This is a genomic window from Rhizobium sp. OAE497 (assembly GCF_040546565.1).
Classification (GTDB): domain Bacteria; phylum Pseudomonadota; class Alphaproteobacteria; order Rhizobiales; family Rhizobiaceae; genus Rhizobium.
In genome coordinates this window covers 3,248,549-3,306,219 of the sequence record NZ_JBEPOA010000001.1, presented here as the reverse complement: position 1 = coordinate 3,306,219, position 57,671 = coordinate 3,248,549, and the positions used below count along the sequence as shown (strand labels likewise).

The 57,671-nt window shown below is 62.7% G+C and carries 46 protein-coding genes and 1 pseudogene (2 of these 47 running past the window's edge); 19 read left to right on the top strand and 28 right to left on the bottom strand.

Translation table 11 applies throughout. The features are described 5' to 3' along the window. The 3 genes in view from ABIE40_RS16600 to ABIE40_RS16590 are tightly spaced (at most 10 nt apart) and all read left to right on the top strand, a layout consistent with a single transcriptional unit that may run on beyond the window. On the top strand, positions 1-132 hold the final stretch of the coding sequence (locus ABIE40_RS16600) for a Re/Si-specific NAD(P)(+) transhydrogenase subunit alpha (RefSeq protein ID WP_199628962.1). 1,017 nt of this gene lie to the left of the window's left edge; only the last 132 of its 1,149 coding nucleotides appear in the window; the start codon falls outside the window, past its left edge; it ends in the stop codon at positions 130-132. After that, on the top strand, positions 132-530 hold the full coding sequence (locus ABIE40_RS16595; RefSeq protein ID WP_112719730.1) for a proton-translocating transhydrogenase family protein: 399 nt from the start codon (positions 132-134) through the stop codon (positions 528-530). The genes ABIE40_RS16600 and ABIE40_RS16595 overlap by 1 nt, the downstream gene beginning before the upstream one ends. A gap of 10 nt (positions 531-540) precedes the next feature. Beyond that, positions 541-1,935, top strand: a complete 1,395-nt coding sequence (locus ABIE40_RS16590; RefSeq protein WP_199628963.1) for an NAD(P)(+) transhydrogenase (Re/Si-specific) subunit beta — start codon at positions 541-543, stop codon at positions 1,933-1,935. A gap of 76 nt (positions 1,936-2,011) precedes the next feature. Here the strand turns inward: ABIE40_RS16590 and ABIE40_RS16585 are convergent, their stop codons facing one another. From ABIE40_RS16585 to rpsU, 5 genes are all read right to left on the bottom strand, one after another. After that, positions 2,012-2,494, bottom strand: a complete 483-nt coding sequence (locus tag ABIE40_RS16585) for a DUF992 domain-containing protein (protein ID WP_199628964.1) — start codon at positions 2,492-2,494, stop codon at positions 2,012-2,014. A gap of 63 nt (positions 2,495-2,557) precedes the next feature. Continuing rightward, positions 2,558-4,216: a sensor histidine kinase gene (locus ABIE40_RS16580; RefSeq protein ID WP_199628965.1), complete on the bottom strand. Its 1,659-nt coding sequence runs from the start codon at positions 4,214-4,216 to the stop codon at positions 2,558-2,560. Between the two features lie 209 nt (positions 4,217-4,425). Then, on the bottom strand, positions 4,426-5,490 hold the full coding sequence (locus tag ABIE40_RS16575) for an NAD(P)/FAD-dependent oxidoreductase (RefSeq protein ID WP_199628966.1): 1,065 nt from the start codon (positions 5,488-5,490) through the stop codon (positions 4,426-4,428). Positions 5,491-5,514: 24 nt separating this feature from the next. After that, positions 5,515-6,384 (bottom strand): tetratricopeptide repeat protein, encoded by an 870-nt coding sequence (locus tag ABIE40_RS16570; protein ID WP_112719725.1) that lies wholly within the window; start codon positions 6,382-6,384, stop codon positions 5,515-5,517. Positions 6,385-6,523: 139 nt separating this feature from the next. After that, positions 6,524-6,736 carry a 30S ribosomal protein S21 gene (gene rpsU, locus ABIE40_RS16565; RefSeq protein ID WP_003585885.1) on the bottom strand — a complete coding sequence of 71 codons (213 nt, stop codon included), beginning with the start codon at positions 6,734-6,736 and terminating at the stop codon, positions 6,524-6,526. Positions 6,737-7,004: 268 nt separating this feature from the next. On the opposite strand from rpsU, the gene ABIE40_RS16560 reads away from it, so the two are divergent. After that, positions 7,005-9,182: a CHASE2 domain-containing protein gene (locus tag ABIE40_RS16560; RefSeq protein ID WP_199629059.1), complete on the top strand. Its 2,178-nt coding sequence runs from the start codon at positions 7,005-7,007 to the stop codon at positions 9,180-9,182. Here the strand turns inward: ABIE40_RS16560 and ABIE40_RS16555 are convergent. The 4 genes from ABIE40_RS16555 to ABIE40_RS16540 all read right to left on the bottom strand — a co-directional run bounded on the left by ABIE40_RS16555 (position 9,179) and on the right by ABIE40_RS16540 (position 12,896). Beyond that, positions 9,179-10,165 carry a FecR family protein gene (locus ABIE40_RS16555; RefSeq protein ID WP_199628967.1) on the bottom strand — a complete coding sequence of 329 codons (987 nt, stop codon included), beginning with the start codon at positions 10,163-10,165 and terminating at the stop codon, positions 9,179-9,181. The two genes, ABIE40_RS16560 and ABIE40_RS16555, sit on opposite strands and share 4 nt — an antisense overlap. Positions 10,166-10,231: 66 nt before the next feature. Next, positions 10,232-10,792 carry a class I SAM-dependent methyltransferase gene (locus tag ABIE40_RS16550; RefSeq protein WP_199628968.1) on the bottom strand — a complete coding sequence of 187 codons (561 nt, stop codon included), beginning with the start codon at positions 10,790-10,792 and terminating at the stop codon, positions 10,232-10,234. A gap of 71 nt (positions 10,793-10,863) precedes the next feature. Next, the gene (locus ABIE40_RS16545) at positions 10,864-12,216 is read right to left on the bottom strand and encodes a sensor histidine kinase (protein ID WP_199628969.1); all 1,353 of its coding nucleotides are present in this window, start codon (positions 12,214-12,216) and stop codon (positions 10,864-10,866) included. After that, the gene (locus ABIE40_RS16540) at positions 12,213-12,896 is read right to left on the bottom strand and encodes a response regulator transcription factor (protein WP_199628970.1); all 684 of its coding nucleotides are present in this window, start codon (positions 12,894-12,896) and stop codon (positions 12,213-12,215) included. The genes ABIE40_RS16545 and ABIE40_RS16540 overlap by 4 nt, the downstream gene beginning before the upstream one ends. A gap of 181 nt (positions 12,897-13,077) precedes the next feature. Between ABIE40_RS16540 and ABIE40_RS16535 the strand changes: the two genes are divergently transcribed. Genes ABIE40_RS16535 through soxG form a run of 5 tightly spaced genes read left to right on the top strand, consistent with a single transcriptional unit; the run spans position 13,078 to position 18,614 of the window. Next, positions 13,078-14,331 carry a sarcosine oxidase subunit beta family protein gene (locus tag ABIE40_RS16535; protein WP_199628971.1) on the top strand — a complete coding sequence of 418 codons (1,254 nt, stop codon included), beginning with the start codon at positions 13,078-13,080 and terminating at the stop codon, positions 14,329-14,331. Beyond that, entirely contained in the window at positions 14,331-14,732 is a 402-nt protein-coding gene (locus ABIE40_RS16530; protein ID WP_199628972.1) for a hypothetical protein, read from the top strand. The genes ABIE40_RS16535 and ABIE40_RS16530 overlap by 1 nt, the downstream gene beginning before the upstream one ends. Before the next feature lie 12 nt (positions 14,733-14,744). Then, on the top strand, positions 14,745-15,083 hold the full coding sequence (locus ABIE40_RS16525) for a sarcosine oxidase subunit delta (protein WP_130282178.1): 339 nt from the start codon (positions 14,745-14,747) through the stop codon (positions 15,081-15,083). Beyond that, positions 15,080-18,073, top strand: a complete 2,994-nt coding sequence (locus ABIE40_RS16520) for a sarcosine oxidase subunit alpha (RefSeq protein ID WP_199628973.1) — start codon at positions 15,080-15,082, stop codon at positions 18,071-18,073. Before ABIE40_RS16525 ends, ABIE40_RS16520 begins: the two co-directional genes overlap by 4 nt. Beyond that, positions 18,066-18,614 (top strand): sarcosine oxidase subunit gamma family protein, encoded by a 549-nt coding sequence (gene soxG / locus ABIE40_RS16515; RefSeq protein ID WP_199628974.1) that lies wholly within the window; start codon positions 18,066-18,068, stop codon positions 18,612-18,614. The genes ABIE40_RS16520 and soxG overlap by 8 nt, the downstream gene beginning before the upstream one ends. Before the next feature lie 4 nt (positions 18,615-18,618). Here soxG and ABIE40_RS16510 read toward each other — a convergent pair whose 3' ends face one another. The 15 genes and pseudogenes from ABIE40_RS16510 to ABIE40_RS16440 form a co-directional block, all read right to left on the bottom strand. Further along, the gene (locus tag ABIE40_RS16510) at positions 18,619-19,035 is read right to left on the bottom strand and encodes a type II toxin-antitoxin system VapC family toxin (protein WP_199628975.1); all 417 of its coding nucleotides are present in this window, start codon (positions 19,033-19,035) and stop codon (positions 18,619-18,621) included. Between the two features lie 250 nt (positions 19,036-19,285). Then, positions 19,286-19,774, bottom strand: a complete 489-nt coding sequence (locus ABIE40_RS16505; protein ID WP_199628976.1) for a MaoC family dehydratase — start codon at positions 19,772-19,774, stop codon at positions 19,286-19,288. 90 nt (positions 19,775-19,864) lie between these two features. Further along, complete coding sequence (glgX, locus tag ABIE40_RS16500; protein WP_199628977.1) at positions 19,865-21,835, bottom strand: glycogen debranching protein GlgX; 1,971 nt, start codon at positions 21,833-21,835, stop codon at positions 19,865-19,867. A gap of 10 nt (positions 21,836-21,845) precedes the next feature. Beyond that, positions 21,846-23,477, bottom strand: a complete 1,632-nt coding sequence (locus ABIE40_RS16495; protein ID WP_199628978.1) for an alpha-D-glucose phosphate-specific phosphoglucomutase — start codon at positions 23,475-23,477, stop codon at positions 21,846-21,848. Between the two features lie 6 nt (positions 23,478-23,483). Then, positions 23,484-24,931 (bottom strand): annotated as a pseudogene (glgA, locus tag ABIE40_RS16490) (glycogen synthase GlgA). A gap of 4 nt (positions 24,932-24,935) precedes the next feature. Continuing rightward, positions 24,936-26,198: a glucose-1-phosphate adenylyltransferase gene (gene glgC / locus ABIE40_RS16485; protein ID WP_199628980.1), complete on the bottom strand. Its 1,263-nt coding sequence runs from the start codon at positions 26,196-26,198 to the stop codon at positions 24,936-24,938. Between the two features lie 22 nt (positions 26,199-26,220). Then, positions 26,221-28,428: a 1,4-alpha-glucan branching protein GlgB gene (glgB, locus tag ABIE40_RS16480; RefSeq protein WP_199628981.1), complete on the bottom strand. Its 2,208-nt coding sequence runs from the start codon at positions 28,426-28,428 to the stop codon at positions 26,221-26,223. Beyond that, positions 28,425-30,887, bottom strand: a complete 2,463-nt coding sequence (locus ABIE40_RS16475; RefSeq protein WP_199628982.1) for a glycogen/starch/alpha-glucan phosphorylase — start codon at positions 30,885-30,887, stop codon at positions 28,425-28,427. Before ABIE40_RS16475 ends, glgB begins: the two co-directional genes overlap by 4 nt. 276 nt (positions 30,888-31,163) lie before the next feature. Beyond that, the gene (locus ABIE40_RS16470; protein ID WP_354541043.1) at positions 31,164-32,357 is read right to left on the bottom strand and encodes a vWA domain-containing protein; all 1,194 of its coding nucleotides are present in this window, start codon (positions 32,355-32,357) and stop codon (positions 31,164-31,166) included. Positions 32,358-32,552: 195 nt separating this feature from the next. Then, on the bottom strand, positions 32,553-33,434 hold the full coding sequence (locus tag ABIE40_RS16465) for a transglutaminase family protein (protein WP_354541042.1): 882 nt from the start codon (positions 33,432-33,434) through the stop codon (positions 32,553-32,555). Between the two features lie 4 nt (positions 33,435-33,438). Beyond that, positions 33,439-35,853: a circularly permuted type 2 ATP-grasp protein gene (locus tag ABIE40_RS16460; protein WP_130282158.1), complete on the bottom strand. Its 2,415-nt coding sequence runs from the start codon at positions 35,851-35,853 to the stop codon at positions 33,439-33,441. 11 nt (positions 35,854-35,864) lie between these two features. Then, positions 35,865-39,188 carry a transglutaminase family protein gene (locus ABIE40_RS16455; protein ID WP_199628983.1) on the bottom strand — a complete coding sequence of 1,108 codons (3,324 nt, stop codon included), beginning with the start codon at positions 39,186-39,188 and terminating at the stop codon, positions 35,865-35,867. Between the two features lie 109 nt (positions 39,189-39,297). Beyond that, positions 39,298-40,680 (bottom strand): sensor histidine kinase, encoded by a 1,383-nt coding sequence (locus tag ABIE40_RS16450; RefSeq protein ID WP_199628984.1) that lies wholly within the window; start codon positions 40,678-40,680, stop codon positions 39,298-39,300. Beyond that, positions 40,677-41,354 (bottom strand): response regulator transcription factor, encoded by a 678-nt coding sequence (locus tag ABIE40_RS16445; protein WP_199628985.1) that lies wholly within the window; start codon positions 41,352-41,354, stop codon positions 40,677-40,679. Before ABIE40_RS16445 ends, ABIE40_RS16450 begins: the two co-directional genes overlap by 4 nt. Before the next feature lie 26 nt (positions 41,355-41,380). Further along, the gene (locus ABIE40_RS16440) at positions 41,381-43,294 is read right to left on the bottom strand and encodes a TPR end-of-group domain-containing protein (protein WP_199628986.1); all 1,914 of its coding nucleotides are present in this window, start codon (positions 43,292-43,294) and stop codon (positions 41,381-41,383) included. Between the two features lie 134 nt (positions 43,295-43,428). Here ABIE40_RS16440 and ABIE40_RS16435 point away from each other — a divergent pair, with 134 nt between their 5' ends. Continuing rightward, positions 43,429-44,493: an ABC transporter substrate-binding protein gene (locus tag ABIE40_RS16435; protein ID WP_112719704.1), complete on the top strand. Its 1,065-nt coding sequence runs from the start codon at positions 43,429-43,431 to the stop codon at positions 44,491-44,493. Here the strand turns inward: ABIE40_RS16435 and ABIE40_RS16430 are convergent. After that, entirely contained in the window at positions 44,408-45,460 is a 1,053-nt protein-coding gene (locus ABIE40_RS16430; RefSeq protein WP_199628987.1) for an acetylxylan esterase, read from the bottom strand. The genes ABIE40_RS16435 and ABIE40_RS16430 overlap by 86 nt on opposite strands. A gap of 419 nt (positions 45,461-45,879) precedes the next feature. Between ABIE40_RS16430 and ABIE40_RS16425 the strand changes: the two genes are divergently transcribed. The 6 genes from ABIE40_RS16425 to ABIE40_RS16400 all read left to right on the top strand — a co-directional run bounded on the left by ABIE40_RS16425 (position 45,880) and on the right by ABIE40_RS16400 (position 53,584). Next, positions 45,880-47,805, top strand: coding sequence for a methyl-accepting chemotaxis protein (locus tag ABIE40_RS16425; RefSeq protein ID WP_199628988.1), 1,926 nt, complete (start codon positions 45,880-45,882; stop codon positions 47,803-47,805). A gap of 318 nt (positions 47,806-48,123) precedes the next feature. After that, positions 48,124-49,068 carry a Bug family tripartite tricarboxylate transporter substrate binding protein gene (locus ABIE40_RS16420; protein ID WP_199628989.1) on the top strand — a complete coding sequence of 315 codons (945 nt, stop codon included), beginning with the start codon at positions 48,124-48,126 and terminating at the stop codon, positions 49,066-49,068. Continuing rightward, positions 49,065-49,556, top strand: coding sequence for a tripartite tricarboxylate transporter TctB family protein (locus ABIE40_RS16415; protein WP_112719700.1), 492 nt, complete (start codon positions 49,065-49,067; stop codon positions 49,554-49,556). The genes ABIE40_RS16420 and ABIE40_RS16415 overlap by 4 nt, the downstream gene beginning before the upstream one ends. A gap of 12 nt (positions 49,557-49,568) precedes the next feature. Beyond that, complete coding sequence (locus tag ABIE40_RS16410) at positions 49,569-51,086, top strand: tripartite tricarboxylate transporter permease (protein ID WP_112719699.1); 1,518 nt, start codon at positions 49,569-49,571, stop codon at positions 51,084-51,086. Positions 51,087-51,407: 321 nt separating this feature from the next. Next, positions 51,408-53,243, top strand: a complete 1,836-nt coding sequence (locus ABIE40_RS16405; RefSeq protein ID WP_354541083.1) for a methyl-accepting chemotaxis protein — start codon at positions 51,408-51,410, stop codon at positions 53,241-53,243. A gap of 173 nt (positions 53,244-53,416) precedes the next feature. Further along, positions 53,417-53,584: a hypothetical protein gene (locus tag ABIE40_RS16400; RefSeq protein WP_165402725.1), complete on the top strand. Its 168-nt coding sequence runs from the start codon at positions 53,417-53,419 to the stop codon at positions 53,582-53,584. Between the two features lie 102 nt (positions 53,585-53,686). Here the strand turns inward: ABIE40_RS16400 and ABIE40_RS16395 are convergent, their stop codons facing one another. Further along, on the bottom strand, positions 53,687-54,784 hold the full coding sequence (locus ABIE40_RS16395; RefSeq protein ID WP_199628991.1) for a DUF475 domain-containing protein: 1,098 nt from the start codon (positions 54,782-54,784) through the stop codon (positions 53,687-53,689). Between the two features lie 401 nt (positions 54,785-55,185). Between ABIE40_RS16395 and ABIE40_RS16390 the strand changes: the two genes are divergently transcribed. Continuing rightward, positions 55,186-55,419, top strand: a complete 234-nt coding sequence (locus ABIE40_RS16390; protein ID WP_199628992.1) for a hypothetical protein — start codon at positions 55,186-55,188, stop codon at positions 55,417-55,419. Positions 55,420-55,450: 31 nt separating this feature from the next. Continuing rightward, complete coding sequence (locus tag ABIE40_RS16385; RefSeq protein ID WP_199628993.1) at positions 55,451-55,630, top strand: hypothetical protein; 180 nt, start codon at positions 55,451-55,453, stop codon at positions 55,628-55,630. Positions 55,631-55,664: 34 nt separating this feature from the next. Here the strand turns inward: ABIE40_RS16385 and ABIE40_RS16380 are convergent, their stop codons facing one another. Continuing rightward, complete coding sequence (locus tag ABIE40_RS16380; RefSeq protein WP_199628994.1) at positions 55,665-56,162, bottom strand: MgtC/SapB family protein; 498 nt, start codon at positions 56,160-56,162, stop codon at positions 55,665-55,667. Positions 56,163-56,227: 65 nt separating this feature from the next. Then, positions 56,228-56,785, bottom strand: a complete 558-nt coding sequence (locus tag ABIE40_RS16375) for a fused DSP-PTPase phosphatase/NAD kinase-like protein (RefSeq protein ID WP_199628995.1) — start codon at positions 56,783-56,785, stop codon at positions 56,228-56,230. A 207-nt stretch (positions 56,786-56,992) separates the two neighbouring features. Here ABIE40_RS16375 and ABIE40_RS16370 point away from each other — a divergent pair, with 207 nt between their 5' ends. After that, positions 56,993-57,671: the 5' portion of a hypothetical protein gene (locus ABIE40_RS16370; RefSeq protein ID WP_199628996.1), read on the top strand. 20 nt of this gene lie beyond the right edge of the window; 679 of the gene's 699 nt are visible here — the first part of the coding sequence; it begins with the start codon at positions 56,993-56,995; its stop codon lies off the right edge, out of view.

The window sequence follows — 57,671 nt, the reverse complement described above, 5'->3', positions numbered from 1 at the left end:
ACCATGGTCAACAAGGACACCAAGACTGTCGTCATCAACCTCGAAGACGAGCTGATCAAGGCGACGATGCTGACCTATGCAGGCGATGTCGTGCATCCGGCATTTGGCGGTGCGAAGAAGGGGGACAACTGATGGCCGGCGAACAAATGGACAAGGCGCTGCAGCAGCTGAACGACGCCGTAACGGCCGTCGCGACCGCCGCCGCCCATGCGCCTGAAGCGGCAAGTGCCGCAACGGGCGGAATGATCGATCCCTTCGTCTTCCAGCTGGCGATCTTCGTGCTGGCGATCTTCGTCGGCTATTACGTCGTCTGGTCGGTGACGCCGGCGCTGCATACGCCGCTGATGGCGGTTACCAACGCCATCTCCTCGGTCATCGTCGTCGGCGCGCTGCTTGCCGTCGGCATTTCGGCCAGCGGCCTTGCGACCGGCTTCGGCTTCGTGGCGCTGGTCCTCGTCTCGGTCAACATCTTCGGCGGCTTCCTCGTCACGCAGCGCATGCTGGCGATGTACCGCAAGAAGGACAAGTGAGGCCGGGCGCATGACCAATATCGCAGCTTTTCTCTATCTGGTCTCCGGCGTCCTCTTCATCCTGGCGCTTCGCGGCCTCTCGCATCCGGCCACCAGCCGCAAGGGCAATCTCTACGGCATGATCGGCATGGGGATCGCCATCCTCACGACGCTGGTGCTGGCAACGCCGTCCTTCATCGGCTTCGTGCTGATCGTTCTTGGCCTCGCGATTGGCGGCGGCGCAGGCGCCTATATCGCCCGCGTCATCCCGATGACCTCGATGCCGCAGCTCGTTGCCGGCTTCCACTCGCTGGTCGGCCTTGCTGCCGTGCTCGTTGCCGCCTCGGCGCTCTATACGCCGCTCTCCTTCGGCATCGGCGATATCGGCTCGATCCATACGGAAGCCCGTGTCGAGATGGCGATCGGCGCGGCGATCGGCGCGCTGACCTTCACCGGCTCGATCATTGCGTTCCTGAAGCTCGACGGGCGCATGTCCGGCAAGCCGATCATGCTGCCCTTCCGGCACATCATCAATATCGCGCTGCTGGTGCTGATCGTCTTCTTCATCATCGGCCTTGCTGTCACCGAAAGCCATTTCGATTTCTGGGCAATCATCGTGCTGGCGCTGGCGCTCGGCGTGCTGCTGATCGTGCCGATCGGTGGCGCGGACATGCCCGTCGTCGTCTCGATGCTGAATTCCTATTCGGGCTGGGCGGCGGCCGGCATCGGCTTCACGCTCGGCAATCTGGCGCTTATCATCACCGGTGCGCTGGTCGGCTCGTCGGGTGCGATTCTGTCCTACATCATGTGCAAGGGCATGAACCGCTCCTTCGTCTCGGTCATTCTCGGCGGCTTCGGCGGCGAGATGTCGGGCGGAGCTGCCGATAATTCCGACAAGACGGTCAAGCTCGGCTCGGCCGAGGACGCAGCATACCTGATGGCCAATGCCTCCAAGGTGATCATCGTGCCGGGCTACGGCATGGCGGTCGCCCAGGCGCAGCATGCGCTGCGCGAACTCGCCGATAACCTCAAGAAGGCCGGCGTCGAGGTCAAATACGCGATCCATCCGGTCGCCGGCCGCATGCCGGGCCATATGAACGTGCTGCTTGCCGAGGCGAATGTTCCCTATGACGAGGTCTTCGAGCTCGAGGACATCAATTCGGAATTCGCGCAGGCCGATGTCGCCTATGTCATCGGCGCCAACGACGTCACCAATCCGGCCGCCCGCGACGACAAGACCTCGCCGATCTACGGCATGCCAATCCTCGATGTCGACAAGGCGAAGACCTGCATCTTCGTCAAGCGCTCGCTAGGCTCGGGTTATGCCGGCATCGACAATACGCTGTTCTACAAGGACGGCACGATGATGCTGCTCGGCGACGCGAAGAAGGTCACGGAAGAGATCAACAAGTCGATAGGCCACTGACGCTGCCCGTATCGACGATGCCGAATACGAAAAGGCCCGCCGGAGAGCGGGCCTTTTCCATTGCCGCCGGACCCTCTCAGGTCGCGGCGGGCGCCAGCGTCATCTTCTCCACGCCAACCGCCAGGTTGAGACCCTCCTGGGCCTGGACGTTCAGCGGCTGCAGCATGAAGGATTGGTTGGTGCCACCGGCAATCACCTTGGCGCCTGCACCTGCACCGAGGCTCGCATCGGCGCCGACGCCATAGTACTCGCCGGCCAGTGCAAATTGCGGGAAGTCGGTGCCCGTCTTGGCGAGCACCTGCCAGATCATCACGCTCTTGCCGGTCTCACCGATATCGAGGCCGAATTTTTCGATCTTGCCGGCATAGACGGCCTTAATGCCGCCGGAAGCCGGGGTGTAGGTGCAGATCAGGTTCTTCTCGGACTTGATGATGAGCCCCTGGCCGCCGTCCGATCCGCAGACCAGCCGGCCGAGAGTGACATAGTCCGCAGCTGCCGCCGGTGTGGCGCAGGCTGCAGCGGTCAGCGCGGCGGCTGCGATCATCGTGTGCTTGAACATGGTCCTTCTCCTTTGAATGACCTGTTCGAAACGGGCGATGCTTTTGATTGTTCCCTTTGCCGGCTAGTCGCGGGCAAGCGTGCTGCGCGGCGCGGTCAGCACCCAGAGAAGGCCTTCCGGCAGATAATCGACCTGCACCGTGCCGCGGAATGCGGCGGCGGCGTGGGTCTTGATCACGGTCGTGCCGAAGCCTGAACGGTCGGGGCTCCTGACCTCCGGCCCCTGCGACTCGCGCCAGACGAAACGCAGCATCGGCTCGGTCTGGCCTTCTTCCTCGGCATCTTCCCAGGAGAGCGCCACCCGTCCCTCGGGAACGGAGAACGCGCCGTATTTCACCGAGTTGGTGGCAAGCTCGTGCAGCGTCAGGCCGAGGTTCTGAACCGCTTCCGGCTTCAGCATGAAATCCTTGCCCGAAATCTCGATCTGATCGACGGCCTGCGGGAAGGCATCGAGATGGATGTCGATGACGCGGCGCAGTGATGCGCCTGCCCATTGCTCGCTGGTCAGGAGCTCGATCGAGCGGATGAGGCCATCGAGGCGCTCGGCGACGGCCGCCTGGAAACCCTCTACGCTGTCGGCCTGCTTGGCGAGCTGACGCATCATCGCCTGCGCCAGCGTCAGCAGGTTCTTGGTGCGATGCACGAGCTCGTGCATGACGAAATGCAGCCGGTCTTCGGTCTGGCTGCGGTCGAAGGAGGCATTAGACAGCGCCACCGCCACCTGGTTCGCTTCGATGACGCTGGTATCGATGGGGGCGACGATATGGCCTTCGCCCATGCGGTTTGCCATCTCGGCGATATCGCGGATCGTCGTGCGCACTTGGCGGGCGACGGCATAGGCGGCAAAGACGGCGACGGCGAGGAGCGCGATGCCGCCGATGATCAGGAAGCGCCAGGTTGTCAGGATCGAGGCCTGCGCCGTCGAGATCGGTCCCCAGATCACCGTCTTCCACGACCAGCCGGGGATCTGCGCGTAGCCGAGCAGTTGATCGGGAAGGATTGCCGTGTCCTCGAAGACGCCGCGCGAGGCGATCAGCGACGGCAGGATACGGGAATCGAAGGCGGTGCCGGGCGCAATCGCAAAGGGTCCGCTGGAGGCGACGACATGGCCTGACTGGTCGATGACGGCGGCGGACCAGCCGGGTGCGAGACCTTCCGGCTGCAGGATCTTGGCGAGGTCGCTGGCATTCTGCGTAATGATCAGCGCGGCCGTCTTGCCGATATCGACGGGCATCGTGACGTTATAGACCCACTCGTTGCTGACCGCCCCCTTGAAGACGTTGGATGCCTCGATACGGCCGCTGTCGAGGGCATATTTCAGCGCCGTCAGGTTGCTCATCTTGCCGAGCTGGGTGCCGAAATCGCGGCGGGTGTTCAGAAACTGCTGGCCTTCCTTGTCGGTGGCGATGACGAAGAGCGTGTCGCCGCGCAAGGCCGTCTCGGTGCGGGCGTGGAAGGAAGCGTAGTCCTCGTGCTCGAGCTCCGGCGAGGTGGCGAGCAGGCGCAGCGTCGTCGCCATATCCTGCAGCTGCCGGTCGACGGACCGGGAAAGGGCTAGCGCATCCTGCGCCGTCTCGCGGCGCAGCGTGTCGCGCTGATTGTCTTCCAGCTGCAGCAGGAGAAGGGTCACGAAGGCGAAGATCGGGACGGCGATCGCAACCGCCATGGCAACCAGATAGGTGCCGATCGAGGCCTTGGGAAACATGCGGGAACGCAGGCTCATCGGCAGGGTCTTCCCGGATGCCGGGCGGCAAGGCACGCGAAATTCTTGCCAACAGTTACGAAAGCAGAAAACTGCATTGCCGCCATTGCCCTCAACGCGTCCTGATTCCCGATAGCCTGCTATCGATGCGCTGTCATGTTAGGGGGTGGGGGAAGGGGTTGCAACATACTAAATGCACGCAGGCGCTCTGTCGGATTCCGTACACAGGTTCAGCTGAAGCGAGTGAGCCCGAAAGCCTCCAGCATGGCGTCGCGTTCTCCCGAGAGGATTTCCTTCGATGCGAGCAGGCCGGCGACCGGCGCCAGCGTCACGCCGGAATGCATGACGGCGATGTAGAGGCCGTCAACGCCGCCATTGCCGATGATCGGGAAACCATCCTTCGGTGTCGGCCGGTAGCCGACGGTGAAGAAGTCCATCGACAGTCTGTCGCTATCGGCAAGGTTGGCCTTCACCTTGGCAAACAGCGCTGCCGCTGTGACCCGATGATCTTCGCCGGGATCGCTGCCACCGAAATCGCTTCCGGCAATGATGCGGCCTTCGGCGGTCTGGCGCATGTGAAGCTCCATCGCAATCACCAGGCCGTTCAGGCGCTTCTCGAAAGGACGGGAATGGACGATCAGCCCGGCCGGTGCATCGAGAGGCAGGGTAACGCCGGCAGAGGCGGCAATCGGAACCGATCCTGCGCCGGCCGCAAGCACGACATGGTCAGCCTCGAAAATCCCTTCGGAGGTGACGACGCCGGTAATGCGCTCGCCACTGCGCAGCAATCCACGCACCGCAGCAGCGACGAACTTGGCGCCGCGGGCTTCGGCATCGGCGAGCATCAGTCGGGTGGCGGCCACCGGTTCGACCGCGCCTTCTTCGGCGGCATCGAGGGCAAAATCGGGGATTTGTGTCAGGAAGGGTTCGCGGGCGGCGATATCGGTCTTGCCGATGCGGCGGATGTCATAGCCCCAGCTCGCATGCTCTTTCTGATAGGCGAGCAGTTCAGCCTCTGGCAGATCCCAGCAGATGCCGCCGCACCAGGAAAGCGGCAGGCCGGGCAATTCCGCAGCCAGACGTTTCCACTCGGCCATCGAGCGGCGGCGGAAGCGGAAATAGAATTCGGGATTGCCCCAGCTGGCATTGATCCAGGCGAAGGAATTGGGTGTCGCAACACCGCCAGTATCTTCGGCGATCACGGTGACATCGGCGCCATCGCGGGTCAGGTGCCAGGCGATGGAGGCGCCGATGATACCGGCACCGGCGACGATCACACGTTGTTTCGCCGCCATGGTGCCGTCTCCGATGCTTCAGGATCAGCCGTTGCTGGGTGCGCCGAGTCGAGCCATGCCGTCGCGGGCCGGCTGGTATTTCGGGTCGAGGCCGACAGCGTGGCGATAGGAGCGCATCGCCTTGTCCTTGTCGCCGCGGCGCTCATAGACCAGCGCCTGGTTGGCCCAGGATTCGGCGACGTTGCCGTTGAGCTCGATCGCGTGGTTGAAATCGGCGAAGGCGTTGTCGTCGTCGTTCAGCGCGATATAGGAAATGCCGCGGCCGTTATAGGGCTCGGGCGAATTCGGAGAGAGCGAGATCGCCTTCGAGAAGTCGTCGATCGCCTTGTCCTGCTGATTGCGCTTCTGGAAGATCAGGCCGCGATTATGATAGGCGCGTCCGTCGGTCGTTCCGAGCTGGATCGCCTTGGAGAAGTCGTTGAAGGCCGCGTCGTCCTGACCAGCCTGACGGTAAACGTTACCGCGGCCGATATAAGCGACGTCGTAGTTCGGGTTGATCTGCAGGGCGGCGTTATAGTCGCCGATTGCCTGCTGCTGCTGACCCATATTGCGGTAGACCAGCGCGCGGTTGGCATAGGCCTGATAGAAGCGCGGGTTGATCTGCAGAGCGGTGTTGAAGTCGTTCAGCGCAGCCTTAAACTGGCCGGCGCGGCCATAGGCGGAGCCACGAACGTTGTAGCCTTCGGGATCGCGCGGATTGGCGTTGATCACCGAGGTCAGCGAGGCGATGTTCCCTTCCGAGCCCTGGGCCTTGTCGATGCGGATCACGGCATCGGAGGTGTTGTCGGTCTGGCAACCTGCGAGACCGGCCGCGGCAAGAACCGCGAGCATCGGCAGCAGCCGCGCCTTGGGCGCGCGCAAGGACCGGGACGAAGAGAACAAGAAATCAGCCATTCGTGCGCTTTCCCCATGCGTCATATCCGCGGCAGCCGGATATGCGATCTTTCAGCGGCAAAAATTAAAAAGGCGGCGGCGACACCAATCGCCCCCGCCAACATGCATCTGAAAACGTCGAAATAACGACGGCAACGCCTTAGCGTGCAACCAGACCTTCGCGCTGTGCCCGCTTGCGAGCCAGCTTGCGAACGCGGCGAACGGCTTCAGCCTTTTCGCGAGCGCGCTTCTGCGACGGCTTCTCGTAATAGTCGCGCATCTTCATTTCGCGGAAAATACCTTCGCGCTGCATCTTCTTCTTGAGAGCGCGGAGAGCCTGGTCAACATTGTTATCGCGGACGAGTACCTGCACGAGAATCACGTTCCTTTGGTTTTGGTTGCGCCATGAGGCGACACGGCGCCAGAGGCAAAAACATAACGTTCGCGCGGCGAGAGCCTTGCGATTGGTGATGCGGGATAGCAGATCGGATTGGTGAAGTCCAGCCGGGATAGCGGCTTTCACGGAAAAAATGGGGATTGGCGCCGAGGTTGCAAGACCGAAACCCATCCATAAGGGCGAATGGTCTTTCCCCGGAAAGCATCGTAGATTTGCGGCTCAAGCTCAAGGGCGCTGCATGTTTATGACGCGTACGCAGCAAATCGGCGTCTTTATCGGTCTGTTGATCGTTGTGGCGCTGACCGCCGTTCGGGCGAGCGATCCGCCGCTGCTGCAGCAGGCGCGGGATGTCACTTTCGACGAGTATCAGCGGATTGCGCCGCGGCCCTTCGAGCCGGTGCCGGTTCATGTCATCGATATCGACGAGGCATCGCTGAAGGAATTCGGCCAGTGGCCCTGGCCGCGCGACCGGCTGGCGCTACTTGTTGAGCGGCTCTCGGACCTGGGTGCGGCGGCGATCGCCTTCGACATGCTGTTTGCCGAGCCGGACCGGCTGTCGCCGCGCTCGCTGGCCGCGGGGATCGAGGGGATCGCGCCTGACGTCATCGCCAGGCTCCCCGATAACGATCAGATCTTTGCCGATGCGATTGCCGGCAAGCCCGTGGTGCTGGGCTTCGGTCTTTCCAACGAGGGCGATTACCGGCCACCGGTCAAGGCAGGCTTCGCCTTCACCGGCGAGGATCCGGCCTCGGCCCTGCCGCATCTCTCCGCCGCGACGCCGTTGCGTCCGGGTTTGGCTGAGAATGCCGCGGGGATCGGGCATATCAGCCTCAATCCCGGCAATCCTTCGCCCGTCGTACGCGCCGTTCCGCTCTTCGTCAGCGACGGCAATCAGTTCTATCCCAATCTTGCGATGGAGGCGCTGCGCGTCGCGCAGGGGGCATCGACCTATGTGCTTGCCGGCGCACCCGGAATTGCTGGTGTCATGACCTCGGCCAAGATCGGCGATTTCGTTGTCCCCGTTACCTCTGCCGGTGAGCTCTGGCTTTATGTGACGCCCGATCGCGCCGAGCGCTATATCTCCGCCCGGCTGATCCTCGGAGCGGCCGATCCGCCGCCTGCAGTCGCAGAGGCGATCAATGGCAGCATCATCTTCATCGGCACTTCGGCCGCGGGACTTCAGGATATCCGCACCACGGCGCTCGGCGAGAACGTGCCAGGTGTTTCGCTGCATGCACAGACGGCCGAGCAGATCCTGTCCGGCCATTTCCTGTCGCGGCCGGACTGGGCCGATGGGCTGGAGATCCTGTCGATCGCTGTGCTCGGCACGCTGCTGGTTTTCGTCACCACCTTCGTCAGCCCGGCCGTCGCGCTCGTCTGCGGTCTGGCGATTACGGCGCTGGCGCTTGCGGCTTCCTGGTTCTGCTTCTCGGCGCTCGGCCTGCTCTTCGATCCGCTGGCGCCGATCGTCGGCGGCTCGATCACCCATTTCGCCGCGACCTCCTTCCGCATTCTGGTCATTGACCGCGAGCGGCGCGAGGTTCGCCGTGCCTTCGGTCATTATCTCTCGCCGTCGTTGCTCTACCGGATCGAGCATAACCGCGATGCGCTGCGGCTCGGTGGCGATGATCGTGAGCTCACCGTGATGTTCGTCGACGTCCGGCATTTCACGGCGATCAGCGAGCGGCTGGCGCCGACCGCCGTCGTCGGCTTCCTCAACACGCTGCTCGATGCATTGAGCCGCCATGTGATCGAGAATGAAGGCACGCTCGACAAGTTCATCGGCGACTCGATCATGGCGTTCTGGAATGCGCCCGTTGATGTCGCCGATCATGAGGCGAAGGCGGTGCGCGCGGCGCTGGCCATGCGCGAGACGCTGGAGCGGCTGAACGCGACGGATGCCTTCGGTTTCGGCACGGAAAATCCGGTCGGGATCGGCATCGGCATCCACACCGGCATTGCCTGCGTCGGCAATATGGGGGCGGAAACGCGCTTCAACTATTCGGCCGTCGGCGATGCCGTGAATGTCGCGGCTCGCATCGAATCTTCCTGCAAGGAGGTCGGCTTCGATATTTTGATCTCTGAGGAGACAGCCCGGCGCCAGCCGGAGATCGCTCTGCTCGAAGCGGGGGCCGTGGGGCTGAAGGGCAAGAGTACGCGTACCGAGCTCTTCGCCGTCGTCGGCGATGCCGAGCTTGCCGCCTCTGCGGAGTTTGAGGAATTACGCAGCCTGCACAGTGAATTGCTGGCGGCGCTTCGCATCCGCTCGTCGAAGCTCCGGCGGCTTGCAAGCGCGGTGCGTCTGCGGGCCAAGATCGTCTCGCCGCAATTGCCGGATTTCTATCGCAAGCTGGCGCGGCGCGCCGATCACTTCCGCCACGCGGATACGGAGGCGGAGGAGCAGCCGCGGGCGGCGACCTAGCGGTTGTTGCTCCAGCCGCGGCCCTTGCCGCCCCAGCCGCCACGATCCCTGTCATTGCCCCGGTCGCCGTCGCGATCGCCTCTTCCGTGGTCATCGTCGCCGCGGTCGTGATCGCCGTGGTGATCGTGGTCGGGACGATCCGGCCTGTCGGGCCTATCCGGTCTGTCCGGCCGGTCAGGCTTGTGCGGCTTGTCGGGCTTATGAGGCTTGTGCGGCTTATCCGGCTTGTGCGGTTTCGGTGGCTTTTCCGGGGGCGGAGGTGGTGGTGGCGCGACGCGGGGCGCCGGGGCGACCGGATCGCGCCGGTCGCGGAGAGCCGCGGTCATGCCGCAGCTCGTTCCCATCATTCCGGAAAGACGCTGGTTGCCGGAGAGAAACGGCAGGGCGCGTGCTGTACCCAGGGTGTCGAGCACGTTGCGGTCGACAGGCCTTACGTCCGTCATTGCACCATTGCGCTTGGCGACCACGCAGTCGCAGCGCTGTGTCAGCTGGCGGCAGCCGCCGGGACCGCAGAATTGCGCGGCGCCATTCAGCAGCACCACCGCCGTCGTACCGTCGGGGCCGACATAGAAGTCGAAGGCGGTACCGCGCACGCCGATCGTGCCGGCCGGTGTCAGGATCTGGTAGGCCGACGATTTCGAGCTGCCGCTGATCCAGCGGAAGGTGCCTTTGGCCGCCTTGATGCTGAGGCGCTTCACGGAATCGGAATCGTCGAAGACGTAGCGGTCGATGACCACCGACGAACCCCAGCCGACGGCAAGCTTGGTGCCGTCGCGGAAAACGAACTGGCCGAGGCCGGATTGCGAGGTGCGGATGCGCTCGTCGCGATAGACGGAGGAGCTGACGATGAGGGGCCCCTGCTCGCCCGTGACTTCCGTCTTGATCTGCACAGCTTCGCCGACAGGCTCCGCAGCGGCGGCCGTCCAGGCATTGAGCAACAACAGACCGAGCGCCACGACGATGGCGCAACGCAGACGCAACATGAAATACCCCTCACACATATGGATATTAGCATGTGCGGTATTGGCCGGTCTGCCTGCCCTCTTGGGCTAACCCTGTCTGGAAAGGCAGTAGACCGAGGCGGGCGGCAGGTTCAGCTGCACGCGGCCGAGCATGCGCGCCTGCAGCCCGAGCGAGCGGAGAACGGGGGCCGGGACCGAGCATCGCTGGCCGTAGGTGAACTGATAGAAGCGGCCGCCCCGCGGCATCAGCGAGAAGGCGCCGGAGACGATCCCATGGATTGTCTCCTCACTCATGTTACGCAGCGGCAGGCCGCTGACGACGGCTGCGAAATCCTCGCGGTCCAGCTGATGCAGCCGCCGGGCGTCGTGCTGCAGGACGGTTGCCTGCGGAAAGCGGCGGCGCAGCAGATTGACGAAGCTGGTCTCGACCTCGACCAGCGTCAGGTTTCTTGGCGACATGCCGCGGGCGATCAGGGCCCGGGTGAAGATGCCTGTTCCCGGCCCGAGCTCGAGGACGGGACCCGCGGCGGGGTCGATCTCCGAGGTCATCAGACGCGCGAGGCCGGAGCCCGATGGCGCGATCGCTCCGACGGTTTTCGGCGCCGCGAACAGCGTCTTCAGAAAGGTTGCAAGGAAGGTTTTGGTCATCGTGAGCTCTCCGGGGCGTTTGCTGACGCCCGTCTTGGAGAGCTCACGTGATGTGGACATTGCGTGCGGCCTCAGACCACCGGAAAACTCATGGTGAAACGCGCGCCGCCGCCGGGCGCTTCCCCGGCGCACACTTCGCCACCGTGAAATTCGACGATCTCGCGGACGAGATGCAGGCCGAGACCGATGCCGGCGCGATCGGCGGACAGCCGCTGGAACGGCTCGAAGATCCGCTCGCGATCGGCAGGCGCGATGCCCGGGCCATCGTCCGCTACCGAGATTTCCGCCGGAACCGAGACGCGGATGCTGATGGCGCCGCGCCGCCCGCCATGGCGGATGGCATTCTGCACCAGGTTGGCGATGGCGCGCTCGATAGAGGATGGATCGGCCATGATCGTCTGCGGTTGCGACTGGACGTCGAAGTCCGCTTCGTATCCGGCTGCGACGATCAGCGGCGCGAGATCCGCCACCTGGCGTCTGGCGAGCGCGGCAAGATCGACCGGTTTCAGCTGTGCCGGTTCGCTGTTCAGCCTTTGCAGGTCGAGCAACTGTTCGGTGAGGGTCGCTAGCCGCGCGAGGTCTTCGAGGAGCTTTTCGGTGGCGGCGCTCCGCTCCATCGTTTCGATCCGCGTCTGCAGGATGGCGATCGGCGTGCGCAGCTCATGGGCGGCCGAGAGCATGAAGCGCTTCTGCCGAGTGTAGGCCTGTTCCAGACGCGTCAGGGTCTCGTTCATGGCGGTGACCAGCGGCGCGATCTCCGCTGGAACTGCGTCGAGCGGAAGGCGGTAATCGCGCTGCTCCGCGGTAATCCGCCCGGCAGCGGCTGCCAGGGTTTCCAGGTCGCGCGGTATGCTGCGCATCACAAGCAGCGTCACGGCCATGGTGATCAATCCGGTCAGCAGGATCGCAGGAAAGACCGCGCTTGAGGCCAGGGCGGTCAGTGTCAGCAGCAGCCGACCGGGCGGCAGGATGCCCTGGCGTCCCAGGATCACCGTCAGCGGACCGTGAGGGGTGTCGAGAACCTGCATTCTGGCAGCAATGGAATCGGCTTTCCGTTCGTCTCCATTGAAACGCGCTTCCGCGATGCCGGCGCCCATTGCGGCGATCGTCCTGAACTCGTCAGGAACTGCGCCTTCGGAAACGGTGCTTCCCGTGGCGTTGCGGGCGATGAACCAGAAGCCGGGCGCCGTCCGCTCCTTCTCCAGCTCCGCCGTGCTCCGGATCGTGAGCTCGCCCTTCTCGGACCAGGCGATCGACGAAGCGACATTGGCGATGGCGTCTTCATCCGGCGCAACGATGCCGACGAAGCCCATGCTCCAGAGGCCGAGAATAAAGGCCGCTCCCAGCGACAGGATGGTCAGGGCCTGTAGTGCGACGAGGCGCCGGATCAGCCGCCATTTCAGCGATGGGAAACGGCGGTTCATGGATGCGTCTGCCTGAGAAGGTGGCCGATGCCGCGGATCGTGTGGATATCGACACCGGCTTCGGCGGTTTCCAGCCGGCGGCGCAGGCGGGAGACATGCGTATCGAGCGCGTTCGACTGGATCTCGTCGTCGATGCCGTAGACCGCATTTTCCAGCACCGAGCGTTCGACGGTCCGACCGGCACGGCGCATCAGCGCTTCCAGCACCAGGAGCTCCCGGCGCGGCAGAACGAGCGGAATGCCGCGGACACTGGCCTCGCGGTTGAGGATATCGAATGTCAGTGCGCCGAGCTTCAGCGGTGCGGCTTCCAGCGTACCCGGCCGGCGAAGCACGGCGCGCAACCGTGCCATCAGTTCGGCGGTCGCAAAGGGTTTGGCGAGATAGTCGTCGGCGCCCTTGTCCAGGCCTTCGATCCGGTCGGCGAGATCGCCGCGGGCCGTTAGCATGATTGCCGGCGTGCTGGCGTTGAGGGTGGCGCTGCGGCACTGGCCGAGCAGCGACAGGCCGTCTCCATCCGGCAGGCTGCGATCGAGCACCAAGGCATCGTAGCGGTTGGATTTCAGTGCCTCGGCAGCGTCGGCCAGTGTCGCGACATGATCGACGACGAGGTCGTGGCTCTGCAGCGCCGCCGACAAAACGGCGGCAAGCTCGGCTTCGTCTTCGGCTAGCAGCAACCGCATGGTAATCTCCCTGCAGCGGCATGCCTGCCCAACATTGCGTGAACATGACGCGCGGTCAGCGATTTCGCGCATGTCAAACAAAAGCCCGTCCACGTCGCAAAAGAAACGTTGTGCCGCATTTGGATTTGCGATTTGTATTGCCACGAAGAAGAATGCCTGTCCCTGAAGGAGATGATGGCGGATGCGGAAATACTCGGTCTTTGCCGTTGCGAGAGAAGCCCTCCGAGCCCACAAGGGCTGGGAGAAGCAGTGGACCTCTCCGGAACCGCGCGCGGAATACGACGTCATCATCGTCGGCGGCGGCGGCCATGGTCTGGGCGCTGCCTATTACCTTGCCAAGGAGCACGGCATCACCAATGTCGCGGTGCTCGAGAAGGGCTGGCTCGGCGGCGGCAATACCGGCCGTAACACGACCATCATCCGCTCGAACTATCTCTATGAAGAGAGCATGCACATCTATGAGCATTCGATGAAGCTCTGGGAGAACCTCTCCCAGGACCTCAACTACAATGTGATGTACTCGCCGCGCGGCGTGATGATGCTCTCTCACAATGTACACGACCAGCAGTCCTTCAAGCGCCACATCCACGCGAACCGCCTCTATGGCATCGACAATGAGTGGCTGACGCCGGAGCAGGCCAAGGCCTATTGCCCGCCGCTCGATATCTCGGCGACGGCGCGTTACCCGATCAATGGCGCCGCCCTGCAGCGCCGCGGCGGCACGGCCCGTCACGATGCTGTTGCCTGGGGCTATGCCCGCGCTGCCTCCGATCGCGGCGTTCACATCATCCAGAATTGTGAAGTCACCGGCATCCGCCGCGACCCGGATGGGCGCGTCACCGGTGTCGAGACCAATCGCGGCTATATCGGCGCGAAGAAGATCGGCGTTTCCGCTGCCGGTCACTCGACCGTCGTCATGAACATGGCCGATGTCCGCGTGCCGCTGCAGTCGAGCCCGCTTCAGGCGCTGGTTTCAGAGCCGCTGAAGCCGATCTTCCCCTGCGTCGTGATGTCGAACACGGTGCACGCCTATATTTCGCAGTCGGACAAGGGCGAGCTCGTCATCGGCGCCGGTACGGACCAGTATAATTCCTACTCGCAGACCGGCGGCCTGCAGATCATCACGCATACGCTCGACGCGATCTGCGAGCTCTTCCCGATGTTCCGCCGCGTCAAGATGATGCGCCAGTGGGGCGGTATCGTCGACAACACGCCGGATCGTTCGGCGATCCAGTCGAAGACGCCGGTTCCGGGTCTTTATGTCAACTGCGGCTGGGGTACCGGCGGCTTCAAGGCGACGCCGGGTTCGGCGAACCTGTTTGCGCATCTCATCGCCCGCGATGAGCCGCACAAGTTCAATGCCGGGCTGACGCTGGATCGCTTCCGCACCGGCCGCCTGATCGACGAGGCAGCGGCTGCCGCCGTTGCGCACTGATGATTGCGGAGGTCCTCCTTTCGGCAGGACTTGTCATGGGGGCGGTGCCCGCTGGCAATGTCGTGCCGGAAGCCCAGGATTTCCGGCTTCAGAAGATCGAGCGGGCAGGGGGCGAGAAGGATTGGCCCTTTGTTGCAGATAGCGGGATGCTCGCCTGCGCTTTCGTTCTCCATCAGCCGGCGGTCTATTTCCTGCCGTCGGAGGGCGGTTCGAAGGAACGGGCCTACGTGATCGACACGGACTTATACGGAATGGCTTTCGCAAATATCGGAATAACGGATGTGCTGAAGCCCTACGACAATTTCGAGCAGCTGCTCAAACGGATCGGCCCCTATGTCGCGCTTGGCAGGCGGCTTTGCAATCAACCTCCCGGAACCATCGTGTCCGGATCGGAACTCTAAGACGGGTATCAAATGCTACTGATCTACTGCCCATATTGTCAGGAAGAGCGCTCCGAGCTCGAATTCCGCGGCGCCGGCGATGCGCATATCGCCCGCCCTACCGATATCGCCTCGATCTCCGATGAGGCTTTCGAGGAATATTTCTTCCTGCGCGACAACCCGAAGGGCCTGATCTTCGAGCGCTGGCGCCACATGCATGGCTGCGGCCGCTTCTTCAATGCGGCGCGCGACACGATCAGCGACAAATTCATCAAGACGTACAAGGCAGGCGAGCCGAAGCCGGATATCGGCGCGGCCACCATCCCGCACGCCCCCGTCGAAACCCAAGCGACCGAGGGAGACGCGAAATGAGCGGCGCAAACCGTATTGCCGGCAAGGGCCGCCTGACGCCTGCCAAGACCGCCCGTTTCACCTTCGACGGCAAGAGCTATACCGCGCTTGAAGGCGATACCGTCGCCTCGGCGCTGATTGCCAACGGCATTCACCTCGTCGGCCGCTCGTTCAAGTATCACCGTCCGCGCGGCATCCTGTCGGCCGGTGCGGAAGAGCCGAATGCGCTGATCGACGTTGCCCGCGATAGCGCCCGCAAGCAGCCGAACGTGCGTGCCACGGTTCAGGAAATCTTCGACGGCATGATCGTCAAGTCGCAGAACCGCTTTCCGTCGCTCGCCTTCGACATCGGCGGCGTCAACAATCTGATGTCGCCTTTCTTCGCGGCTGGCTTCTACTACAAGACCTTCATGTGGCCGAAGGCTGCGTGGAAGCACATCTACGAGCCGATGATCCGCCGTGCGGCTGGTCTCGGCGTTGCGCCGACCGAAGCCGATCCCGATCACTATGCCAGCCGCTATGCGCATTGCGACGTGCTGGTTGCCGGTGCCGGCGTTGCCGGTCTTTCGGCGGCTCTTGCGGCTGCTGAAGCTGGCGCCAGCGTGATCATCGTGGACGAGCAGGCGGATGTCGGCGGCGCGCTGCGCTACGACAGCGGCGTGAAGATCGACGGCGTCGACGGTTACACCTGGGCGCAGCAGACAGCCGCCAAGTTGCGCGCGATGGACAATGTCCAGGTGCTGACCCGCACCACCGCCTTCGGCTACTACAACCACAATTTCATCGCGCTTGCCGAGCGCGTGACCGACCATATGGCCAAGCCCGGCCGCGATCTGCCCCGCGAACGTCTGTGGCAGGTGCGTGCCAAGCGCGTCATCCTCGCCAACGGCTCGATCGAGCGCCACATGGTGTTCGCCAACAACGACCGTCCAGGCATCATGCTGGCTTCCGCCGCCCGCATGTATCTCAACCAGTACGGCGTCGCCGTCGGCGCCAAGGTTGGCGTCTATACGGCGCATGACTCGGCATATGAAGCGGCCTTCGATCTGAAGCGCGCCGGTGTGGCGATTGCCGCGATCGTCGATTGCCGTCCGCAGCCGGGTGCCGCTGTTCTCGCCGAGGCACGTTCGCTCGGCATCGAAGTGCTGACCGGCCATGCCGTCATCGACACGGCGGGCAAGCTGCGCGTCTCCTCGATGAGCGTCGTGCGCAATGGCGGCGGTTCGCCGCGCAAGATCGCCATCGATGCGCTGCTGGTTTCGGCCGGCTGGACGCCGTCGGTGCATCTGTTCTCGCAGTCGCGCGGCAAGGTGAAGTTCGAGCCGGAAACCGAGCGTTTCCTGCCCGGCACCTATGCCCAGGAGTGCCTCTCTGTCGGCGCCTGCAACGGTACGGACGATCTGCAGCAGACGATCGAGGAGTCGCTGGCTGCCGGTGAACTGATGGCACAGGCTTCGGGGAAGCAGGCGAGCGGCAAGATTAGCATCTCCGCCGAGCAGGCGTTCCAGTGGACGGGCGGCATGATCGGCGCTGCCGAGGGTGCGGGTCCGGAGACCAGCGCCAAGGCTTTCATCGACTTCCAGCACGATGTCTGCGCCAAGGATATCCGCCTCGCGGTTCGCGAAGGCATGCATTCGATCGAGCACATCAAGCGCTTCACGACGAACGGCATGGCTTCCGACCAGGGCAAGCTGTCCAACATGCACGGCCTGGCGATCGCCGCCGAAATGCTGGGCAAGGACATTCCGCAGGTGGGTCTCACGACCTTCCGCGCACCGTACACGCCGGTCACCTACGGAACGCTGATTGCGCATTCGCGCGGCGAGCTGTTCGATCCGACGCGCAAGACGCCGCTCCACCAGTGGGAAGAGGCCCAGGGCGCCGTGTTCGAGGACGTCGGCAACTGGAAGCGTGCCTGGTTCTATCCGCGTGCAGGCGAAACCATGCATCAGGCCGTTGCGCGTGAGTGCAAGACGGCGCGTGACGTCGCTGGTGTCTTCGACGCTTCGACCCTCGGCAAGATCGAGGTGGTCGGTCCCGATGCGGCCCAGTTCATGAACCTGATGTATACCAACGCCTGGGACACGCTGAAGCCCGGCAAGTGCCGCTACGGCATCATGACACGCGAAGACGGCTTCGTTTACGACGACGGCGTCGTCGGCCGCCTCAGCGAGGATCGCTTCCATGTGACGACGACAACAGGCGGTGCGCCGCGCGTTCTCAACCACATGGAAGATTATCTGCAGACCGAGTTCCCGCATCTGAACGTCTGGCTGACCTCGGTCACCGAACAATGGGCGGTTATCGCGGTTCAGGGTCCGAAGGCGCGCGAGATCATCGCTCCGCTCGTCGAAGGCGTCGATATTTCCAACGAAGCCTTCCCGCACATGAGCGTTGCCGAGTGCAAGGTCATGGGCGTTCCGGCCCGTCTGTTCCGCGTCTCGTTCACCGGTGAGGCCGGTTTCGAAATCAATGTTCCTGCCGATTATGGCCAGGCCGTTCTCGAAGCGGTCTGGGCCAATGCCGAGCCGCTCGGCGCCTGCGCCTACGGCACCGAGACGATGCACGTGCTGCGCGCCGAGAAGGGCTACATCATCGTCGGTCAGGATACCGACGGCACGGTGACGCCTGACGATGCCGGTCTTTCCTGGGCCGTGTCCAAGAAGAAGACCGACTTCGTCGGTATCCGCGGCCTGAAGCGCATCGACCTGACGAAGGAAGGCCGCAAGCAGCTGGTCGGGCTCGTCACCAAGGATCCGAAGGTCGTTCTGGAAGAAGGCGCGCAGGTCGTCGCCAATCCGAACGAGCCGAAGCCGATGACGATGCTCGGCCACGTGACCTCGTCCTACTGGTCGGAAAATTGCGGCCGTTCGATCGCTTTCGCGCTTGTTGCCGGTGGCCGTGCGCGGATGGGCGAGACGCTCTACATCCCGATGCCGGACAAGACGATCGCCGTCGAGGTGACTGACATGGTGTTCTTTGACAAGGAAGGAGGCCGGATCAATGGCTGAGACCGCAACCCGTAGATCCGTTCTCGCCGGCCGTCAGGGCGGCTCCTGGGCCGTGCGCCTGACACCCGCTGCAAGCGCCACCCGCGTTGCGCTGCGCGCGCCGCAGGCTTCGCTTTCGGCCCTGTCTTCGGCGCTCGGCGTCACCATCCCGAACGCACCGAAGACCTCCGGCCGTGCCAGTGGTCGCTCGGTTCTCTGGATCGGGCCGGACGAATGGCTGGTCATCGACGAGAATGGCGGCGACCTGATGGGCGCGCTTGCCGGTGCAGGCGTGCTGCATTCGGCAACCGATGTCTCGCACCGCAATGTCGGCATCATCGTCTCTGGCCCGGGCGCCGAACTGGCGCTCGCCTCCGGCTGCCCGCAGGACCTGTCGCTTGCGGCTTTCCCGGTTGGCGCCTGCTCGCGCACCATCTTCGGCAAAGCCGAGATCGTCATCCTCCGCACCGAGGACGATACGTTCCGCGTCGAGTGCTGGCGCTCCTTCGCCGACTTCGTCTTCGGCCTGCTCGCCGACGGCGCGGAAGACGCGGCGCACTAGCGAATTAGCAGGCAATGACATCCAGGTAGCCGGAGTCGGCTATCTGGATGATGGTGGCGTCTCTGGTGACGATCGGAATTTTCTTCATTCGGGCGGTGGCAATCAGATAGCAATCGCCGGGGTCTTTGTGCCTGGTCTCTGCGACGACATCTGCAGCGCCGGCTGCGATACGCTCGCCTATCGGGATGATCCTGGCTCCTGTTTCCCGAATTGCGGCGTGAAACCATTTTGCCCCAGTCAATTCTCCCAGCTGCGGCGCATTGGTCTGCTTTCGGGTAGCGAGTGAAATTTCCCACGCTGTGATCGGTGAAACGTAGAGCTTCCCCACCTGCTGACTCTCGCCGATCGCCACGAGTGCTTCAGCTTCTAACTCAGCAGCGCCACTGACTAGCCAATATAGTGTGTGAGTGTCGAGCAGCACTCCGCGCAAGCGTGTTCAAACCTTATTTCTGTTTCTTGAGTGCTTGCGAGGCGATAGGTTTCGTAAGGTCGATGCCCTTGCGGATAGCCGGTGTCTGGCCCTTAAGCGCACCAGCGCCGCGGACCGTGACGAACTGTCCGGTCTTACCGTTGCGGACTATGACAGTCGATTGCTGCGGTGCTTTGCTCATGACCTCAACATAATACGACTTTGCCGCGATTGCGAGAGGTTAGAAATTGCCTCGCTGGCGTCAATCGGCCGTAGGCCGATCCTTCGGATCAAACTGTGCGATGGTAATCCACGTCGCGGTCAGTGCCGGCTTCTTCTCGTTTTCGATTTCCACCGTCACTTCATAGGTCGTCATCATCATCGCTGCGCCGCGCAGGCGGGCGTCGGCGAGGGTGAAGCGGGCGCGGATGCGGGCGCCGCACTTGACCGGCGACATGAAGCGGATCTTGTCGAAGCCGTAGTTGATGCCCATCGTCTGTTCGCGGATCTTCGGCAGGGCGTCGAAATTCATGGCCGAGAGCAGCGAGAGCGTCAGAAAGCCGTGGGCGATTGTTCCGCCATAGGGGCTCTCGGCGGCGGCGCGTTCCGGATCGGTATGGATGAACTGGTGATCGTTGGTGGCGCCGGCGAAGGCGTCGATCATCGTCTGGTCGACCGTGATCCAGTCGGACACGCCGGTCTCGGTGCCGACGAGACCCATCACGTCGGCGAGTGCAATTTCCTTACCCATTCAGTCCTCGTCAAAACGGCCGCAGGCGTGAAGCCTTATCGCGCCTTTGTGACGTTTGCGACAAGGATTCGCCGGGGATGGCCGGGAAGCCTAATTTTCCAGATAGAACATAGCGCTGCGGGCGGGAAGGGTTACCGCCGGGGCCACTTTTTTGCTGCCCGAGCGGCTGAGCTCGCGCCATCCGGATCCGGCCGGTAGCGTGAAGGGAAGCGGATCGTTCGAGCGGTTGAAGACGATGGCGAGCCGGACGATCTTGCGCGCGGTTCCGTCCCGGGTCGCGAGCATCATGCCGAAGGAGGTTAGGTTCGGTGTTTCCCATTCGCCCGTGGTCATCGGTTGTCCCGAGGGAGAGAGCCAGGCGACATCGCCGTTGCCGGTGAAGAAGTTGCTTTCGGAGAAGACGGAGAAGCGTTTCCTGAGGCCGGAGACGAAGGCCGTGTGGGCGATCAGTTCGTCGTCCAGGGCCTTCCAGTCGACCCAGGTGATCTCGTTGTCCTGGCAATAGGCGTTGTTGTTGCCGCGCTGGGTGCGGCCGCCTTCGTCGCCTGCCGTCAGCATGATGCTGCCGCGGCTGGCGAAGAGCGTGGCGATCAGCGCCATCAGGTCGGCGCGGCGTCTGGCGTTGATATCCGGATACTTCGTCTCCCCCTCGACGCCGTTGTTCCACGAGTGGTTCTCGTTGTGGCCGTCGCGGTTGGCCTCGCCATTCGCCTCGTTGTGCTTGCCGTTATAGGAGACGAGGTCTTTCAGCGTGAAGCCGTCATGGGCGGCGAGGAAATTGACGCTGCGGGTCGCCTGCCGGCCATCGCGGCCGAAAATGTCGGAGGAGCCGGCGAGCGCCGTTGCGAGCGGCCCGGTCTTCCAGTCGTCGCCGCGCCAGTAGCAGCGGATGTCGTCGCGGACGCGGTCGTTCCATTCCAGGAAGGGCGCAGAGAAATTGCCGAGCTGGTAGCCGCCGGGGCCGATATCCCAGGGTTCGGCGATCATGACGCGGTCGGCAAGGACCTCGTCGGCGAGGAGCGCGGTCAGCGTCTGGCCGCGGCCTTCGAAGCCGTTGGCGGTCCGGCCGAGGACCGGCGCCAGATCGAAGCGAAAGCCATCGATGCCGGCGCCGAGTACGAAATGGCGGAGGCTGTCGATGATCAGCTGGCGGACATAGGGGTGGTCGCAGGCAACGGTGTTGCCGGTTCCGGTGTCGTTGACGAGTTCGCCGTTGCGGCCGGGCAGGTGGTGGTAGAAGGAGAGGTTGTCCAGACCGCGCAGCGACAGCGTCGTGCCATAGCGGTCGCTCTCGCCGGTATGGTTGAAGACGAGGTCGAGGATGACGGCGATGCCTTCGGCATGCAGCTTGGCGACCGTATCTCTGAGCTCGGCCATGCCGCCAGGGCAGAGGCGCGGATCGAGCGCCATGAAGGCGACCGGATTATAACCCCAGCCATTGGTGAGATTGAGCGGCGGCAGATGGCGCTCGTCGATCCAGGCGGTGATCGGCATCAGCTCGATCGCATCGACGCCGATCCGCTTCAGGTGGGCGATGATCGAGGGATGGGCCAGCGCCGCCACCGTGCCGCGCTGCTTTTCGGGTACATCGGGATGAAGGATCGTGAAGGGTTTGACCGCCACTTCGTAGATGAAGCCGCCGGGCCGGAAAAGCGGCTTGCCGGGCTTTGCCTTCTGATCGCGGGTGACGATCGCCTTCGGCATCAGATCCTGGGTGTCTTCGCCCAAGATGCCGAGGCGCGGATCGTGCTTGAACGGCCGGTCCAGCTCCTTGGCATAGGGGTCGACGAGGAGTTTCGACGGGTCGAACCAGAGGCCGTTGTCAGGCGAATAGATGCCATCGGCGCGCAGGCCGTAGCGCGCGCCCTCCTTCAGGTTGTCGACGAAGAGGCGGTGGAAGTGGCCGTCCTCGCGCGCCATGGGCAGGCGCGCGACTTCCTTGTTGCCGCTCTTGTCGAAAAGGCAGAGCTGGATCTCTGCGGCGTGGTGCGACCAGACTGTGAACTCGACGCCGGTTTCGAAAAGAACGGCGCCGCCTTGTGCCCTGTTGTCTGCCCGCATGTGCCCCCGGTCAGGTGATGACGGAAGGTGCGTCCCGGCCCGTGCGCTTGCGGATGTCGGCGATGGCCTCCGCGGCGGCGATCAGGTCGGCCAGCGCCTCCTGCGTTTCGATATTGTGCCGGCTCGAATCCGGCTCGTAACGCTCGATATAGACGCGCAGGGTTGCGCCAGACGTACCAGTACCAGAAAGACGGAAGACGACGCGCGAGCCGCCCTTGAAGAGGATGCGGATGCCCTGATGCTCGCTGACCGACTTGTCGACCGGATCGTGATAGGCAAAGTCGTCCGCCTTCTCGACCGTCAGGCTGCCGAAGCTCTTGCCCGGCAGCGTTGGAAGCTGGGCGCGCAGATTGTCGATCAGGCCGTTTGCGGCATCGGTATCGACGCCTTCGTAGTCGTGGCGCGAATAGTAATTGCGGCCGTAGGTCTGCCAGTGCTGGGTGACGACGTCCTGGACGCTTTCGCCACGGACGGCGAGGATGTTCAGCCACAGCAGCACGGCCCAGAGACCGTCCTTCTCGCGGACATGGTTCGAACCGGTGCCGGCACTTTCCTCACCACAGATCGTCGCCATGCCGGCGTCGAGCAGGTTGCCGAAGAACTTCCAGCCGGTCGGGGTCTCGTAGATGCCGATGCCGCGCTTTTCGGCGACGCGGTCGGCGGCACCCGAGGTCGGCATGGAGCGGGCGATGCCGGCGAGGCCGCCGGAATAGCCGGGCGCCAGGTTGGCGTTGGCAGCAAGGATCGCAAGGCTATCGGACGGGGTGACGAAGATGCCGCGGCCGACGATCAGGTTGCGGTCGCCGTCGCCGTCGGAGGCTGCGCCGAAATCAGGGGCGTCGTCGCCCATCATCTCGTCGTAGAGTTCCTTGCAGTGAACCGGGTTCGGGTCCGGGTGGTGGCCGCCGAAATCGGGCAGCGGCATGAAATTGCGCACGGAACCGAGCGGCGCGCCGAGACGGTTTTCGAAGATTTCCTTGGCATAGGGGCCGGTGACGGCGCTCATTGCATCGAAGGCGATGCGGAAGCCGAGGCTGATCAGGTTGCGAATGGCGCCGAAATCGAACAGCTCTTCCATCATCGCGGCATAGTCTTCGACCGAGTCGATGATCGAGAGGATCATGCCGCCCGGAAGCTCTTCCTTGCCGATGCGGTCGATATTGACGTCGGAGAAGTCGGCGATCTTGTAGCTGTCGATCACCTTGGTTCGCGCATAGATCGCGTCGGTGATCTTTTCAGGGGCCGGGCCGCCATTGCTGACATTGTACTTGATGCCGAAATCTTCGGTCGGGCCGCCGGGATTGTGGCTGGCAGACAGGATGATGCCGCCGAAGGCCTTGTACTTGCGGATGATATGCGATGCGGCAGGCGTCGAGAGAATGCCGCCCTTGCCGACGATGACCTTGCCGAAGCCGTTTGCGGCGGCGAGCTTGATCGCCTTCTGGATGACTTCGCGGTTGTAGTAGCGTCCGTCACCACCGATGACGAGGCTCTTGCCCTGGTAGCCTTCCAGCGAATCAAAGATCGACTGGATGAAGTTCTCAGCATAGTTCGGCTGCTGGAAGACCGGGACCTTCTTGCGGAGACCCGAGGTGCCGGGTTTCTGATCCTGGTAGGGCGTGGTGGATACGGACTTGTTCATTTTCTGTCACTTGCCTTTCGGGGCGAGGCTTGAATACAGGGCAGCGTAGCGTTCGGCGCTCTTCTCCCACGAGACATCCGATTTCATGCCCTGCTTTTGCAGTTGGGTCCAGACTTTTTGATCCGCATAGAGTGTCATCGCGCGGCGGATGGCCTGTAGCATACCCTCAGCCGTGACGGGAGAAAACTGTATTCCTGTCGCAACTTTAGCCGCAAGCGCGGCATGGTTAGCATCGATTACCGTGTCGTTGAGACCACCGGTGCGGGCGACGATCGGCACGCAGCCGTAGCGCAGGCCATAGAGCTGCGTCAGGCCGCAAGGCTCGAATCGCGAGGGGATGATGATCGCGTCGCAGCCGGCCTGCATCAGGTGGGACATCGGCTCGTTATAGCCGATCGAGATGCCGATGCGGCCGGGATGACGGGCGGCGGCGGCGAGCAGCGAGCCTTCGAGCGCCGGATCGCCGGAGCCGAGAATGGCGAGCTTGCCGCCGAGCGCGACGATCTGATCGGCCGTCGCGGCGATCAGGTCCATGCCCTTCTGCCAGGTCAGGCGGCTGATGATGCAGAAGATCGGCGCATCGTCGTCATGCAGGCGGAAGAATTCGGAGATCGACTTGCGATTCTCGGCGCGGTTTTTCAGCGTCGCCGGACCGTAATGGGTGTGGACGACTGGGTCGGTCGCCGGGTTCCAGATATCGGCGTCGATACCGTTGACGATGCCGTGCAGCGCGTCGCGGCGCGGCGGCTGGCGATGACGCCCTCGAGACCCATGCCGAATTCCGGCATCAGGATTTCGTCCGCATAGGAAGGGCTGACCGTCGTGATCGCCCAGGAAGTCTGCAGGCCGCCCTTGAGATAGCCGATATGGCCGTAATATTCGATGCTCTCGGTCGAGAAGGCATGCGGCGGCAGGCGAAGACCGGGGAAGATCTCGGCGCCGAACTGGCCCTGGAAGGCGATGTTGTGGACGGTGAGAACGCTCGGCAGTTCCGGCGTCGGGTAGTAGCGCATGTAGACGGGGGTGAGTGCCGCCTGCCAGTCATGGGCATGGACGAGATCAGGACGCCAGTCGGGCATCAGGCCCGCGGCGATCTCGGCGCCTGCCAGAGACAGGGCGGCAAAGCGCCGCCAGTTGTCAGTATAGTCCTTGCCGGTCTGGTCGAGATAGGGACCGCCGGGACGATCGTAATAAGCGGGGGCATCGAGCACGAGGATATCGAGACCCTCGTGCTGCACTTCCAGAACCGTCGCGGGTTCTCCCAGGAGATCATCGAACTGCAGGCGGACGACGGGATCGCGAATGGCCCGCATGACGGCGGGATAGCCGGGCATGAGGGTCTTCGTCTCGATACCGAACCGCTTGAGAGCGATGGGCAGGGCGCCCGCCACATCGGCGAGCCCCCCTGTTTTGATCAAAGGGAAGACTTCGGACGAAACCGAAAGAACTTTCATATGTTTAAAGATCCAACTTATCGATCATGGGCTGCGTGATCAGGCAAATACCGCTGTCAGTCCGCCGGAAGCGCTTGGCATCGAGCACCGGATCCTCACCGACAACGAGGCCTTCCGGAATGACGACGCCATGATCGATCACGACGTTCTTAAGCTGGGCGCGGCGGCCGATCTTGACGCTCGGCAGAACGACCGCGCCTTCCAGTTTCGAATAGGAATTAGCGCGAACGCCGGTGAAGAGAAGGCTCTTGTTGAGGCTGGCGCCCGAAATGATGCAATCGCCGGCGACAACCGAGGAGGTTGCCGAGCCGCGGCGGTTCTCGTCGTCATGGACGAATTTTGCCGGCGGGGTGATCTCGGCATAGGTCCAGATCGGCCAGGACTTGTCGTAGATATCGAGATCGGGAACGATTGCCGTCAGGTCGATATTGGCCTGCCAGTAGGCCTCGATCGTTCCGACGTCGCGCCAGTAGGGCTCGTTTTCGAAGTCGGAACGAACGCAGGACTGGGCGAAGCGGTGGGCGACGGCCTTACCGTTCTTGACGATATAGGGGATGATGTCCTTGCCGAAGTCCTTGCTGGAATTCGGATCGGCGGCATCGCGCCGCAAGGCATCGATCAGGAACTTCGTGTGGAACACATAGATGCCCATCGAAGCGAAGGAGCTGTCCGGCTTGCCGGGGATCGATGGCGGATCGGCGGGCTTCTCGACGAAGTCGATGATCCGGTCGGTCTCGTCGACATGGACGACGCCGAAGCCGGTTGCTTCCATGCGCGGCACTTCCAGGCAGCCGATAGTGACGTCGGCGCCGGAATCGACATGCTGCTGCAGCATGTATTCGTAGTCCATCTTGTAGACGTGGTCGCCGGCAAGGATGACCATGTACTCGACGCCGTAATCCTGGATGATGTCGATGTTCTGATAGACGGCGTCGGCCGTGCCTTCATACCACTGCGTTTCCGAAACGCGTTGGGAGGCCGGCAGGATATCAAAGCTCTCGTTGCGTTCCGGGCGGAAGAAGTTCCAGCCGCGCTGCATGTGGCGGATCAGCGAGTGTGCCTTGTACTGCGTGGCGACGCCGATGCGGCGAATACCGGAGTTCAGGGCGTTGGACAGCGCGAAATCGATGATGCGCGCCTTGCCGCCGAAATAGACCGCAGGCTTGGCTCGGCGGTCGGTGAGTTCCTTCAGGCGGCTTCCTCTACCGCCGGCCAGAACGTAAGCCATTGCATCACGGGCAAGTGGCTGAATGCGCTTCTCTACCATAGTCTACTCCTCCCACCAGTCTTCAAGTCTCAGGTTCAAGCATGATCGTCGCCAGCGGCGGCAAAGTGATCGTGGCGGCGATGGTGCCACCGGCATTGACGGCTTGCACGCGCCCGCCATTGCCCTTGCCGCTGCCGCCATAGATATCGGCATCCGTATTGAGGATTTCGCGCCAGCGCCCCTCGAAAGGCAGGCGGATCGAGTAGTTCTCGCGGTAAACAGGGGTGAAGTTGGTGATGACGGCCACCGGCTTCTGATCCGGCGCCTTGCGCAGCCATGCGAAGACCGAGTTCTCGTGATCGTCGGCGATCAGCCATTCGAAGCCTTCGCCCTCGCAATCGCGGGCATGAAGTGCAGGCTTCGAGCGGTAGGTGAGGTTGAGATCGCGCACCAGGCGGCGCATGCCTTCATGCATGCGGTATTGCAGCAGGTTCCAGTCGAGCGAGGTCGCCTCGCTCCATTCACTCCACTGGGCGAATTCCTGCCCCATGAACAGCAGCTTCTTGCCGGGATAGCCCCACATGAAGGCGTAATAGGCGCGCAGGTTTGCGAATTTCTGCCAGTCGTCGCCCGGCATCTTGGCGATCAGCGATCCCTTGCCGTGGACGACTTCGTCATGCGACAGCGGCAGGACGAAGTTTTCCGAATAGGCGTAGAGCAGGCCGAAGGTGAGCTCGTTGTGATGGTGGCGGCGATGAATCGGATCGCGCTTCATGTAGCTCAGCGTGTCGTGCATGAAGCCCATGTTCCACTTGAAGCCGAAGCCGAGGCCGCCTTCATGCACGGGTTGCGAGACCTTCGGCCATGACGTCGATTCCTCGGCAATGGTCATGACGCCGGGGTGTTCCCCGTAGATGCGCATGTTCATGTCCTGCAGGAAGCGCACGGCCTCAAGGTTTTCGTTGCCGCCGTATTCGTTCGGGATCCATTCGCCGTGTTTGCGCGAATAGTCGAGATAGAGCATCGAGGCGACGGCATCGACGCGCAGGCCGTCGAGATGGAATTTTTCGGCCCAGTAGAGCGCGTTGTTGACGAGATAGGAGAGGACCTCGGTGCGGCCGAAATTGTAGATCGCCGTGTTCCAGTCTGGATGGAAACCCTTACGGGGATCCTCATGCTCGTAGAGCGCCGTGCCGTCGAACCAGCCGAGACCGTGCTCGTCGGTCGGGAAATGCGCCGGTACCCAGTCGAGGATGACGCCGATGCCGACCTTATGGCAGCCGTTGACGAAGCGGGCGAAACCTTCCGGCTCGCCGAAGCGGGCGCTTGGCGAATAGAGACCCGTCGTCTGGTAGCCCCAGGAGGGGTCGTAGGGATGTTCGGTGATCGGCAGGAATTCGATATGGGTGAAGCCCATGTCCGTGACATAGGGGATCAGCGTATTGGCGAGCTCGTCCCAGGACAGGAACGTGCCGTCCTGGCGCCGCTGCCAGGAGCCAGCATGGACCTCGTAGATGGAGATCGGCTGGCGGCGCTTGTCGGTCTCGCGCCAGTGCTTGAGATGGGCGGCATCCTCCCATTCCTGCAGAAGCTCCGGCGCGGTAACCGAGGCGGTCTTCGGGCGCAGCTCGCTGCGGCGGGCAAAGGGGTCGGCCTTCAGCGGCAGGAGCACGCCGTCATTGCCGCGGATCTCGAACTTGTAGGGCACGCCGGTCGGCACATCAGGGGCGAAGATTTCCCAGATGCCAGCGCCGGAGCGGAAGCGCATGACGTGGCGGCGGCCATCCCAATTGTTGAAATCGCCGACGACGGAGACACGCTGCGCGTTCGGCGCCCAGACGGCGAAGTGGATGCCCTGTGCCCCCTCATGCTTGATCCAGTGGGCACCCATCTTGTCGAAAAGGCGCAGATGCGAGCCTTCGCGGACGTAATAATCGTCCATCGGGCCGAGGACGGGGCCGAAGCTGTAAGGATCGGTGACCGCCCATTCCGCATCGCCCTTGCGGGCGCGATAGCGGACCGGCTGCTGCTTGGTGAGCTTCACCGGGCCGGCGAAGAAGCCGTCCGGGTGAAGCTGTGTCAGTTCGCCGATGACAGTGCCATCGAGCGACATGGCGGTGACTTCTTCCGCACCCGGAATGAAGCAGCGGGCGGCATAGCTGTCACCCGCCTGATGCACGCCGAGCGCGGCAAAAGGATTTGCATGCGAGCCAGCGAGAATCGCCGCGATTTCGTCTGCCGAAATTTCCCAGGGACGCTTTACCTCAGGGGTGGCTTTCGGCGTTTTCATCCGGCTCTCCAGATCTCGTCGGCATATTGCCGGATCGTGCGGTCAGACGAGAACCAGCCCATCCGTGCCGTGTTGTTGATCGTCTTGGTGTACCAGGACGACTGGTTGTTCCAGATCTGGTCGACCTCGCGCTGGGCAGCGGCATAGGCGTCGAAATCGGCGGCGACCATGAACCAGTCGTGCGAGTAGATGCCGTCGATCAGCTGGGTGTAGCGGTTGCGGTCGTCAGGCGAGAAGACGCCGCCGGCGATCGAAGCGAGCGCCTGAGACAGCTCGCGCGATCTCTCGATGATTTCGCGCGGATTGTGGCCGTCGCTACGCACCTTCGCCACTTCATCGGCCTGCAGGCCGAAGATGACGATGTTGTCGTCGCCGACATTGTCGCGCATTTCGACATTTGCGCCATCAAGCGTGCCGATGGTCAGCGCGCCGTTCAGCGCAAACTTCATGTTGCCGGTGCCGGAGGCTTCCATGCCGGCCGTCGAGATCTGCTCGGAAAGGTCGGCTGCGGGAACCATCACTTCGGCCAGCGAGACGTTGTAGTTCGGCACGAAGACGACCTTCAGGAGGCCGCGTACGGCCGGGTCGTTGTTGACCGTGCGGGCAACATCGTTGATCAGTTTGATGATCAGCTTGGCATTGTGATAGCTCGGCGCTGCCTTGCCGGCGAAGAGTTTTACGCGCGGCGTCCAGTCCATTTCCGGATGCGAGCGGATCTGGTCGTAGAGCGCCACGGCTTCGATGACGTTCAGCAGCTGGCGCTTGTATTCGTGGATGCGCTTGATCTGGATGTCGAACATCGCCGACGGATCGAGCTTTACGCCCATGCGGCTGGCAACGAGATTGGACAGCGCCACCTTGTTGGCGCGCTTCACGGCGGCGAACTTCTGCTGGAAAGCCGGATCGCTCGCGAATCTATCGAGCGGCTTCAGCTTCTCGGCGTCGTCCATGAACTCGTCGCCGATCGCTTCGCGGATCAGGCCCGTCAGCCCCGGATTGCACTGCTGCAGCCAGCGGCGCGGCGTGATGCCGTTGGTCTTGTTATTGATGCGGTCAGGATAGAGCTTGTGCAGATCGGCGAAGACCGTGACCTTCATCAGATCGGTATGCAGCGCCGAGACGCCGTTGATCGAATGCGAACCGACGAAGGCGAGGTTGCCCATGCGCACGCGGCGATCGCCGCTTTCGTCGATCAGCGAGATCGAGCGGATTTCGGTGTCGGAGAAGTTCTTCTCGCGGCGCGCCTCGACCAGAACCTTGGCATTGATCGCATAGATCAGCTGCATGTGGCGCGGCAGCAGGCGCTCGAAGAGCGGGATCGGCCAGGTTTCCAGCGCTTCCGGCAGCAGGGTGTGGTTGGTGTAGGAGATCGTGCGGCGGACGATATCGAAGGCGGTTTCGAAATCGAGGCCGTGTACGTCGCAGAGCAGGCGGGTGAGCTCGGCCACCGAGACCGCCGGGTGCGTGTCGTTCAGCTGGATCGCCACTTTGTCCGGCAGCGAGGTGAAATCCTCATACTGCTGCAGGTGGCGGCGCAGGATGTCCTGGAGTGAAGCGGACGAGAAGAAGAATTCCTGGCGCAGGCGCAGCTCCTGACCGGCGGGCGTCGCATCCGCCGGATAGAGGACGCGCGTCAGGCTTTCGGCCTTGTTGCTCTCGCGCAGCGCGCCGATATGGTCGCCGGCGTTGAAGGCGTCGAGCAGGATCGGGTCGATCGGCTGGGCCGACCAGAGGCGGAGCGTGTTGACGCGCTTGCCGCGCCAGCCGACCACAGGCGTGTCGAAGGCGGCAGCGATGACGCGCTCGGCGGGCTTCCAGACGTAGCGCGGTTCGCCATCGTGATCGCCGACGACTTCCACAGCGCCACCGAAGCCGATTTCATAGGCGCTTTCGCGGCGCTCGAATTCCCAGGGATTGCCGTGGGCGAGCCAGCTTTCCGGCAGCTCCACCTGCCAGCCGTCGGCCAGCTGCTGGCGGAACAGGCCGTGGACATAGCGGATGCCGTAGCCATAAGCGGGGACATCGACGGTCGCCATGGATTCCATGAAACAGGCGGCGAGACGGCCAAGGCCGCCGTTGCCGAGTGCGGCATCGGGCTCAAGGCCGGCAATGACGTTGATATCGACGCCGAGAGAGGTCAGCGCATCGCGCACCTCTTCCATCAGGCCGAGATTGGAGACGGCATCGCGCATCAGGCGGCCGATGAGGAACTCGAGGGATAGATAGTAAACGCGCTTGTCGCCCGTGGCGTAAACCTTGCGCGTGGAGTCCATCCATTTGTCGATGATGCGGTCGCGTACAACGAGGATCGTGGCGGTCAGCCAGTCATGCGGCTTGGCGACTTTGGCATCCTTGCCGATGCGGTATGTGAGGCGCTCAATAATTTCTTCTGCAAGAATTTCAGGCCGGGAGCTGCGAGGAGCGGGGGAGGGGATGGTCGGCTTGGAAGCTGTGTTCATCGTCAGGTCTCGCCAATTTTGATTGGATTTCAGTATGTTATGCCTGAGGTAATCGCTTTGTCACACACACGAATACTGTCAGTTTATGCACCGTTACCAAGCACTTGCAACAGCCGATTTAACCAAAGCAAAAATTTGCGAAACCTTCACATTCCCCTTCGCCCCGGGACTTGATTTCAATCGATTTTCCCGATTTGATACAGAGGATTAGCAGACAACGAAAAGCCGCCCCGGTTTGTTCCGGAGCGGCTTTTGTTTTGGGAGGATTTGGGCGGGTTAGTTGGTCAGAAGAGTTTTGTCTTTGCCAGTGTCTTCGCCGATTTTCTGGAAGGCATCGAGAAGATCCTTCATGCTCTCCGCCTTGAAGTAAAACCCTGTTCCGCTTGAGCATGCTTCCAAGAGTTTTTGACCTGCGTCAGGCGCCATGAATGCGATCGAGTAAATCTTGATGCCGTCGGTCTTTGCACTGGTGCATGTCTTCAAGGTCGAGGTATCCGATGAGGAGGCGTTGTTCTCGCCGTCTGTCATGAAAACGATGTACTTCGTCAGGCTGGTATTTCCTGCAGCCTTCTGAATTTCGGTTTCCGACTGCGAATTCGTGGTTATCAGATCCTCATAGGCCTTTTTCATTGGCGCGGCGGACTCTGTGTTACCACCTGCCGACATCGTGTTGATCACCTGTGTTCGGGTTTTGGCCGTCCCCCAAGAAAAGGCGTTGGAGTCCTGGATAGTGCCGCTCCAGGCTATCGCATTTGTTCTAACAAACTTGGCCTTGGGATCTGCTTCGTCCAGTTCGTCAAGCAGCAAGTTGGACGCGCTCTTCAAGGCGTCAATTTTCTTCACATAGCAAGGGCTGATATTACCGATCGACCTGCCGCTGGTGTTGTACTGTTGGCAAGATGTGGTCGGGACGATTTTTGTTCCGGTATTCGCGAGCATCGAGCCCGATTCATCCAGTACCAGCGTCATGGACACTGCGCTGCGAAATTGATTGACACCGCTCGTCGTCGTGCTTCCTGCCGCAACGTTGAAAGTGCTGTAGCCGAAGACCTTCGACAGCGGCGTCGTCGTCAGCGCGTAGTTGCTGTTGACATTGATTTTGTAACTCGTGCCATTTGATGTCACTGTTGTCTGAACATCCACAACGAGTGATTGTTTGATCGCCGCGACGGTTGCCTGATCGACAAAGTTAGACATTTGTCCGGCGACAAAATCCTTCGCCAGGGCCTTCGCCTCGTCGGCATTGGCCACTTTGCCATTTTTGAGTGCTGTCGCTGCCGCGAGCGCCGCAGAATCGGAGGCTTCTTGCAGTTGCCTTTGCGAAACGACGATATTCGAGACATCGATGGCGAGACTAGCGGCTCCAACGAGAACCGGAAGGACGATCGCGGTCACCATGCCAAAATTACCGGAGCGATCGCGAAGCAGGGCGGATGCCTCGGAGAGCAAAGTCGAAATGGGAGACATCATGTCACCTGCAATGGGGTTGAGTTAACATGACGGTTTACAGCCCGATTGTTACCGTACTCCTTAAGGTAAAACCTAAAATTGAATGCAACTCACGATTTCGGCACAGAACTTATGTGTATCAATGCATTATTGATATTGAAGCGGGAATATTCGTGACGTCTGCCCATTAATATCTATGGCACAGGCCGTTGCGCTTCACTGCTTCAGCGGCACCACATCCACCGCCTGCACCGCCCGCTGGCCGCCATAGCTCTTGAGCACGCCGATCACCGGCGCCACATCGCTGTAGTCGCGGCCGTAGGCGACGACGATGTGGTCGGTGCTGGCGGGGATGTTGTTGGTGGGGTCAAGCTCGACCCAGCCGAGCGTCTTGCCGCACCAGACGCGGACCCAGGCATGCATGGCATCGGCGCCTTCGAGGCGTTCCTTGCCGGGCGGGGGGATGGTGCGCAGGAAGCCCGACACATAACCGGCGGGGATGCCGAGGCTGCGCAGCGCCAGGATCATCACATGAGAGAAATCCTGGCAGACGCCGCACTTCAGCTCGAAGGCATCGAGCGGCGTCGAGTCCACCGAGGTTGCCTCGGTGTCATAGGTGAAATCCTTGTTGATACGGGCGCAGACAGCCGTGGCGATCTGCAGCACGGTGCGTGAGGCGTCCGCGCTTTCGCGGGCGTAGTCGGAGATCGCCCTGGTCTCGCTGAGGCGCGGGCTGTCGCCCAGAAAATGGTGGGGCGATTCCGGGTCGAGCGACCAGATGGCTGCGACTTCTCCGGGCAAGCCCGTCAGCATCGGCGAGAAGTCGGCGGCGATCGAATGGCTTTCCACCTGCACGCGGGCCTGCATGCGGATATCCAGCGTCTCGTGCGGCGAGCGCAGCAGGAAGGATGTGGAGGGATGGCGGAAGAAATCGGTGAAATGCGATTGCTCGTCGGGTGACGGCGAAATGGTGATCGAGCCGGCGATCAGCCGCTGGCGGTCGGGCAGCGACAGCGGCATCAGCCGCATGATATGGCGGGCGCCGGAGGCTGGGCTGTCGTAGATATATCCCATATGGAGCGAGAGGTCGTAGAGCACGGCGTCACCCCAGATAGGTCTGTGCGAGCAGATCGGAGAGCGCTTCGAGTTCGCGCTCCAGCTTCTTGTAGACCTCGACGCTCATCGTCTCCGGCGTCATCACGGCGAGGCCGGAATGCAGGCGCATCGCCTCGCGGTAGAAGGGCGACATCTGGCCGTTGATGAAGGCATTCGGCAGCTGCTCGACTTCGCGGTGGATCTCGTTCATCTGGAAGAGGATCGAGCGCGGGTTCAGCGGGTCGAGCGCCAGCAGGTCGGTCACCGTCAGCCGGGCGGTATTGACGTTGTAGCGGCGGCGGTGGGTCATGACGCTGTCGCCGATCTCGAGCAGCATGTCGAGCGCGCCATCGGGTGCATCGGGGCCGGACATGTGGCTGAGCAGCCGGGTCAGATGGAGGCCACGCTCGATATAGCGGCCGAGCGACAGGAAGCGCCAGCCGGTGAAGCGGTACATGTTTTCGTGGACCAGACCGGCAAAGCCCGCGAGCTTGCGGAGCAGGATGGTCATCGCATGGCTGGCGTCGTCGCCGGCGGCCACCGTCATGCGGAAGCGGCGGGCGGTCTTGGCCAGATCGTTCAGTGCCAGCCAGCCATCGGGCGAGAAGCGGTCGCGGATATTGCTGGCGGAATAGACGGCGCTGTCGATATTGCGCAGCAGCGTTTCCGGCACCGGTTCCTCTGTGTCGATATCAAGTGCCGCCAGATATTCCGAGACGTCGGCGAGCAGCGGCTGGTTCGGATCGGCGGCCTCGGCATAGCGGGCGTGCCACGCGCGCAGGATGCGCAGCGCGCCTTCCGCCCGCTCGATGTAACGGCCGAGCCAGAAGAGGTTGTCCGCCGCGCGGCTCGGCAGGCTGCCCGGCATGTTGCGGGTGAAGCTGCCTTCGGCCGGCAGAAGTGTGTGGCGCTCGACCGGCTTGTCGCTGACGATCCAGACGTCGGCGGCAGCACCGCCGGATTGCATGGCGATCGCCTCGACATCGTCGCTGGCGCCGATGCGGGCGAAACCGCCGGGCATGATCTGCCAGCCGTTCGCGGTGCGGGCGGCGAAGACGCGCAGCGACATCGGCCGCGGCGTGAGCTTGCCGTCGACCCAGGCGGGCGTGGTCGAGAGCGTCACGACTTCCTGGCCGACGAGCTTCGGGCCGTCGCTGCCAAGCCAATCGGAAATCGAATCCTTCGCGGTGGCGCGCAGCGAGGAGCCGAGCACGGACTCGCCGTTGTCGTCGAAGAACGGAGCGCGGGAGAAGGCCGGGCCGATCACCATCTTCTCGATATTGCCCGCGACATGTTCCTGCTCGCCCTTCTGGCCGCACCACCAGGTGGCGATCGAGGGCAGGCGCAGGTCTTCACCGAGCAGGCGGCGACAGATGGTCGGCATGAATGCGAGCAGCGCGCGGGTTTCGAGAATGCCGGTACCGAGGCCGTTGACGATGGTCACCGTCTCGGCGCGCAGCGCATCGAGCAGGCCGGGCGTGCCGATATGCGAATTCTGGTTCAGCTCCAGCGGGTCGGCATAGGCGGAATCGAGACGGCGCCAGAGCACGCCGATCGGCTTGAGGCCGGCAACGGTGCGCACCATGATACGGCCGTTGACGACCGTCAGGTCCTCGCCCTCGAGCAGCATGAAGCCGAGATAGCGGGCGATATAGGCGTGTTCGTAATAGGTCTCGTTCGCGGGGCCTGGCGTGAGAACCGCGATGCGGTCGTCGCCCGAATGCTTCATCGTCTGCAGCGTATCGCGGAAGGCGCCGAAGAAGGAGGCGAGGCGGTGCACCGGCGTTTCGGCATAGACATCCGAGAAGGCGCGGGTGGTGGCCACGCGGTTTTCCAGCGCGAAGCCGGCGCCCGACGGCGCCTGCGTCCTGTCGGCGAGCACCCACCAGTTTCCGTCAGGGCCGCGGCCGATTTCGAAGGCACAGAAATGCAGGTAGTGGCCGTTCGCCGGTTTGACGCCGACGAGCGGGCGCTGGAATTCCGGGTTGGAAGCGATCAGGCCGGGCGGCACGAAACCTTCCTGGACGAGGGAATTGTTGCCATAGATATCGGCGACGATCGCTTCCAGGAGATCGGCGCGCTGCACGAGACCGGCCGACAGCTGCTGCCATTCGCGCTCGTCGATCAGGACCGGGATGTGCGAGAGCGGCCAAGAGCGCTCGCCGGTGCCCTTGTTGCCATAGGCGCGGTAAAAGACGCCGGCGTCGCGCAGATAGCGGTCGGCGCGGGCAAAGCGTTCGGCAAGCTCGGGTTTCGGCACGCGGCCGAAGGCGGAGAGGAAGCGCTGCCAGACCGGGCGGATGGCGCCGTTGTTGTCGACCATCTCGTCGGCAACGCCGGGCAATGGCGAATAATCGAGGATCGCATCGTTGCCGCTGCGGTTCTCGACTGCCTTGCGTTCTGTTGCCGGTTTCTTGCCCATTAAAACCTAGCCTAAAGTCCTGCCGGGCGCCTGAGATCGAGCGTCAGCGGGAATTCCTGCGAACCTGTTTCGGCGCGCGGAATGAAGCCGCCTGCCGTATGTCCCCACGGTTCGAATCGCGCCAGCCGCCGGGCTTCCGCTTCGTTTCCGTTGACCGGGAAGGTGTCATAGTTGCGGCCGCCCGGATGGGCAACATGATAGATGCAGCCGCCGATCGAACGCTTCGACCATGTATCATAAATGTCAAAGGTGAGCGGGGTGTTGACCGGCAGGACGGGGTGCAGGCCCGACGAAGGCTGCCACGCCTTGTAGCGCACGCCGGCGACCGAGACACCCGATGTGCCGGTCGGCGTCAGCGGCACCGTCCGACCATTGCAGGTGACGGTGTAGCGCGAGGCGTTGTTGGTCTCCAACCGCACCTGCAGGCGCTCGACGGAACTGTCGACGTAACGCACCGTGCCGCCGATCGCGCCTTCCTCGCCCATCACATGCCAAGGCTCCAGCGCCTGGCGCAGTTCGAGCTTCGAACCCTCGTATTCGACTTCGCCGCAGAAGGGGAAGCGGAACTCCAGCTGCGCCTTGAACCATTCGGGGCTGAGGTCGAAGCCGTTTTCCCGGAGATCGTTGAGGACATCGAGGAAATCGGCCCAGACGAAATGCGGCAGCATGAACCGGTCGTGCAGCGAGGTGCCCCAGCGCACGAACTTGCCGTCGGCAGGATTGATCCAGAAGCGGGCGATCAGCGCGCGCACCAGGAGCTGCTGGGCAAGCGACATGCGGGCATTCGGCGGCATTTCGAAACCGCGGAACTCGACGAGGCCGAGGCGGCCGGTTGGGCCGTCGGGCGAGAACAGCTTGTCGATGCAGATTTCGGCGCGGTGCGTGTTGCCGGTGACGTCGGTCAGGAGGTTGCGGAAGAGCCGGTCGACGAGCCAGGGAAGCGGCGCGACGCCACGGCCGGGCATCGGCACCTGTGCCATGGCGATTTCGAGCTCGTAGAGGCTGTCGTGGCGGGCTTCATCGATGCGCGGCGCCTGGCTAGTCGGGCCGATGAACATGCCGGAGAACATGTAGGAGAGCGAGGGATGCCGCTGCCATTGCAGCACCAGGCTCTTCAAGAGATCCGGGCGGCGCAGGAACGGGCTGTCGCCGGGATTGGCGCCGCCGACGACGACATGGTTGCCGCCGCCGGTGCCGGTATGGCGGCCGTCGATCATGAACTTGTCGGCGCCAAGGCGTGTCTCGCGGGCTTCCTCGTAGATGGTGGTGGTGATGTCGATGCAGTCTTGCCAGTTCGAGGCAGGGTGGATGTTGACCTCGATGACCCCTGGATCGGGCGCAACGCGGATGACGTTGATGCGCTCATCCTGTGGCGGCGAGTAGCCTTCGATATGCACGGGAAGACCGAGATCGCGTGCGGCATGTTCTGCAGCGGCGATCAGTTCGAGATAGTCCTCGATGCGCTCGACCGGCGGCATGAAGATGCAGAGACGGCCGTCGCGCGGCTCGACGGACATCGCCGTGCGCACCGAGCCGCCGATCTCGCCGATCGTCTGCTCGACACGGGTCTGGCCGCCTTCTTCGGCATGGCGCGAGGCTTCCAGCATGGCGCGGCCAGGCGGCGTCATCGCCTTCGGCAACGCTTCGCGCGGGATCGAAGGGTCGGCGGTGTGGATATAGGGAAATTGCGCGGGCGAGATATAGGGCAGGGTGCCGAGCGGCAGGCGGTAGCCGACGGGGCTGTCGCCGGGCACGAGGAAAATCTTGCCGCGGCGCGTCTGCCACTTCTCGCTCATCCAGCGGCGGCCGGAGGCCTGGGCGTTCCAGGCCTGGACTGGAAGGATGTAGCCGGTCGGAACCGTCAGGCCGCGTTCGAAGACGCGGGCGATGCGGTTGCGCTCTTCGGGGTCCTTGAGCTTCGAATTCGAGGGATCCACATTCTCCGGCAGATTGCCTTCCTTGACGATCCACTCGGCGGGATCCTCATAGGCGGGCAGCACCATATCCGGCGAGATTGCCAGTTCGTGGGCGATGCCGGTCATCAGCCGTTCGGCATCAGCTGGTGTCACGCCGGTATCCTTGCCTTCGGCGGCAATCAGGTTCGGGTCCTGCCAGATCGGCATGCCGTCCTTGCGCCAATAGAGCGAGAAGGTCCAGCGCGGCAGGCTTTCGCCTGGGTACCACTTGCCCTGGCCGTAATGCAGGAAGCCGCCGGGCGCGAAGCGCTCGCGCAGCTTGCGGATCAGGCTATCGGCCTTTTCGCGCTTGGTCGGGCCGACGGCGGCGGTGTTCCATTCGGCGGATTCGAAGTCGTCGATCGACACGAAGGTCGGTTCGCCGCCCATGGTGAGCCGGACGTCCTCCGCTTCCAGAATGCGGTCGATCTTTTCACCGAGTTCGTTCAGCTCGTCCCAGCTCTCGTCGGAGAAGGGCTTGGTGATGCGCGGATGCTCGGCGACGCGGGCGACCGTCATGTCGAAGGCGAATTCGGTATTCGCCTCGCCGAAATAGCCGCCGGAGATCGGCGCCGCATTGCGGAAATGCGGAGTGGCGGCGAGCGGGATATGGCTTTCTCCGGTGAGCAGGCCGGAGGTCGGGTCAAGGCCGATCCAGCCGGCACCCGGCAGATAGACTTCCGCCCAGGCATGCAGGTCGGTGAAATCGACTTCGGTACCGGAGGGGCCGTCGAGCGCCTTCAGGTCCGGGGTCAGCTGGATCAGGTAGCCCGAGACAAAGCGGGCGGCGAGGCCGAGATGGCGCAGGATCTGCACCAGCAGCCAGCTGGTGTCACGGCAGGAGCCCTTGGCGGTTTCCAGCGTCTGCTCCGGCGTCTGGACGCCGGCTTCCATGCGGATGACGTAGCCGATCTGCTGCTGCAGCCGGGCATTGAGGCCGACGACCATATCGACGGTCGGCTGGCCCGGCGTGTAGTCGAGCGTTTCCAGAAGCGCCTTGAGCCGCGGGCCGGGCTCCTCGGGCTTCATGTAGATCGACAGATCTTCGCGGATGGTCTCGGGATAATCGAACGGCCATTTCGTCGCTTCCTCTTCGACGAAGAAGTCGAAGGGATTGTAGACGGTCATGTCGGCGACCAGATCGACCTCGATCTTGAATTCGGTGACCGGCTCCGGAAAGACGAAGCGGGCGAGACAGTTGCCGTAGGGATCCTGCTGCAGGTTCACGAAATGGTTCGACGGCGTCACTTTCAGCGAATGGCTGAGAACGCGGGTCTTCGAATGCGAGGCGGGTTTCAGGCGGATGACCTGCGGCCCGAGCCGGACCGGCTTGTCATAGGTATAGTGCGTCAGATGATAGATGCTGGCCTTGATCGACATATTTCGCCTTATCCGGCGCCGCATCGTTGTGCGGCTTAGCTGTTCCCAAGGCGATAGTGTGCAATGCAGCGAAAGAATGCAAGGCACAAAGGTTAACGGCTGGAAGGCTTTACGACAGTTTTGCGAAGGTGACCGAAGCCTTGAGGCCCTTTCCATCCGGGCCGTTGGCGAGCGTCAGGCTGGCATTGAAGAGATTGGCGATCTCCTCGACGATCGGCAGGCCGAGACCGGCGCCCGGCGCACCGGAATCGTTGCCGCGCGAGAAGCGCTGGCGCACGGCTTCAAGCTTTTCCGGCGGAATGCCGGGGCCGTTGTCCTCGACTTCGAGCGCCACCGTCTCGCCGTTGCGGCAAACGCGGACGGTCACCTCGGCGCCCTTTCCGGCATAGGCGATGGCGTTGCCGGCGAGATTGCGCAGGAGTTCACCGATCAGCAACGGCTCGGCGCGGATCATCGCGGCCCCTTCGCCTTCGAAACCGAGATCGATCCCCGCCTCGGCGGCGGTCGGGATCAGCTCGCCGGTGATTTCCTGGGCGATCGGAGTGAGATCGATCGCCGTCGCCGTCAGCGCCTCCTTGGCGGTGGCGGCATCGATCTTCGCCATCAGCAGCAACTGGGCAAGGATGCGCTCGGCATGGGCGACGGCCTGATCACCTTTCAGGGCTGAACGGTGGGCTTCGTCCAAGGTCGCGGAGCGGGCGGAGAGCGCAAGCTGGGTGCGGATGATCGCCAGCGGCGTGCGCAGCTGATGGCTGGCGTTGCCGGTGAAATTGCGCAGCGCGTCGAGCGCCGATTGCAGGCGCACCATGAAGCTGTTGACGGTATCGACGAGCGGTTCGACCTCGGTCGGGACCGACTGGCGGATCGGGTGCAGGTCGTCGGGGCTGCGCTCGCCGATGGCGTCACGGAGCTTGTAGAGCGGGCGAAGCGCCACAGTGACCGAGATCCAGACGATGACGGCCGCACCCGCGATCATGAACAGCAGGCGCAGCGCCGAGCGCAGCAGGATGGCGCGGGCGAGCTGGCGGCGGGCGATGGTGGTCTCGGCAACGGTGACGGCGAAGGGCACGGAGCGGATGCCCGTCGAGGCCGAACGCCGGAGCGTGGCGACGCGGATCGGCTCGCCGCGGAAGGTGTCGTCGGCAAAGCCCGCGACTTCGCCGGATGTGTCGGCAAGCGTCGGCAGGTTCTGATAGCCGGTGATGAACTCGCCGGGCGGGCCGTCGACGCGGTAGAAGACGCGGTCCTGGGCGGCTGAGGTCAGCATTTCCAGCGCGACATAGGGAATGTCGACTTCAAGCGTTCCGTCTTCGGCAACGACGACACGCTCGGCGATGGCCAGCGCCGAGCCTGCGAGCACGCGGTCCGAGACGATGTTCGAAGTCTGGATCGCCTCGCGATAGGTATCGGCGAGCGCCAGCGTTCCGATGATGGCGGTGGAGATCAGCAGCCAGAACAGCAGCCTGCGGCGCAGCGAATAGGCAGCGCTCATGCGGCCTCGGTCAGTTTGTCGAGATAGTAGCCGATGCCGCGGGCCGTCTTGACCGTCAGGCCATAGGGCGCGAGCCGCTTGCGCAGGCGGCTGACATATTGCTCGATCGCATTGGCCGATATGTCGTCGTCGAAGGCCGTCAGCGACTGGATGATGGCTTCCTTGGCGACGACCTTGCCGGCGCGCATGAAGAGAATTTCGAGCAGGCCGAGTTCGCGGGCGGGGATATCGATCTGTACGCCGGCTGCCGAAAAGGTGCGGGAATTGAGATCGAAGGAAACCGGACCATACATGACGGTCGCCGAATGCAGCCCGGCCTGGCGGCGCAGGAGCACGCGGACGCGCGCTTCGAATTCGGCAATGTCGAAGGGCTTGATCAGGTAGTCGTCGGCGCCGAGATCGAGCCCGCGGACGCGTTCTTCCGGGGTGCCGCGGGCGGTCAGGATCAGAACGGCGGCCTTGCTTTGGCGGGCGCGCATGTTGCGCAGCACTTCCAGGCCGTCCATTTCCGGCAGGTTGAGATCGAGGATGACGAGATCGAAATTCTCGGCGGCGATAACGGCATTGGCGGAGGCCCCGTCATGGACGACATCGACCGCATGACCGGTACCGCGCAAGATCGCGGACAGGCCATCGGCAAGCGCGACATTGTCTTCGGTCAGCAGGATGCGCACGGATGTTTCCTTTTTTGGAAAGGAGATTACAGGGCGGGTGTGCCGCTGTCATCAGCCGTGCTGTCGGTGTTTTTGCTGATGCGGGGGTGATCTGCCTCTTCCTGCTGCGCAATCTCGCGCAGCCTGATGAAGCGCGGGTGGGTACGGACGTTGTCCAGGTCGGAATCGTTGTCGAACCATTTGATATGGTAGATCGAGCTGCGCACCAGCAGCCTTTCCAGGAGCACCATCGCCTCGTCCACATCGCCGAGAACGGAATAGACGCAGGCGAGATTGTACTGCGCGACGATATCATCCGGGTCGATGGCGATGGCGCGCGCCGCCCAGTTGCGGGCTCGCCCGGCATCGCCGAGATGGGCGAGCGCCAGCGCGCCGCGATGCGCCGGCCCGGAATTTTCCGGGTTGAGGTTGAGGGCGCGTTCGGCGCGCAGCAGCCCGAGTTTCGCCCAGTTTTCGGTGTCGGCGGCGCGCCCGAGCGAGCGGTAGGCACTCATCAGGTGGATCGGCGATACGTAATCGTCGGTGCGGATATGGGCGGCGCGGGTGAAGTAATGCACCGAATTTGCATAGTCGCCGCGCATGAAGAAGAAGCGGCCGTAGTGGAAATTCGCTTCATAGAGGTTCGGGTCGAGGGCCAGCGCGCGCTCGAAGGATTCGATCGCCTGCTGCTCCTCGCCGTTCTGATGCAGCGCCAGCCCGTGTGAGGCATGGGCCTCGGCCAGATCAGGATTGAGCTCCAGCGCCCGGGCGCTCGCCTTGAGAATCTGCTCGACGGAGACCTGATCCGGATCCCAGTCGCGGATGGCAGCGTCGCAATCGGCAATACCGGCATAGGCGCGGCCATATTCGGGATCGAGCTCGACGGCCTTTTCGAACATGCGGCGGGCGAGGACGAGATAGGATTTCGTCCAGGTATGGGAGAGCTGCCGGCCGCGGAGGTAATAGGTATAGGCCTCGACATTGGCGGTCGGCTCTTCGGCAATCGCCTTGCGCTCCTCCGGCAGCAGCCGGATCTTCAGCTGGCCGACGATCGAGTTGGCGATTTCGTCCTGGATAGCGAAGATGTCGGTCAGGTTTCGGTCATAGCGGTCGGCCCAGAGGTGGTCGCCATTGGTGGTGTCGATCAGGTGGCTGGAGATGCGCACGCGGGTTCCCGCCATGCGCACGCTGCCCTCCAGCACATAGCGGACGCCGAGTTCCTGGGCGACCTGCTTGATGCGGACCGAAGTCCCCTTGTAGGTGAAGACTGTGTGGCGCGGCACGACATGCAGGCTGGAGACCTTGGAGAGGTCGGTGATGATGTCCTCGGTGATGCCGTCGGAGAAGTAGTCCTGCTCGGTATCGCCGCTCATGTTCGTAAAGGGCAGGACGGCGATGAAGCAGGTGTTGCGCCGCTGGGTGGCGCTGCGGCTGCTGCCGGAACCCTTGGTGATATCGATTGTATAGACCTGGACCGGCTGCTTGATGTTTTTCAGCGCATGCTCGCCCTGCAGATCGAAGCCGACATTCAGCCGGGTGCCGACCTGATCGCGCACCGAGCCGGACACGCAGATGCCGCCGGGCTGCGCGAGCTTTTCCAGCCGCGCCGCCACGTTGACGCCATCGCCGAACACGTCACCATCCTGGACGACGACGTCGCCAAGATTGATGCCGATGCGGAATTCGATGCGTTGTTCCTTCGGTACGCCCTCGTTGCGCGCCGCCATGTTTCGCTGGATTTCGACGGCGCAGGCAACGGCATTCACGACGCTCTGGAACTCGACAAACATTCCATCGCCTGTCAGCTTGAATGTCCGGCCCTTGTAGTCGGAGATCCTGACATCGATCAGTTCGCAGCGGTGACGGTTGAGAGCCTGGAGGGTGCCGGACTCGTCGATACCCATCAGGCGGCTATAACCCACGACGTCGGCAGCGAGTATTGCACTCAGCCGTCGTTCCAACATCCCCTCCATGAAAACGGTCTAATTTAGCTTAACTTCTTTTGAAGTTCTTGTCGCGGGGCGACTGCGATTTTGCCGCTTTGACTAGAGTATCGGCGCTTGCTCCCGTTTTGCACGCATGCAATCCTTGGGGCATGAGGAGACTTTTCATTCTTTTACTAATGCTCTGTCCGGGCTTTGCTTACGGCAACCAGACCTTCTACCCGGCAAAATCGGGCAAGGCGGATGCCAGGGTGCTGACGGTTTATTCATCGCTGGACGAGCCGCTTGCCAAGCCGATGATAACAGGGTTCCAGCACGCCAATCCCGATGTGGCGATCCGCTATGAGGATATGCTGACCGGGGAGATTTACGACCGGATCGTGCGGGAAACCGATGCCGGCAAGAAGACGGCTGATTTCGCCTTTTCATCGGCCATGGACCTGCAGGTGAAGCTGTCCAACGACGGTTACGCGCAGGTCAGCAACCTGCCGATGAGCGGGCGATGGCCGAAATGGGCGAACTGGCGCAACACCGCCTACGCACTGACCTTCGAGCCCGCCGTCTTCGTCTATCACAAGCCGAGCTTCAAGCATGAGGCGGTGCCGTCGTCACGTGCCGAATTCGTCGATTACCTCACGCGCAAGGGCAATGCCGTTTATGGCCGCATCGGCACCTATGACATCGAGCGGTCGGGCGTCGGCTTCCTGTTCATGGCGCGCGACCAGGAGCAGTTCGGCGATATCTGGTCGGTGATCGGCGCCATGGGAGCGGCGGGCGTCAAGCTTTACTCGACGAGCTCGGCGATCCTCGAGCGCGTTGCCGACGGGCGCTTCGTGCTCGGCTACAACATCCTCGGCTCCTACGCCGCCGACTGGGCAGCCCGGCATCCGGATGTCGGGATCGTGCTGCCGAAGGACTATACGGTGGTAATGTCACGCATCGGGCTCGTGCCGCAGGCGGCGGCCGACCCGGAGCTCGGGCGGCAATACCTCTCGTTCTTCATGTCGAAGGAGGGGCAGACGATCATGGCGCGCGAACTGCAGATACCTGCCGTCAGCCCCGAGGTGGCGGGCGACAATACTGCCAATACCATGCAGGAGCTGCTCGGCGCGCAGCTGAAGCCGGTGCCGGTCAGTCCCGGTTTGATGGTCTATCTCGATCAGGTGAAGCGGGCGCGGCTGATCGCCCATTGGAACGAAGTGCTGCGCCGACAGTAAGTCCGGCTCCGCCTCCCTTGAAGAAGGCCGCGGTCCGGCCTCTCAGCTCGTCATTCTGTTCGGCCGCGCTGTCATAGTCGAAATGGCCGGCATCGAGGATGAAGATCTCCTTCTCGCCCGGCAGGGCATTGGCAACGGAAAACTGGCAGGGGGGTGCCACGGCGGGATCGAAACGGGCGGGTGCGACGAGCATCGGCACGCGGATGCGCGTTGCGGCCGTTGCGGCATCGAAGAAGCGCAGGGTTTCCAGAACGCTGCCGTGCTTGCGCTGATATTGCTGCACGGAATCGGCGCTGCCGACGGTCGGCAGCCGCAGCCAGAGCGGCCGGTTTCCGAAGGTCGGCACAGTCAGGAAGCCGCGGTCGATACGCCGGTCGAAGGGGATCGCTAGGGCGCCCAGCCCGCCGCCGAAGCTGACGCCGGAATAGCCGATCGCGCCATCGAGCCAAGGGTAGAGTGCGATCAGCGCCGACACGCCAAGCCAGATATCCTCGACGCAGCCGCCGATGACATAGCTGTCGCGGCTCTCGATGCCATGCAGCACATGGCCGCTCGCTTCGCTAGGGATTGGCGGATGGGCGCTTCGCGACATGCCGCGGGCGCAGAAGAACAGCACGGCGGTATCTTCGACGGGCATGTCGAGGTCCGGCTGATCGCGGCCGCCATAGCCATGGCCGACGACGAGCCCGCGGCGCACCTGTCCGTGCTTCGGCAAAAGCAGCCATCCGCCGATCGTCACGCCGTCCGTCGAGGCGTAGGTGATATCCAGCACATGCCAGCGGGCATGCCCGGTCTCGCTGTGCGAAACGGCAGGTTTCGGGTCGATGGTGAGTGCCCGGGAGTAGCGCTCTTCCCAGAAGGCATCGAAGCCATCGGGCGCTTCCGGCGGACGGATCGATTGCAGCGCCGACAGGGTGGCGCCGTAGGTGGGATCGAAGGGAAACGGATGTTGCTTCGGGATGCTCATGGCACATTCATTTCCCGAAAGTCTGATGTGCGCAAGCGGCTTTGATCCAGCTATTTTAAAGCTGAGTGAGAGCGGGAATTTATACTTACGCATATTCTCAAGTGATAATATTTATGCCGATCCCGCAAAAGAAAATTTTACTCTGAAAGTAAGAAAAACTTACTTCGGCCGAGTGTCGCCGAAAATGCCGCTTTTTTACATCTGATTTTACAAGTTCGTTGTTTTTATTACTATTTTTTCTGTGTCGCATTTAGCGAAAATTAATCGAAAACCGGTGGTTATTCTCGATATGAAACGGCTTGCGCGGGGCCGTCAGAATGTCCGTGCGGGCGGCATGAAGCTGCAAATCATATCTCTCCACAATGACGGGGCGGGGGAGCGCGAGAGCGCGGGGCCCCCTTTTTCAGAGGTTCTTTTTCATGAAGCGTCCAAACGTAAAAACATCGATGGTGGCGATATTCGCGGTCATCGCGGTCTTGTTCGGCCTGACCGGCTTTATTTCGCTGCGCAGCCTCAACACGTTCAACGAAAATGCCGACGACTTCGCGACCAGCTATCTGCCGGGCGTTTCGAAGGCGACCGATATCCAGCTGGCGCGCTACTCGCTGCGCGGCTCCTACGGCGACTACGTCATGGGCCGTACCGAAGGCGGTCCGGATGGCTTCGTGAAGAAGATCAAGTCGAAGCAGGCAGCGCTGCTGAAGGCCGTTGCCGACTTCAAGGATCAGGTCGATACCGATGCTGAGCGTGAGGCCTTCACCTCGATCGACGATACGTCCTCCAAATATGTCTCCGCGGGCGACAACCTGATTGCGCTCGTCCAGGCCGGCGAAAAGCAGAAGGCGATCGATGCCTTCGACAAGGATCTCGGCCCGATCGCCGACGAGCTGGCCGCCAGCGTCGACAAGGTCGTGAAGTCGAACCAGGCACTGGCCGCCAGTGCCGCTGCCGAAAACCGTTCGGAATTCAGCCGCACACTGCTGCTGCTCAGCGTCATTCTCGGCATGAGCGCGCTGCTCGTCTGCGGTGCAGCCTATTTCGGCATTGCCGGCATTGCCAATGCCATCGGCCGGATCACCGGTTCGATGCGCGCCCTCGCCAACGGCGATACGCATATGACGGTTGCCGACGCCCATCGCGGCGACGAGATCGGCGAGATGGCAAAGGCCGTCGAAGTGTTCCGCCAGGCTGCGATCGACAATCAGCGCCTGCAGGCCGATGCGGAAGCCAACCGCGCCCAGGCCGAGGCCGACCGCGAACGGCTGACGCGTGACGCCGAAAGCGCTGCCCAGGCACGCCTCAGCGAAGCGACCGCCGGTCTTGCAGCTGGCCTGAAGCGCCTTGCCAATGGCGATCTCAGCTTCCAGCTCAACGAAGCCTTCGCGCCTGATTTCGAGCCGCTGCGCCAGGACCTGAACGGCGCCGTCATGCAGCTTGCCAACACGATGAAGGCGATCTCCTCTTCGGCAGGCGCGATCGGCACCGGTACCCGCGAAATCGGCAGCGGTGCGGACGATCTCTCGAAGCGCACGGAACAGCAGGCCGCTTCGCTCGAGGAAACGGCAGCCGCGCTCGATGAGATCACCGTCAATGTCTCGAACTCTTCCAAGCGCGCCGACGAGGCCCGCCAGGTGGCGATCCAGGCAAATGAAAGCGCTGCCCGCTCCGGCCAGGTCGTCTCCAACGCCGTCAACGCGATGCAGAAGATCGAGCAGTCGTCCAACCAGATCTCCAGCATCATCGGCGTCATCGACGAAATCGCCTTCCAGACCAACCTCCTGGCCCTCAATGCCGGTGTCGAAGCCGCGCGTGCCGGTGAAGCCGGTAAGGGCTTTGCCGTCGTCGCCCAGGAAGTGCGTGAGCTTGCTCAGCGCTCGGCGGAAGCCGCCAAGCAGATCAAGGACCTGATCCGCAACTCGTCCGTCGAAGTGCAGGGCGGCGTCCAGCTGGTGCGTGAGACCGGCGATGCGCTGAAGACCATCGAGGGGCTGATCGTCTCGATCAACCAGCACATGGATGCGATCGCCACGTCGTCCCGTGAGCAGTCGACCGGTCTCTCCGAGGTCAACAGCGCCGTCAACCAGATGGACCAGGTAACCCAGCAGAACGCCGCGATGGTGGAAGAAACCAATGCCGCCAGCGCGACGCTCGCCTCCGAAGCAGTCCGCCTGCGCGACCTGATCGCCAACTTCAAGCTGGCCGGCGATCACCATCAGGGTGCTTCCGATGCAGAGGCTCTGCGCCGCACGGCCTCTGCAATGGCCCGCAGCGCGCCGAAGGCCGCTGCACCGGTCTATCGCAGCCACGGCAACGCCGCCGTGCAGCAGGAATGGTCGGAATTCTAATTCCAACCTTCTGAAAACAGATCGCAATTCGATCGAACGGCCGGTCCGCTGAAAGGCGGGCCGGCCGTTGCCGTTTGGGCGCCCGGGCGAAAGAATTGCGGCAAAAAAGTGTCAACGGACACGGGATAGGTGGGCGATGTCAGCTAAATGACAGCTTCTTGTGGTGCTTTCGGACACTTCTTCTCCGTGGAGGCGGAGGAAGTTTCGGGAGGACTTGCCGTTCATTTGCGATCGATCGCTCTTTCGCCGGCGGCCGTGCTTCCCCGATCCCTGACAGCAATGACGCGGCTTAAAGCCCGCGCTCAAGGAGGACACGTCTTGAAACATCCATTTATCGCCACTCTCTTTGCAGCCGCCATCGCGCTGCCGGCCGTTGCGGCCGATTACACGATCATCGCTCCGGCAGCGCCGGGCGGCGGCTGGGACCAGACGGCCCGTTCGCTGCAGTCGGTGATGCAGCAGGAAGGCATTTCCAGCAACGTTCAGGTTCAGAACGTACCGGGCGCCGGCGGCACCATCGGCCTCGCACAGTTCGCCAACCAGAGCGCCGGCAACCCGAACACGCTGATCGTCGGCGGTTACGTCATGGTCGGCGCGATCCTGACCAACAAGGCGCCGATCACGCTCGCCAACGTTACGCCGATCGCCCGCCTCACCGGCGAATACGAAGCGGTCGTCGTTCCCGCATCGTCCGACATCAAGACCATGGCCGATCTCGTTGCCAAGCTGAAGTCCGATCCGGGCTCGGTCTCCTGGGGCGGCGGCTCTGCCGGCGGCACCGACCACATCACGGCCGGCCTGATCGCAAAGGCTTCGGGCGTCGACCCGACCAAGGTCAACTACATCGCCTTCTCCGGCGGCGGCGAAGCGCTTGCCGCTATTCTCGGCGGCCAGGTCACGGCCGGCATCTCCAGCTACAGCGAGTTCGAATCGCAGGTTAAGGCCGGCACGCTGCGCCTTCTCGCCGTCTCGAGCGACGCTCGCCTCGAAGGCATCGACGCACCGACCCTGAAGGAAGCCGGCACCGACGTCTCGATCCAGAACTGGCGCATGGTTGCAGCCGCTCCCGGCCTGACGGACGAGGAGGTCAAGGTTATCGCTGCCGACGTCGAAAAGCTGCACAAGTCTGCCGGCTGGCAGGAAACGCTGAAGACCAAGGGCTGGGCTGACACCTATCTCGCGGGCGATGAGTTCAAGGCTCAGCTCGAGAAGGACGTTTCGGCGACCGAAGGCATTCTCAAAGAGATTGGACTGGTAAAATGAGCGAGGGTAACACCCCCTCGGCAACGAAGCGCCGCCCTGATTGGGCGGCGCTGGCTATTGCCGTCTTTCTGTTCGCAATCTCGGGCGTGATATTCTGGGATGCGTCTCATCTGAGCGCGATTGCGCAGTATGACCGCGTCGGTCCGGCGACCGTGCCGGAGTTCGTTGCCTTCGGTCTTGCCGCTCTCGGTCTGTGGACCGTCGCGGAAGCCTGGCGTGGCGAGTTCCCGGAGCGCGAGCGCCAGGAAGTTCCGCCGGTTCTCTGGGTGGTCGCTGGTCTGGCCTGTCAGATGATCTTCCTGCGCACCGCAGGTTTCTCGATCGCTACCGGCCTGCTCTTCGGCCTGACGGCGCGCGGCTTCGGCAAGCGCCAGCTGTGGATCTCGATCCCTGTTGGTATCGTCTTCAGTTTCATTGTCTGGATGATCTTCTCCAAGCTGCTGCAGCTGACGCTGCCTGCCGGCTGGCTTGAACATCTGTTCTTCTAAGGTGCAGCCCCCATGAGCACTTTCGAATTCCTTCTTCAGGGTCTCGCGGTTGCATTCCAGCCGATGAACCTGCTCTTCGCCTTCATCGGCGTCATGCTCGGCACCGCTGTCGGCGTTCTCCCGGGCATCGGTCCGGCGCTGACGGTCGCGCTGCTGCTGCCTGCCACCTACAAGCTCGATCCGGGCGGCTCGCTGATCATGTTCGCGGGCATCTATTACGGCGGCATGTATGGCGGGTCGACGACCTCGATCCTCTTGAACACGCCGGGCGAAAGCTCGTCGATCGTCACCGCGCTGGAGGGCAACAAGATGGCCCGCGCCGGACGCGGCGGACCCGCACTTGCGACTGCTGCCATCGGCTCCTTCGTCGCGGGTCTGATCGCGACGCTCGGCCTCGCCTTCATCGCGCCCTACATCGTCAAGCTGGCGCTGGTCTTCGGTCCGCGCGAATATTTCGCGCTGATGATCCTTGCCTTCGTCACGGTATCGTCTGCTTTCGGCGACTCGGCGCTGCGCGGTCTGACCTCGCTGTTCATCGGCTTTGCGCTCGCCATGGTCGGTATCGACCAGCAGACCGGCCAGGCACGCCTCTCCTTCGGCATTCCGGATCTGCTCGACGGCATCGAAGTGACGACGCTTGCCGTTGCGATGTTCGCGATCGGCGAGACGCTTTACATCGCCGCCCAGGGCAATCTGGTTGCCGATAAGATCGAGGCCGTGAAGGGCTCGCTCTGGATGACGGCGCAGGACTGGAGCCGTTCCTGGAAGGCGTGGCTGCGCGGAACGGTCATCGGTTTCCCGATCGGCGCGATGCCGGCCGGTGGTGCCGAAATCGGCACGTTCCTCTCCTACGCCACCGAGAAGCGCCTGTCGAAGAACCCTGAAGAGTTCGGCAAGGGTGCCATCGAAGGCGTTGCCGGTCCCGAGGCTGCCAACAATGCATCGGCTGCCGGTACGCTCGTGCCGCTGCTGACGCTCGGCCTGCCGACCTCGGCAACGGCTGCGATCATGCTCGCCGGCTTCCAGCAATACGGCCTGCAGCCCGGTCCGCTGCTGTTTGCGACCAATCCGCAGCTCGTCTGGGGCCTGATCGCCTCGCTGCTGCTCGCCAACGCCATGCTGCTGGTTCTGAACCTGCCGCTGATCGGCCTCTGGGTGCGTCTGCTGACGATCCCGAAGCCGTGGCTCTACGCCGGCATCCTGCTGTTTGCGACGCTCGGCACCATCGGCGCCAACCCGTCGGTCTTCGAACTCGGCATGCTGCTCGCCTTTGGCGTGCTCGGCTACATCATGCGTCTCTTCGGCTATCCGATCGCGCCTGTCGTCGTCGGCCTGATCCTTGGACCGCTTGCCGAACAGCAGCTGCGCCGTGCGCTGTCGATCAGCCAGGGCGACCTGACGACGCTGGTGATGTCGCCGATCGCGGCAGGCCTTCTGCTCGTTGCGGCAGCGGCCTTCATCATTCCGCTGATCCTTCGGTTGCGCGGGCGCGGGCAGGTCCTTTCCCAGCTCGCTGCAAACGAAGACTAACAAAAAGACGCCACTAACCCCTACCTGCCAACCGGCCCGCGCAAGCGGGCCGGTTTTTTCGTTTTGACTGCAAGATGATTGGATGGACCGCTTTGTATTCCATAAATTTCGCTAGTGAAATTTGCGGTATTGGCGGACCTCTTAGAGTTAATTCTGTTTTAATCCCTCAGCCATTACTTTCATAATAATCGTATATGATGTCGCATCTTCGTATTTCTATTGCTGATGTCATATACTTTCATATTTTCATTTTAGGATCATTCGATGAAGCGCCCCCGCATCAAGATGTTATTGTCTGCCATTTTCGCCGCCGTCGCGATCATGTTTGCATTGCTTGGATGGATGGCGATCAGCAGCATGAGCATGCTGCACGGCCAGACCGAGGTGATCGCCACGAACTGGATCCCGAAGATCTCGACGGGCAAAAGCATCGAGAGCGCCTTCTACCAGCTCGACAACGCCTATTCGCAGCACATCCTGGCTTCGACGCCTGAGGAGATGAAATCTGCCGAAGCGCTGATTGCCGAGCGGAACGGCGCGCTTCAGAAGCAGCTGGAGACCTATCATCCGCTGATCTCGACGCCGAAGGGCGCAGACTTGATCAAGTCTATCGAAGACAGCATCGATGCCTATCGCAAGGCGTCCGAACACATGGTCGAGCTTTCCTCGGCAGGCAAGGATGCGGAGGCCAAGGCTTCGCTTTCCGGCGAGATGCGCACGGCGATGAACAATGCCAGCGCCCATCTGAACGAACTGCTCGACTTCAACACGGCGAGCTCCGAGAAAATCCATCAGCAGGGTGCTGACGTGTTCCGGTCGACGCTGGTATTCGCCTGCAGCCTGATTGCCGGATGCCTTGCCATCCTCATTGCCTCGGTGGTCTTTGCCATTGCCGGTATTGCGCGGCCGATCGAGGCGATCACGGCGTCGATGCGCGTACTTGCCGGCGGCAATGACGAGGCGGCGATTCCCTTTGCCGGGCGTACCGACGAGATCGGCGACATGGCGGCGGCGGTTGAGGTGTTCCGTGCCAATTCAGTCGCCAACAAGCGGCTGGAGCGGGAAGGGGCCGAGCAGCGCCATCTCACCGAAGAGCAGCGGCTTCGCACGGCCGAAAGCGATCGCATCAGGGCCGAGCAGATGCGCCAGGCGACGTCAGGCCTTGGAAATGGTCTCAAGCATCTGGCATCCGGCGACCTGTCCTTCCAGCTCGACCAGCCTTTCGCGGAAGATTTCGAATCCCTTCGTGCCGATTTCAACGGCTCGGTGACTCAGCTTGCTGAGGTTCTGCGCGCCGTTTCCGCCAGCGCCTCGTCGATCGACAGCGGCAGCCGCGAGATCAGCCAGAGCGCCGACGACCTGTCGCAGCGCACCGAGCGTCAGGCCTCCTCGCTGGAGGAGACGGCGGCAGCACTCGACGAGATCACGGCGAACGTTGCCAATTCGTCGAAGCGCGCCGAAGAGGCGAAGGTCGTTGCCGTTGAGGCGAATGAGAGTGCCGCAAAGTCTGGCGCCGTCGTCTCCGATGCGGTCCGGGCGATGGAGCGCATCGAGCAGTCGTCGAGCCAGATTTCCAACATCATCGGCGTCATCGACGATATCGCCTTCCAGACCAACCTGCTGGCGCTGAACGCCGGTGTCGAGGCTGCGCGTGCCGGCGAGGCGGGCAAGGGCTTTGCCGTTGTTGCGCAGGAGGTGCGCGAGCTGGCGCAGCGATCCGCCCAGGCGGCACGCGAGATCAAGTCGCTGATCGGCGCCTCGACAGGCGAAGTCGAAGCGGGCGTGCGGCTGGTGCGCGAGACCGGCGATGCGCTGACGGCGATCGGCGAGCATGTTGCCGTTATCAACCGCCACATGGAAGCGATCGCCACGTCGTCGCGCGAGCAGTCTCTCGGCCTCAACGAGGTCAACGCTGCCGTCAACCAGATGGACCAGGTGACCCAGCAAAATGCCGCGATGGTCGAGGAGACGAGTGCGGCCGGTGCCACACTTGCCACCGAGAGCGGCCGGTTGCGCGACCTGATCGGCAGGTTCAGGCTTGGTCAGCAGCAGGCGGCGGCGCCTGCCGCAAGGGCTGTCAGCGAGGCGGCTCCGCGTGCGGCGCGCTACGCAACTTCGGGCAACGCCGCACTGAAGCAGGAATGGTCGGAATTCTGAGTTTCACCACAGCCTGAACGCGATCGAAGCCCGGCTCTCATGTGGCCGGGCTTTTGCATTTCGGCCGCCGCATCGGCGTTTTTGCATGGCAGCGCTGAATTTCCGCGACTTGTGGTAGATGTTGCGATGCACCATATGTGAGTGGTCAATAATGAAGCTAAAGCGAGAAGACAATGTCCTACGTTAAGTCCATCCGTGAAGGTTTCCTTGGCCGCGCCTTCGCCGTCATCGGTGCCGCAAATGCAGTCAGCGCCGCAGTCGATGCAGGCCGCCGTCCGCAGGGCCGTCATCTGAAGACGCTCGGCATCGATGCCGATGTGTTCGATCACATCCGCCGCTAAGCGCAGCTGAAACCTAAGCATGAAAATAGCCCGCAACCGGTTGGTCGCGGGCTTTATTTTTGTCTTGGTGACTGCGGCTGATGCCCCGCCGCAGTCTGGTTATCAGGCTTCCACGCTCTTGGCGTGATGGCCGTGGGCCAGTCCTTCCGCCGCTTCCTTGCGGTTATGACGGATCGACGACCAGAGCGAGATGCCGATCAGCGTCGCGCCACCGAGACCGGTGATCACCTCCGGAATGTGGTAGAGTGTCTGGACATACATGATCACTGCCAGGATCAGGATCGCGTAGAAGGCGCCGTGTTCCAGGTAGCGGTATTCCGTCAGCGTTCCCTTTTCGACCAGCATGATCGTCATCGAGCGAACGTACATGGCGCCGATGCCAAGGCCGATGGCGATGATGAAGAGGTTCTGCGTCAGGGCGAAGGCGCCGATAACGCCGTCGAACGAGAAGCTGGCGTCCAGCACTTCCAAATAGATGAAGGCGCCGAGACCGCCGCGGGCCGCTTCGCTCATCGCCCGCTGCGAGGCATCCAGCAAGCCGCCGATGACTTCGACAGCAAGGAAGGTTACCAGGCCATAGATCGCGCTATAGACGAAGGTGGTGGCTTCCTCGCCTTCCAGAAGCGACGAGAAGAGCAGGATGAGCAGGAGAACGACCGCGATCTCGATGCCCTTGATCGCGGCACCGCGTGACATCATCCGCTCCAGCGAGGAGATCCAGTGGATGTCCTTCTCGTGGTTGAAGAAGTAGGAGAGGCCGACCATCATCAGGAAGGTGCCGCCAAAGGCTGCGATCGGCAGGTGGGCGTCGTTCATGATGCGGGCATATTCGGCCGGTTCGCGGGCCGCGAGGATGATCGCGTCGATCGGGCCGATACCGGCGGCGATGACGACGATCGCCAGCGGAAAGACGATACGCATGCCGAAGACGGCGATGACGATACCCCAAGTCAGGAAGCGATGCTGCCACTCCGGCGTCATCTCTTTCAGCTTGTTGGCGTTGACGATGGCGTTGTCGAAGGAGAGCGATATCTCCAGCACGGCCAGAACCGCGCAGATGAAGAAGACGGTCGCCATGCCGCCGATCGTGCCAGTCGATTGCCAGCCGAGAATGGCGCCGAGCGCCAGGCCGACTGCGGTGATGATGAAGGACCAGCGGAAATATCCGAGGGTCGACTTATGGCTTTGTGCCTGGTTCATGGCCGCACCTCATTGGTGCGAACATCGTTTCTGACATTGGGTGTCGTGGAGGAACGCGGCATGCCAGAACGGGCATGCGCGAAAGGCATGGTGAACTTGTTCATCGATTGAAAATCCGCCGGCTCTCTGCAGGCGGTACCGACATCACGAGAGCGCCGTAAAAACTCTCGCCAGAGGGGCCCGGCACCAGTGTTTATCCATCGCCGATGTTTTTCGCATGGGGGGCAACCACGCACATCTCTGCGGCGACAGATCAGCGCTTAGGTAATCAACTTATACAGGCAGTCAAGAGGGGAGACGTCTGATCCCCGCACGATTTTCTTTGGAACCTTACGCAGCCCCGGCCGTTTGAATGAGGTTGAGCGATGCGATGCATCGCGGGTGCGATGATAAGGAGGCCGATGATGCAGACTTCGACCCACTCCCCCGACAAGAGAACCGAGGCAGCCGACCGCATGAAGCGGGCACGCCCGAACCGCATGCAGAAGGCACAGGTGCTGCCGCCGCATCAGGTGGATCTCACCCTGCCGCAATCGCCGGTGCATGATGTTCATGTCCCCGCGCATGTAACCGGCAGCGATCTTTCCAAGGGTGGCCCGGATATTGCCGCCGATGCCATCAAGAACAAGCGCTAAGCCAGCAGCCACTATGAAAGGTGATATGCGAATGGACACTCGTCTTGTGCCGCAGGACATCTATCTCCAGCATGAAGAAGAATGGCGGATGATCCGCACGGCCGAAGACAGCGGCAAGGATGAGCGCAGAGGCAGCGCTGCCTGGAAAGGCATCAAGGCGAAACCGAAGGCTTCGCCATCAACCGGTCAGGAAAGATCGATCCGCAATTGATGCAGATGAGCCCGGCCCAGCCGGGCTTTTTCTTTTAGCGGTGATCTTTCTCGTCGGAAGCAGAGAGGCGCTTTTCCATCTTGCCGAAGGCATAGAGGACGCAGACGGCCGCCACGGTGGCGAAGAAGGCGATCGGCCAGTAGCCGAAGCCCATGGCGAGACCGATCGCGCCGGACAGCCACATGCCTGCCCCTGTCGTCAGTCCCTTCACCCGGCCGCGGGCAAAGACGATCATTCCCGCGGCCAGAAATGCCACGCCTGCCGTGACCGCTTCGATGACGCGGAGCGGATCGATGCGGACCTGCTGGTCGTCGGCAATGCCGGGCATATGCACGGCCTCTATCGAGATGATGCCGAAGAGGGCGGCGGCAAGGCTGATCAGGATATGCGTTCGAAATCCTGCGGGGTGATCGCGGGCCTCGCGCTCGATGCCGATCAGGCCGCCAAGGATGACCGCGCCGATCAGGCGGGCGAAGATAACGGGATAGTGGATGCGCGACTCGGGAAACATGTCGGCAAAGACCAGGTCCATGGCTTCAGTTCTCCAGCGAAGAATTCTTCGCCTGACTAACGCCGGCAGGTCACCTTTGTTCGGCTTCAGAAACCGATCGTCTCTTCGTATTTGTCCCAGGAGCTGTACATGGCGTAGCGGCCAAGGCCCTTGATGGCGAAATTGCCGTAATAGGGGCTGAGCTGGAATTCGGCGGCGGTCTCGCTCATCTTCTCGACGGCGCCGACATAGATTGCAGATGCAAGGCCGGTCCGGTTGGCGCCGTGCTCGCAGTGGATGAGAAGCGGCTTCGGCGCGTCGGCCATGATCTTTGCCAGCTTCTGCGCTTCCGCGATCGGCAATTCGCGCGACGAAGACATCGGGAAGTCGATCAGGGTGATGCCGTTGTCGGCCGCCGCCTTCTGTTCGTCGGTGTACCATTCCGTGCGCTTTTCGTTGCGCAGGTTCAGGATGGTGCGGATGCCGTGGTTCTTCGCGTAGGCGTTGACATCGGCGCCGCTCGGCTGCGCTGAGCGGTAGAGCTCTCCAGCGATCACTTCATGGAAATTACCCGTCGCCTGTCCGAGTGCCGCATGCGCGCCGACAAGGGCCGCCAATCCGAGGATGGCGCCTGCGGGCCAGGCTATGAAGGACAGATAACGCATCAGACACCAGTTGCTTTGCGCGCGATTAGCCACCCAAATGGGGGCTCAATGTGACGGATGCCAGACCGCACGCATATTATTCTCAGATAGACCTTGTTCCGCTTCGTTGTCCAGCCTCGGCAGAAGCCTGTGCATAGCCATGCCGCTCGCCAACCTTTCGGAAAGGATTGCCGTCCAATAATCCGGCCACTCACGGGATTCGGGACAATGGCGAAGACAGCGACTCGCGGCCGTAGCCGCAAATCATCGGGACGCAGCAAGAGCAGCGGCAGCGGCATCCTGCCCTGGGCGGCGATCGGCATTCTGACCGTCGGCGGCATCTATGCGCATGACAACTGGAAAAGCGTGAAGCCGATGCTGGCCCGCGCCCCCGATGTCTCGACCATCACAGCCGCAATCAAGCCGGATGCTCCGAAGGCAGCACCGCCCAAGACTGCCGAAACGAGGACTGCCGAGCCGAAGCCGGCCGTTGCTCTCGTTCAGCCGCAGCGTCCGCTGCCGCCGGCCGATGTGCCCGTGCCCGCCGCCCAGCCGGTCAAGGCATCGCCCGCCGATACGCTAAGCGGCAAGGCCGCCTTCGGCTATTGCGGCCAGGGCGAGCATGTGAACTGCGTCGGTGATGGCGGGGTGTTCTGGTACAAGGGCGAGAAGATCGTCGTTGCCGATGCGCTGGTGCCAGATGTCACCAACGCGCGCTGCGAAAACGAGCGGCGCCTCGGCTTTGCCGCCAAATCGCGTGTCTTCAAGTTCCTGAATGCCGGACCCTTCACCATGAATACGGCCGGCAAGGGCGGCAATGACGGCGCCCCGCGGGTGATTTCCCGCGACGGCCGTTCGCTTGGGGCGCAGCTCACGAACGAGGGGCTGGCACGCAAGCCAGGCGCCG

Excerpts from the sequence above, each read along its gene's own strand:
- ABIE40_RS16595 (WP_112719730.1), top strand. The coding sequence starts at position 132 with ATGGCCGGCGAACAAATGGACAAGGCGCTGCAGCAGCTGAACGACGCC.
- ABIE40_RS16590 (WP_199628963.1), top strand. The coding sequence starts at position 541 with ATGACCAATATCGCAGCTTTTCTCTATCTGGTCTCCGGCGTCCTCTTC.
- ABIE40_RS16585 (WP_199628964.1), bottom strand. The coding sequence starts at position 2,494 with ATGTTCAAGCACACGATGATCGCAGCCGCCGCGCTGACCGCTGCAGCC.
- ABIE40_RS16580 (WP_199628965.1), bottom strand. The coding sequence starts at position 4,216 with ATGAGCCTGCGTTCCCGCATGTTTCCCAAGGCCTCGATCGGCACCTAT.
- ABIE40_RS16575 (WP_199628966.1), bottom strand. The coding sequence starts at position 5,490 with ATGGCGGCGAAACAACGTGTGATCGTCGCCGGTGCCGGTATCATCGGC.
- ABIE40_RS16570 (WP_112719725.1), bottom strand. The coding sequence starts at position 6,384 with ATGGCTGATTTCTTGTTCTCTTCGTCCCGGTCCTTGCGCGCGCCCAAG.
- ABIE40_RS16560 (WP_199629059.1), top strand. The coding sequence starts at position 7,005 with ATGACGCGTACGCAGCAAATCGGCGTCTTTATCGGTCTGTTGATCGTT.
- ABIE40_RS16555 (WP_199628967.1), bottom strand. The coding sequence starts at position 10,165 with ATGTTGCGTCTGCGTTGCGCCATCGTCGTGGCGCTCGGTCTGTTGTTG.
- ABIE40_RS16550 (WP_199628968.1), bottom strand. The coding sequence starts at position 10,792 with ATGACCAAAACCTTCCTTGCAACCTTTCTGAAGACGCTGTTCGCGGCG.
- ABIE40_RS16545 (WP_199628969.1), bottom strand. The coding sequence starts at position 12,216 with ATGAACCGCCGTTTCCCATCGCTGAAATGGCGGCTGATCCGGCGCCTC.
- ABIE40_RS16540 (WP_199628970.1), bottom strand. The coding sequence starts at position 12,896 with ATGCGGTTGCTGCTAGCCGAAGACGAAGCCGAGCTTGCCGCCGTTTTG.
- ABIE40_RS16535 (WP_199628971.1), top strand. The coding sequence starts at position 13,078 with ATGCGGAAATACTCGGTCTTTGCCGTTGCGAGAGAAGCCCTCCGAGCC.
- ABIE40_RS16530 (WP_199628972.1), top strand. The coding sequence starts at position 14,331 with ATGATTGCGGAGGTCCTCCTTTCGGCAGGACTTGTCATGGGGGCGGTG.
- ABIE40_RS16525 (WP_130282178.1), top strand. The coding sequence starts at position 14,745 with ATGCTACTGATCTACTGCCCATATTGTCAGGAAGAGCGCTCCGAGCTC.
- ABIE40_RS16520 (WP_199628973.1), top strand. The coding sequence starts at position 15,080 with ATGAGCGGCGCAAACCGTATTGCCGGCAAGGGCCGCCTGACGCCTGCC.
- soxG (WP_199628974.1), top strand. The coding sequence starts at position 18,066 with ATGGCTGAGACCGCAACCCGTAGATCCGTTCTCGCCGGCCGTCAGGGC.
- ABIE40_RS16505 (WP_199628976.1), bottom strand. The coding sequence starts at position 19,774 with ATGGGTAAGGAAATTGCACTCGCCGACGTGATGGGTCTCGTCGGCACC.
- glgX (WP_199628977.1), bottom strand. The coding sequence starts at position 21,835 with ATGCGGGCAGACAACAGGGCACAAGGCGGCGCCGTTCTTTTCGAAACC.
- ABIE40_RS16495 (WP_199628978.1), bottom strand. The coding sequence starts at position 23,477 with ATGAACAAGTCCGTATCCACCACGCCCTACCAGGATCAGAAACCCGGC.
- glgC (WP_199628980.1), bottom strand. The coding sequence starts at position 26,198 with ATGGTAGAGAAGCGCATTCAGCCACTTGCCCGTGATGCAATGGCTTAC.
- glgB (WP_199628981.1), bottom strand. The coding sequence starts at position 28,428 with ATGAAAACGCCGAAAGCCACCCCTGAGGTAAAGCGTCCCTGGGAAATT.
- ABIE40_RS16475 (WP_199628982.1), bottom strand. The coding sequence starts at position 30,887 with ATGAACACAGCTTCCAAGCCGACCATCCCCTCCCCCGCTCCTCGCAGC.
- ABIE40_RS16470 (WP_354541043.1), bottom strand. The coding sequence starts at position 32,357 with ATGATGTCTCCCATTTCGACTTTGCTCTCCGAGGCATCCGCCCTGCTT.
- ABIE40_RS16460 (WP_130282158.1), bottom strand. The coding sequence starts at position 35,853 with ATGGGCAAGAAACCGGCAACAGAACGCAAGGCAGTCGAGAACCGCAGC.
- ABIE40_RS16455 (WP_199628983.1), bottom strand. The coding sequence starts at position 39,188 with ATGTCGATCAAGGCCAGCATCTATCATCTGACGCACTATACCTATGAC.
- ABIE40_RS16450 (WP_199628984.1), bottom strand. The coding sequence starts at position 40,680 with ATGAGCGCTGCCTATTCGCTGCGCCGCAGGCTGCTGTTCTGGCTGCTG.
- ABIE40_RS16435 (WP_112719704.1), top strand. The coding sequence starts at position 43,429 with ATGAGGAGACTTTTCATTCTTTTACTAATGCTCTGTCCGGGCTTTGCT.
- ABIE40_RS16430 (WP_199628987.1), bottom strand. The coding sequence starts at position 45,460 with ATGAGCATCCCGAAGCAACATCCGTTTCCCTTCGATCCCACCTACGGC.
- ABIE40_RS16425 (WP_199628988.1), top strand. The coding sequence starts at position 45,880 with ATGAAGCGTCCAAACGTAAAAACATCGATGGTGGCGATATTCGCGGTC.
- ABIE40_RS16415 (WP_112719700.1), top strand. The coding sequence starts at position 49,065 with ATGAGCGAGGGTAACACCCCCTCGGCAACGAAGCGCCGCCCTGATTGG.
- ABIE40_RS16410 (WP_112719699.1), top strand. The coding sequence starts at position 49,569 with ATGAGCACTTTCGAATTCCTTCTTCAGGGTCTCGCGGTTGCATTCCAG.
- ABIE40_RS16405 (WP_354541083.1), top strand. The coding sequence starts at position 51,408 with ATGTTTGCATTGCTTGGATGGATGGCGATCAGCAGCATGAGCATGCTG.
- ABIE40_RS16400 (WP_165402725.1), top strand. The coding sequence starts at position 53,417 with ATGTCCTACGTTAAGTCCATCCGTGAAGGTTTCCTTGGCCGCGCCTTC.
- ABIE40_RS16395 (WP_199628991.1), bottom strand. The coding sequence starts at position 54,784 with ATGAACCAGGCACAAAGCCATAAGTCGACCCTCGGATATTTCCGCTGG.
- ABIE40_RS16390 (WP_199628992.1), top strand. The coding sequence starts at position 55,186 with ATGATGCAGACTTCGACCCACTCCCCCGACAAGAGAACCGAGGCAGCC.
- ABIE40_RS16385 (WP_199628993.1), top strand. The coding sequence starts at position 55,451 with ATGGACACTCGTCTTGTGCCGCAGGACATCTATCTCCAGCATGAAGAA.
- ABIE40_RS16380 (WP_199628994.1), bottom strand. The coding sequence starts at position 56,162 with ATGGACCTGGTCTTTGCCGACATGTTTCCCGAGTCGCGCATCCACTAT.
- ABIE40_RS16375 (WP_199628995.1), bottom strand. The coding sequence starts at position 56,785 with ATGCGTTATCTGTCCTTCATAGCCTGGCCCGCAGGCGCCATCCTCGGA.